Origin of the sequence: Brevundimonas sp. SORGH_AS_0993, from assembly GCF_030818545.1 — a bacterium.
In the GTDB taxonomy this organism is placed as follows: Bacteria; Pseudomonadota; Alphaproteobacteria; order Caulobacterales; family Caulobacteraceae; genus Brevundimonas.
This window is the reverse complement of the sequence record NZ_JAUTAH010000001.1, coordinates 1,356,219-1,412,282: the sequence shown is the minus strand read 5'-3', so window position 1 is coordinate 1,412,282 and position 56,064 is coordinate 1,356,219. Positions and strand designations below refer to the sequence as shown.

General features: G+C 68.8%; 49 protein-coding genes, 1 other RNA gene and 2 pseudogenes (2 of these 52 running past the window's edge). 33 read left to right on the top strand and 19 right to left on the bottom strand.

The genetic code is table 11. The annotated features are described in order from the left end of the window. Both QE389_RS06990 and QE389_RS06985 read left to right on the top strand, forming a co-directional pair. Positions 1-574, top strand: partial view of a cytochrome c oxidase assembly protein gene (locus QE389_RS06990; RefSeq protein ID WP_307365762.1) — the 3' portion only. The gene continues 149 nt to the left of window position 1, outside the view; 574 of the gene's 723 nt are visible here — the last part of the coding sequence; the start codon falls outside the window, past its left edge; its stop codon occupies positions 572-574. Next, the gene (locus tag QE389_RS06985) at positions 571-1,290 is read left to right on the top strand and encodes a cytochrome b (protein WP_307365761.1); all 720 of its coding nucleotides are present in this window, start codon (positions 571-573) and stop codon (positions 1,288-1,290) included. The genes QE389_RS06990 and QE389_RS06985 overlap by 4 nt, the downstream gene beginning before the upstream one ends. A gap of 7 nt (positions 1,291-1,297) precedes the next feature. Here the strand turns inward: QE389_RS06985 and QE389_RS14655 are convergent. After that, positions 1,298-1,759: pseudogene (locus QE389_RS14655) on the bottom strand (cytochrome c); the annotation flags it as partial. Positions 1,760-1,858: 99 nt separating this feature from the next. On the opposite strand from QE389_RS14655, the gene QE389_RS14650 reads away from it, so the two are divergent. From QE389_RS14650 to QE389_RS06965, 4 genes are read left to right on the top strand one after another with little or no spacing between them, the layout of a single operon-like run. Next, the gene (locus tag QE389_RS14650) at positions 1,859-2,431 is read left to right on the top strand and encodes a cytochrome c family protein (protein WP_373458342.1); all 573 of its coding nucleotides are present in this window, start codon (positions 1,859-1,861) and stop codon (positions 2,429-2,431) included. Next, positions 2,421-3,398, top strand: a complete 978-nt coding sequence (gene coxB, locus QE389_RS06975) for a cytochrome c oxidase subunit II (RefSeq protein ID WP_307365757.1) — start codon at positions 2,421-2,423, stop codon at positions 3,396-3,398. Before QE389_RS14650 ends, coxB begins: the two co-directional genes overlap by 11 nt. Beyond that, positions 3,395-5,941: a cbb3-type cytochrome c oxidase subunit I gene (locus QE389_RS06970; protein ID WP_307365755.1), complete on the top strand. Its 2,547-nt coding sequence runs from the start codon at positions 3,395-3,397 to the stop codon at positions 5,939-5,941. Before coxB ends, QE389_RS06970 begins: the two co-directional genes overlap by 4 nt. Beyond that, on the top strand, positions 5,938-6,243 hold the full coding sequence (locus tag QE389_RS06965) for a hypothetical protein (protein WP_307365753.1): 306 nt from the start codon (positions 5,938-5,940) through the stop codon (positions 6,241-6,243). Before QE389_RS06970 ends, QE389_RS06965 begins: the two co-directional genes overlap by 4 nt. Before the next feature lie 581 nt (positions 6,244-6,824). On the opposite strand, the gene QE389_RS06960 is transcribed toward QE389_RS06965, so the two are convergent. Together QE389_RS06960 and QE389_RS06955 are read right to left on the bottom strand one after the other, a co-directional pair. Further along, on the bottom strand, positions 6,825-7,130 hold the full coding sequence (locus QE389_RS06960; RefSeq protein WP_307365751.1) for a plasmid stabilization protein: 306 nt from the start codon (positions 7,128-7,130) through the stop codon (positions 6,825-6,827). Positions 7,131-7,322: 192 nt separating this feature from the next. Further along, a complete protein-coding gene (locus QE389_RS06955) occupies positions 7,323-7,895 on the bottom strand; it encodes a hypothetical protein (RefSeq protein ID WP_307365748.1) in 573 nt (190 codons plus the stop codon). A 321-nt stretch (positions 7,896-8,216) separates the two neighbouring features. Here QE389_RS06955 and QE389_RS06950 point away from each other — a divergent pair, with 321 nt between their 5' ends. From QE389_RS06950 to QE389_RS06925, 6 genes are all read left to right on the top strand, one after another. After that, complete coding sequence (locus QE389_RS06950; RefSeq protein WP_307365746.1) at positions 8,217-10,016, top strand: long-chain-acyl-CoA synthetase; 1,800 nt, start codon at positions 8,217-8,219, stop codon at positions 10,014-10,016. Between the two features lie 85 nt (positions 10,017-10,101). Further along, the gene (motA, locus tag QE389_RS06945) at positions 10,102-10,968 is read left to right on the top strand and encodes a flagellar motor stator protein MotA (RefSeq protein WP_307365742.1); all 867 of its coding nucleotides are present in this window, start codon (positions 10,102-10,104) and stop codon (positions 10,966-10,968) included. A gap of 67 nt (positions 10,969-11,035) precedes the next feature. Continuing rightward, the gene (locus QE389_RS06940; protein ID WP_307365740.1) at positions 11,036-11,383 is read left to right on the top strand and encodes a hypothetical protein; all 348 of its coding nucleotides are present in this window, start codon (positions 11,036-11,038) and stop codon (positions 11,381-11,383) included. 75 nt (positions 11,384-11,458) lie between these two features. After that, positions 11,459-13,234: an FAD-dependent 5-carboxymethylaminomethyl-2-thiouridine(34) oxidoreductase MnmC gene (mnmC, locus tag QE389_RS06935; protein WP_307365738.1), complete on the top strand. Its 1,776-nt coding sequence runs from the start codon at positions 11,459-11,461 to the stop codon at positions 13,232-13,234. Positions 13,235-13,282: 48 nt separating this feature from the next. Beyond that, entirely contained in the window at positions 13,283-13,690 is a 408-nt protein-coding gene (locus QE389_RS06930; RefSeq protein ID WP_307365736.1) for a DUF6491 family protein, read from the top strand. A gap of 70 nt (positions 13,691-13,760) precedes the next feature. Beyond that, positions 13,761-14,204 (top strand): hypothetical protein, encoded by a 444-nt coding sequence (locus tag QE389_RS06925; RefSeq protein ID WP_307365735.1) that lies wholly within the window; start codon positions 13,761-13,763, stop codon positions 14,202-14,204. Between the two features lie 27 nt (positions 14,205-14,231). On the opposite strand, the pseudogene gyrB reads toward QE389_RS06925, so the two are convergent. The 5 genes and pseudogenes from gyrB to rpsT all read right to left on the bottom strand — a co-directional run bounded on the left by gyrB (position 14,232) and on the right by rpsT (position 21,457). Further along, positions 14,232-16,668, bottom strand: a pseudogene (gene gyrB / locus QE389_RS06920) (DNA topoisomerase (ATP-hydrolyzing) subunit B). Positions 16,669-16,811: 143 nt separating this feature from the next. Next, positions 16,812-17,945 carry a DNA replication/repair protein RecF gene (gene recF, locus QE389_RS06915; protein WP_307365733.1) on the bottom strand — a complete coding sequence of 378 codons (1,134 nt, stop codon included), beginning with the start codon at positions 17,943-17,945 and terminating at the stop codon, positions 16,812-16,814. 83 nt (positions 17,946-18,028) lie between these two features. Further along, entirely contained in the window at positions 18,029-19,147 is a 1,119-nt protein-coding gene (dnaN, locus tag QE389_RS06910) for a DNA polymerase III subunit beta (RefSeq protein ID WP_307365731.1), read from the bottom strand. A gap of 107 nt (positions 19,148-19,254) precedes the next feature. Continuing rightward, the gene (dnaA, locus tag QE389_RS06905; protein WP_373458295.1) at positions 19,255-20,730 is read right to left on the bottom strand and encodes a chromosomal replication initiator protein DnaA; all 1,476 of its coding nucleotides are present in this window, start codon (positions 20,728-20,730) and stop codon (positions 19,255-19,257) included. Between the two features lie 457 nt (positions 20,731-21,187). Continuing rightward, on the bottom strand, positions 21,188-21,457 hold the full coding sequence (gene rpsT / locus QE389_RS06900) for a 30S ribosomal protein S20 (RefSeq protein WP_292086855.1): 270 nt from the start codon (positions 21,455-21,457) through the stop codon (positions 21,188-21,190). Positions 21,458-21,794: 337 nt separating this feature from the next. Here rpsT and QE389_RS06895 point away from each other — a divergent pair, with 337 nt between their 5' ends. The 4 genes from QE389_RS06895 to QE389_RS06880 all read left to right on the top strand — a co-directional run bounded on the left by QE389_RS06895 (position 21,795) and on the right by QE389_RS06880 (position 27,606). Next, positions 21,795-24,485 (top strand): TonB-dependent receptor, encoded by a 2,691-nt coding sequence (locus QE389_RS06895; protein WP_307365729.1) that lies wholly within the window; start codon positions 21,795-21,797, stop codon positions 24,483-24,485. A gap of 296 nt (positions 24,486-24,781) precedes the next feature. Next, a complete protein-coding gene (gpmA, locus tag QE389_RS06890) occupies positions 24,782-25,498 on the top strand; it encodes a 2,3-diphosphoglycerate-dependent phosphoglycerate mutase (protein WP_307365727.1) in 717 nt (238 codons plus the stop codon). Beyond that, positions 25,495-26,124 carry a bifunctional diaminohydroxyphosphoribosylaminopyrimidine deaminase/5-amino-6-(5-phosphoribosylamino)uracil reductase RibD gene (locus QE389_RS06885; RefSeq protein ID WP_307365724.1) on the top strand — a complete coding sequence of 210 codons (630 nt, stop codon included), beginning with the start codon at positions 25,495-25,497 and terminating at the stop codon, positions 26,122-26,124. The genes gpmA and QE389_RS06885 overlap by 4 nt, the downstream gene beginning before the upstream one ends. A gap of 186 nt (positions 26,125-26,310) precedes the next feature. Further along, a complete protein-coding gene (locus tag QE389_RS06880) occupies positions 26,311-27,606 on the top strand; it encodes a pentapeptide repeat-containing protein (RefSeq protein ID WP_307365723.1) in 1,296 nt (431 codons plus the stop codon). A gap of 11 nt (positions 27,607-27,617) precedes the next feature. On the opposite strand, the gene metK is transcribed toward QE389_RS06880, so the two are convergent. Then, positions 27,618-28,829 (bottom strand): methionine adenosyltransferase, encoded by a 1,212-nt coding sequence (metK, locus tag QE389_RS06875; RefSeq protein ID WP_307365721.1) that lies wholly within the window; start codon positions 28,827-28,829, stop codon positions 27,618-27,620. Between the two features lie 42 nt (positions 28,830-28,871). Here metK and QE389_RS06870 point away from each other — a divergent pair, with 42 nt between their 5' ends. The 4 genes from QE389_RS06870 to QE389_RS06855 are packed head-to-tail and all read left to right on the top strand — an operon-like array spanning position 28,872 to position 30,642. Further along, positions 28,872-29,423, top strand: coding sequence for a helix-turn-helix transcriptional regulator (locus tag QE389_RS06870; protein ID WP_307365719.1), 552 nt, complete (start codon positions 28,872-28,874; stop codon positions 29,421-29,423). Between the two features lie 31 nt (positions 29,424-29,454). Then, positions 29,455-29,799 (top strand): hypothetical protein, encoded by a 345-nt coding sequence (locus QE389_RS06865; RefSeq protein ID WP_307365718.1) that lies wholly within the window; start codon positions 29,455-29,457, stop codon positions 29,797-29,799. Positions 29,800-29,812: 13 nt separating this feature from the next. Then, positions 29,813-30,277, top strand: a complete 465-nt coding sequence (locus QE389_RS06860) for a hypothetical protein (RefSeq protein ID WP_307365716.1) — start codon at positions 29,813-29,815, stop codon at positions 30,275-30,277. After that, the gene (locus tag QE389_RS06855) at positions 30,277-30,642 is read left to right on the top strand and encodes a hypothetical protein (RefSeq protein ID WP_307365714.1); all 366 of its coding nucleotides are present in this window, start codon (positions 30,277-30,279) and stop codon (positions 30,640-30,642) included. Before QE389_RS06860 ends, QE389_RS06855 begins: the two co-directional genes overlap by 1 nt. Here QE389_RS06855 and QE389_RS06850 read toward each other — a convergent pair whose 3' ends face one another. Beyond that, on the bottom strand, positions 30,643-30,996 hold the full coding sequence (locus tag QE389_RS06850) for a helix-turn-helix domain-containing protein (protein WP_307365712.1): 354 nt from the start codon (positions 30,994-30,996) through the stop codon (positions 30,643-30,645). A gap of 100 nt (positions 30,997-31,096) precedes the next feature. Next, complete coding sequence (locus QE389_RS06845; RefSeq protein ID WP_307365711.1) at positions 31,097-31,531, bottom strand: BLUF domain-containing protein; 435 nt, start codon at positions 31,529-31,531, stop codon at positions 31,097-31,099. A gap of 133 nt (positions 31,532-31,664) precedes the next feature. Here QE389_RS06845 and rnpB point away from each other — a divergent pair. Next, an RNA gene (gene rnpB, locus QE389_RS06840) (RNase P RNA component class A) lies at positions 31,665-32,053 on the top strand. A 537-nt stretch (positions 32,054-32,590) separates the two neighbouring features. Here rnpB and QE389_RS14645 read toward each other — a convergent pair. After that, positions 32,591-32,659: a hypothetical protein gene (locus tag QE389_RS14645; protein ID WP_353781517.1), complete on the bottom strand. Its 69-nt coding sequence runs from the start codon at positions 32,657-32,659 to the stop codon at positions 32,591-32,593. Here QE389_RS14645 and QE389_RS14640 point away from each other — a divergent pair. The 11 genes from QE389_RS14640 (at position 32,658) to QE389_RS06785 (ending at position 45,378) form a co-directional block, all read left to right on the top strand. Then, complete coding sequence (locus QE389_RS14640; RefSeq protein ID WP_373458341.1) at positions 32,658-32,906, top strand: division/cell wall cluster transcriptional repressor MraZ; 249 nt, start codon at positions 32,658-32,660, stop codon at positions 32,904-32,906. The two genes, QE389_RS14645 and QE389_RS14640, sit on opposite strands and share 2 nt — an antisense overlap. Next, entirely contained in the window at positions 32,903-33,910 is a 1,008-nt protein-coding gene (gene rsmH, locus QE389_RS06830; RefSeq protein ID WP_307365707.1) for a 16S rRNA (cytosine(1402)-N(4))-methyltransferase RsmH, read from the top strand. Before QE389_RS14640 ends, rsmH begins: the two co-directional genes overlap by 4 nt. Further along, positions 33,907-34,353, top strand: coding sequence for a cell division protein (locus tag QE389_RS06825; protein ID WP_307365706.1), 447 nt, complete (start codon positions 33,907-33,909; stop codon positions 34,351-34,353). The genes rsmH and QE389_RS06825 overlap by 4 nt, the downstream gene beginning before the upstream one ends. Continuing rightward, on the top strand, positions 34,350-36,122 hold the full coding sequence (locus QE389_RS06820) for a penicillin-binding protein 2 (RefSeq protein ID WP_307365704.1): 1,773 nt from the start codon (positions 34,350-34,352) through the stop codon (positions 36,120-36,122). Before QE389_RS06825 ends, QE389_RS06820 begins: the two co-directional genes overlap by 4 nt. Then, positions 36,119-37,576, top strand: coding sequence for a UDP-N-acetylmuramoyl-L-alanyl-D-glutamate--2,6-diaminopimelate ligase (locus QE389_RS06815; RefSeq protein WP_307365702.1), 1,458 nt, complete (start codon positions 36,119-36,121; stop codon positions 37,574-37,576). The genes QE389_RS06820 and QE389_RS06815 overlap by 4 nt, the downstream gene beginning before the upstream one ends. After that, complete coding sequence (gene murF / locus QE389_RS06810) at positions 37,569-39,011, top strand: UDP-N-acetylmuramoyl-tripeptide--D-alanyl-D-alanine ligase (protein ID WP_307365700.1); 1,443 nt, start codon at positions 37,569-37,571, stop codon at positions 39,009-39,011. Before QE389_RS06815 ends, murF begins: the two co-directional genes overlap by 8 nt. 9 nt (positions 39,012-39,020) lie before the next feature. Further along, positions 39,021-40,130, top strand: a complete 1,110-nt coding sequence (gene mraY / locus QE389_RS06805) for a phospho-N-acetylmuramoyl-pentapeptide-transferase (protein ID WP_307365698.1) — start codon at positions 39,021-39,023, stop codon at positions 40,128-40,130. Positions 40,131-40,134: 4 nt separating this feature from the next. Continuing rightward, the gene (gene murD / locus QE389_RS06800) at positions 40,135-41,529 is read left to right on the top strand and encodes a UDP-N-acetylmuramoyl-L-alanine--D-glutamate ligase (protein WP_307365695.1); all 1,395 of its coding nucleotides are present in this window, start codon (positions 40,135-40,137) and stop codon (positions 41,527-41,529) included. After that, positions 41,526-42,701 (top strand): putative lipid II flippase FtsW, encoded by a 1,176-nt coding sequence (gene ftsW, locus QE389_RS06795; RefSeq protein ID WP_307365693.1) that lies wholly within the window; start codon positions 41,526-41,528, stop codon positions 42,699-42,701. The genes murD and ftsW overlap by 4 nt, the downstream gene beginning before the upstream one ends. Before the next feature lie 249 nt (positions 42,702-42,950). After that, positions 42,951-44,042: an undecaprenyldiphospho-muramoylpentapeptide beta-N-acetylglucosaminyltransferase gene (murG, locus tag QE389_RS06790; protein WP_307365691.1), complete on the top strand. Its 1,092-nt coding sequence runs from the start codon at positions 42,951-42,953 to the stop codon at positions 44,040-44,042. Between the two features lie 190 nt (positions 44,043-44,232). Further along, positions 44,233-45,378: a mechanosensitive ion channel family protein gene (locus QE389_RS06785; RefSeq protein ID WP_307365689.1), complete on the top strand. Its 1,146-nt coding sequence runs from the start codon at positions 44,233-44,235 to the stop codon at positions 45,376-45,378. On the opposite strand, the gene QE389_RS06780 is transcribed toward QE389_RS06785, so the two are convergent. The 5 genes from QE389_RS06780 to QE389_RS06760 form a co-directional block, all read right to left on the bottom strand. Then, positions 45,347-45,760 (bottom strand): surface-adhesin E family protein, encoded by a 414-nt coding sequence (locus tag QE389_RS06780; RefSeq protein WP_307365687.1) that lies wholly within the window; start codon positions 45,758-45,760, stop codon positions 45,347-45,349. The two genes, QE389_RS06785 and QE389_RS06780, sit on opposite strands and share 32 nt — an antisense overlap. Then, positions 45,757-49,194: a chromosome segregation protein SMC gene (smc, locus tag QE389_RS06775; protein WP_307365685.1), complete on the bottom strand. Its 3,438-nt coding sequence runs from the start codon at positions 49,192-49,194 to the stop codon at positions 45,757-45,759. The genes QE389_RS06780 and smc overlap by 4 nt, the downstream gene beginning before the upstream one ends. Positions 49,195-49,205: 11 nt before the next feature. After that, a complete protein-coding gene (locus QE389_RS06770) occupies positions 49,206-49,823 on the bottom strand; it encodes a thioredoxin domain-containing protein (RefSeq protein ID WP_307365683.1) in 618 nt (205 codons plus the stop codon). A gap of 12 nt (positions 49,824-49,835) precedes the next feature. Continuing rightward, positions 49,836-50,477: a DsbA family protein gene (locus QE389_RS06765; protein ID WP_307365681.1), complete on the bottom strand. Its 642-nt coding sequence runs from the start codon at positions 50,475-50,477 to the stop codon at positions 49,836-49,838. Positions 50,478-50,574: 97 nt separating this feature from the next. Then, positions 50,575-51,153 (bottom strand): DciA family protein, encoded by a 579-nt coding sequence (locus QE389_RS06760; RefSeq protein WP_307365679.1) that lies wholly within the window; start codon positions 51,151-51,153, stop codon positions 50,575-50,577. Between the two features lie 21 nt (positions 51,154-51,174). Between QE389_RS06760 and mutY the strand changes: the two genes are divergently transcribed. Then, on the top strand, positions 51,175-52,224 hold the full coding sequence (mutY, locus tag QE389_RS06755) for an A/G-specific adenine glycosylase (RefSeq protein ID WP_307365677.1): 1,050 nt from the start codon (positions 51,175-51,177) through the stop codon (positions 52,222-52,224). 117 nt (positions 52,225-52,341) lie between these two features. Here mutY and QE389_RS06750 read toward each other — a convergent pair whose 3' ends face one another. Together QE389_RS06750 and QE389_RS06745 are read right to left on the bottom strand one after the other, a co-directional pair. After that, positions 52,342-54,489 (bottom strand): amylo-alpha-1,6-glucosidase, encoded by a 2,148-nt coding sequence (locus QE389_RS06750; RefSeq protein WP_307365675.1) that lies wholly within the window; start codon positions 54,487-54,489, stop codon positions 52,342-52,344. A 146-nt stretch (positions 54,490-54,635) separates the two neighbouring features. Further along, positions 54,636-56,064, bottom strand: partial view of a pilus assembly protein gene (locus QE389_RS06745; RefSeq protein ID WP_307365673.1) — the 3' portion only. It continues 2 nt past the right edge of the window; the window shows 1,429 of its 1,431 coding nt (coding positions 3-1,431); the start codon is cut by the window's right edge — 1 of its three bases falls inside, at position 56,064; the stop codon is at positions 54,636-54,638.

Sequence of the window (56,064 nt, the reverse complement as noted above, 5' to 3'; positions counted from 1 at the left end):
CGGAATCGCCGCGATGGCCGTTCTGGCGGTCGGGTTCGTTTCGCCCCTCTGCGCCCTCAGTTCGGCGCTGTTTTCGGCGCGGACCATCCATCATGTGCTTCTGGTCGGGGTCGCCGCGCCCTTGTTGGCGTCGATGCTGCCGGTGCGGCGCGCGGGTTCTCTGATCCTGGCGACCGCCGTTCAGGCTGTGGTGCTCTGGGCCTGGCATGCGCCCGACGCCTATGCCTCGGCTCTGTCGAACGACGGTGTCTATTGGGTGATGCAGGCCAGCCTGCTGGCCAGCGCGGTCTGGTTCTGGTGCGCCGTGCGGTCGGCGACGCCGCCGGCGGCCGTCGTGGCGTTGCTGGCGACGATGCTGGCCATGGGCCTGCTCGGGGCCGTGCTGACCTTCGCTGGGCAGGCCGTCTATGCGCCGCATGCCTATACGACCCTGGCCTGGGGCCTGACGCCGCTTGAGGACCAACAGGCGGCGGGGTTGATCATGTGGGCGCCCGCAGCGGCGCTCTATCTCTTCGCCGCCTTGTGGCGGTTGGGACGGATGATCGGGTCGGACGTCGAGGCGCGCCCGGCATGATCGAGAAGCTGTTCACACAACTGTTGGAATGGGCGGCGGGACACCATGAAGAGGGGCGGTATTCGCCGGTCGGCATCGGCTTTCACTGGGTGATGGCGGGGTTGGTCGTCTTCCAGCTGTTCTGGGGCTGGTGGATGGGGCGGCAGCCCGTCGGCGGGGCGATGATGGCCGCCTACGACCTGCATTTCGCCATCGGGGTTCTGATGCTGATCCTGGTGATGGGCCGGCTCTCGTGGCGGCTGCTGGCGCCCGATCTGATCAATGACGCGGACAAGCCGGGGTGGGAGAGCCTGGCCGCCCATGTCACGCACTATGTCTTCTACATCTGCCTGTTCGGCCTACCGCTGTCGGGCTGGGCCATGATTTCGGCGACGGACCGCACGCGGCAACTGGAGACATTGGGTTTCATCAAATGGCCGCTGCTGCCGTTTCAGGATTTGTCCAACACGCAGCTATGGGTGATCGAGGCGGCGGCGGAGTGGATGCACTGGGGCCTGGTCGTGACCCTGCTGTTGATGATCCCGATCCATGCTGGCGCGGCGATCAAGCACCATCTGATCGACCGGGACGACGTGTTTCACGCGATGCTGCCGGTCGTGCCGCAGCTTCGACCGAAGCGGACCCGCTGGCAGCGGCGTTGGCGGGCGCTGGAGAAGCGGGTCGGGTCGACAGCCAGGACGCTATGGCGCGGGCTTCGGAGGCCGAAAGCGATTTGACGGCGGCGGCCATGACGCCGCGCGGATCGTTGCGACGCTTGCCGGATTTCCAGCGGTCGATCTGTTCCAGCGTATAGGCGGCCGCTTGGCCTGCGATCTGCGGATATCCGCCCTGACCCGATCCTTGACCGTCCACTCCGTGGCAAGAGGCGCAGGCGACGATGCCCCGCGCGGCATCGCCGTTCAGATAGATTTCTGGGGCCGGAGGGGACGAACCCGCGATCGACGGCGGCGCGGGAAGGGCGGCGTAGTAGGCGGCCACGGCGCGTCGATCCCCCTGATCCAGGGCCTTGGCGATGCGGGTCATGGCGTCGTCGGGGCGCAGGCCGGAGGCGTAGTCTTCCATCTGTTTTTGCAGATAGCCGGCATCCAGCCCGGCGAGGCGGGGCGCGGCGGCGCCGTCTCCGGCGCCGTCCAGACCGTGGCAGGTGAAGCAGGCATTGGCGGCCCCGCCGGCTCCGCCGCTCATGGCGATGATCTCTCCGTTTGCCGAAAAGGCGCGGTCCGTCCGGCCGGGCGTGGAGTCGCAGGCGCCCAGGAGCGTCGTCAGAAAAACGGCGGAAAGGATATGGCGCACGGGGCTCGAACACGCCTTCTCGGCGCAGGTTCCGCCGAGGTTCGGCGAAAGCGCGGGGAACCTCTGTCGCCAAAGCGGATTGGTCCGATGAAGTTTGGGGGGCGGATGGGTCTTCGGCGGACGGATCGGGCGGCGGCGAGGCGGGCGATGGTCGGCCCGATGTCGTTCGGCCCGATGTCGTTCGATCCGGTCTCATGGGGAATGATCCCGCTGGCCCTTTTGCCGCTTGCCCTGGGCGCATGCGCCGACAAGGCCGATCTTCCCAGACCCGTCGCTCAGGCCGACCCGGCCGCCGGTCTCGCGGTGATGAAACAGGTCGGCTGCGCCGCCTGCCACAGAATCCCCGGCGTCGCATGGCCCGAAGGTCGGTCCGGTTCGAACCTCTCCGGCTTCGGCGCGCGTCCCTTGATCGCGGGGCGACTGCCCAACCAGCCCGACGTCCTGATCCGCTGGCTGATCGACGCGCCGTCGCTCGACCCCGGAACCGCCATGCCGCCCATGCCCTTGACGCAAGACCAAGCCCGCGATGTCGCGGCCTATCTGTACACGCTCGATGAAGACTGAGATTCCTCCCGGCATCGCCGGCTGGCCGCCGCCGGTTCTCGATCCCGCCGGGCCTTTCGCCGGGCCGATCCAGACCGTGGCCTGGGTGCTGTTCGTCATGGCGGCGGTCGTGATGGTCGTCGTGGGGGCGGCGCTGGGCGTGGCCTTGTTCGGACCGCGAAGGTGGCAGCGGCGCCTGGGCGGGGAGCGGCTGATCTGGATCGCCGGCCTGGTCTTTCCGGTCGTGGTCCTCACCGGGTTGCTGGTTTATGGTCTGACCACGACGGCGCGGGTGTCCGAGGCGCCGAGGCCCGGTGAAATGCGGGTGCGCGTGACCGGCGAGATGTGGTGGTGGCGTGTCGCCTATCTGGACGATCAGGGGCGAGAGGTCATCCAGGACGCCAACGAGGTTCACATCCCCGCCGGACAACCGGTCGTGTTCGAGCTGGAAAGCGCGGATGTGATCCACAGCTTCTGGGCGCCCCGCCTGGGCGGCAAGACCGACATGATCCCCGGCCGCCGCAACTTCATGCGGCTTCAGGCCGATCAGCCTGGGACCTATGGCGGACAGTGCGCCGAATACTGCGGCGGACCGCATGCCCTGATGGGGCTGGTCGTCGTGGCCCATGCGCCGGACGATTACGCCGCCTGGCTTGAGCGACAGTCGCGGCCGGCCGCCGCCGTGCCGTCGGCCCAGGCCCCCCTGACCTTGATCGACCAGGGCCGCAACGTCTTCGCCGCTTCGGGCTGCGCCGCCTGCCACACCATTCGCGGGACGGAAGCGAACGGTCTCGCCGGGCCCGACCTGACCCATGTGGGATCGCGTCAGACGCTGGGCGCCGGCATCCTGCCGAACAATCAGGGCACGATGGCGGGCTGGATCGCCGACAGCCAGGGCCTGAAGCCGGGCAACCGGATGCCGTCTTATGCCGTGCTGTCGGGCCAGGACGTGCGCGCCGTCGCCGCCTATCTGGAAAGCCTGAAATGAGTTCGGAAACCGGGTTCGACACCGAACTCTACAAACGCTTTCCCACGACCGAAGCCCGACCCGAAGGCGAGCTGGAGCAGTTGGAGGACGTCTGGTGCGGCCCGCGCAAGCCGTGGGAATGGATCACGGCCATCAATAACAACTTCGTCGGCGTCTATTACGTCGGCGCGGCCCTGTTGTTCTTCGTGCTGGCCGGGGTCCTGGCCCTCCTGATGCGCACCCAGCTGGCCCTGCCGATGACAGGGTTCCTGGCGCAGGAGACCTACAACCAGATCTTCACCATGCACGGCACGGTGATGATGTTCCTGTTCGCCGTGCCGGCGGTCGAGGCGCTGGGCGTTCTGCTGCTGCCGCAGATGCTGGGCGCGCGGGATCTGCCGTTCCCCCGGCTCAGCGCCTACGCCTTCTGGGCCTATCTGGTCGGGGGGCTGTGCTTCTTTTGTTCGCTGTTCTTCGGTCTGGCGCCCAATGGCGGCTGGTTCATGTATCCGCCCCTGACCTCGATGACCTATTCGCCGGGCATCAACGCCGACTTCTGGCTGCTGGGCATCGGCTTCATCGAGATTTCGGCCATCGCCGGCGCCATCGAAATCATCGTCGGGGTGCTGAAGACGCGGGCGCCGGGGATGACGCTGGACAAGCTGCCGATCTTCGCCTGGGCCATGCTGATCTTCGCCTGCATGATCATCATCGCCTTCCCGTCGATCATCCTGTCGACCCTGCTGCTGGAGCTGGAACGCGCGCTGGGCTGGCCCTTCTTCGATGCGGCCAAGGGCGGCGACCCGATGTTGTGGCAGCATCTGTTCTGGTTCTTCGGCCACCCGGAGGTGTACATCATCTTCCTGCCGGCCGCGGGGGCGATGTCCACCCTGATCCCGGCGGTCGCCCAGACCAGGCTGGTCGGATACCGTCTGGTGGTGCTGGCCATGCTGGCGACCGGCTTCATCAGCTTCGGCGTCTGGGCGCACCACATGTTCACCACGGGCATGCCGCAGATCTCGATCAACTATTTCAGCGCCGCCTCCATGGCCGTCAGCGTGCCGGCCGGGGTGCAGGTCTTCGCCTGGATCGCCACCCTGGCGGCGGGCAGGATGCGGTTCAACACGCCCGGCCTGTTCGCGGTCGGGGGGCTGGTGATCTTCGTCATGGGCGGGCTGACGGGGGTGATGGTCGCCATGGTGCCGTTCGACTGGCAGGCGCACGACAGCTATTTCATCGTCGCCCACCTGCACTACGTCCTGATCGGCGGCATGGTCTTCCCGCTGTTCGCCGCCATCTACTACTGGCTGCCGATGTCGAGCGCGCGGCCGCTATCCGAACGCTGGGGCAGGTGGATCTTCTGGCTGATGTTCGTCGGCCACAACGTCACCTTCCTGCCCATGCACCTGACGGGGCTGATGGGCATGCCGCGCCGGGTCTATAACTATCTGCCGGATCGGGGCTGGGATGTGCCCAACATGATCTCCACGATCGGTGCCTTCCTGTTCGGCCTGGCGGTGCTGCTGTGGGTGGTCGACATGGTCCGCAACTTCCGTCCCTTCCGGGAGACGCACGCCGGCAACGTCTTCGGCGGACCGGGGCTGGAATGGCTGCCGTCCGGCCGGTACGCGCTGCGCTCCGTCCCGGTGGTCAAGAGCCTCTATCCCGTGTGGGACCAGCCGGACCTCGCGCGCGACGTCGAGGCCGGCCGCTACTTCCTGCCCGGCGCCCCGCGCGGCGAGCGCGAGACGATGATCACCAGTCCGATCAGCGCAGAGCCTCAATATCTGCAGCGCATGCCCCGGCCGTCCAGCTGGTACGTCTGGGGCGCCATATTCACCGCCGGCTTCTTCCTGATCCTGACCATCCAGGCCTATCTCGCCTCCGTGATCAGCGGCGTCCTGGCTCTCTACTGCATCCTCAAATGGTGCTGGGGGCTGGATCGGCCCAGCGGCCCCGCCACGGTGGACGTGGGCGGCGGCGTGCGGTTGCCGACCTATGTTTCCGGCCCCAGCAGCCATGGCTGGTGGGCCATGGTCATCACCTTGATCGTGTCGGGCATGGTCGCGATCATGGCCTGCTTCTCTTACGTCTTCCTGTGGAGCCGTCGGCCCGACCTGTGGCAGGCCCCGCCCGAAATCGGCGCGCTGCCGTTGACGCTGGTTCTGCTCGCGGCCGCCGGGCTCGGCGCCTGGGCGTCCCAAGGCGCGCTGAAACTGGACCGGCCCCGCAGCGCGCCCCTCGCCGCTGCACTGATGTTGGGGGCGACCCTGGCGGCGGGCGGCGCCTTTGCGGCGGAGGCCTCGGCCTGGTGGAACTCGGGTTTGCGCCCTGACGCCTCCAGCCAAGGCGCAACGGTCTACGCCCTGTTGGCCTGGCAGGGGGTATTCGTCGCCATCGCGCTTATGATGGGCGCCTTCGTCCTTCTGCGCAGGCTATGCGGCCTGGTGTCGCCCCGACACCCGGCGACGTTCGAACTGGTCGCCTTGTTTGTGGTCTTCACGGCGGTTCAGGGAACGGCGACGACCCTGTTGATCCGACTGTTCCCCGGGGGCGGGGCATGAGGTTCTGGGGGCTGATGCTGGGCGGGCTGCTGATCTGGGCCGCGCACTTCCTCGGTCTTTATGCCCTGTCCAGCGCCGCAGACGTGGCCCGTGGCGACGCCGGCGCCTGGAACGGGGCAGGAGTGGTCTTCAGCCTGGCATGTCTGGCGGCCATCGCGGTCCTGGGCGGGAGCGGCGTCCGCGCCTTGAAGGCCAGGCCCGACGAAACCCGGGCCTTTGGCCTGCTTCTAGCCGTGATCGGCGCCGCCCTGGGCGGGATCGGCGTCGTATTCCAGAGCCTGGTGCTCCTGATCCCGGCCTGACTCTCGGCCCTGACTCTCGGCCCAGACTCTCGCCCCTTCTTTCGCTCCGCCAGGTGACGACGTCCATGCGGCTAGGTTCAATTGGGTGCTCTGGAACGTTTTCGAGGCTGTGAGCTTGGAGTTCTTTCGGCCAGCTACAAGAGAGACGGGACCGTGACGGATCGGAATAGGGAACAAGAGGCCGAGGACGCCCTGCCTGCTGGCGTCGCACGGGGGCGTTCGTTGAACACGTCCTCAGAGGCGCTCCGGCTGCGAGCCGGCGGACTCGGACCTACGGGCGAGCCGGGACCCGACCCGGTGGCTGAATCCGCAAATAACAGGTCCGCCCTGGACGATCGACCGCAAGGCGACCTTCCGCAAGGCCCTCTTTCCGGCGATCCTCTCACACCCGTGCCCTCCACAGCGAAGGGCGAGGATGTCGCCGACCTCGATCAAGCCTGATCGCCTGGCCGGGCGGCTAGCGGGTTGCGGGTCGCAGCAGCCACACCTGTCGAATTATCAGGCCGCAGTCGTCGGCGTTTTCCGCCCGCCTGGTCTCCCGCAGGCGGCGGGGCGGTGAAGGACCGTCTCGTGCGCCCGGCTCAGCTCGTTTTCCTGCGGCGGGTTTCCCATCCCTTCTTGGCGGCGGCGGACCGATCGGCTTTCGAGCGAGAGGCCGAGATCGCGCCGCCCTTTCGCCCGCCATTGTGGGCGGCAGGATGGCCGGTGGACTTGCCACGTCCGGATCCTCCGGGATTTTTTCCGCCTGCATCGTCCTTGTTGACTGTGGCCCAAGCCCGCCGTTCGGCTTCCTTTTCCGCGACGCCGCGCTTTTCATAGCCTTCGGCGATGTGATCGGCCTTGCGTCCCTGCTTGTCTGTATATTTGGATTTGTCGCCGCGCGGCATGGGATTCCTCCTTTGAGGACGAAACAATCGCCTTCGCCGGGGGTTCCTCGGACGAAGGCCGCCGCAAGGTCAGAACGCCGAACTTCCCTTGATCGCCGCTCGCACTTCCTGCTGGCTGAGCGACCCTTTCGCCCAGCCGTGTCGCTGTGTCGGGAGACAAAAAAGCCCCGGCGGGGCCGGGGCTTTTCTGGGTCAATCGGTCGGTTGGACCACGATCACCGGGGGCGGCGTCTGGACCGTGGGCGCGGATGTCGCCGTCGAGACGGTCGGGGCGGCTGACGGGGCGTTCAGGCGGACCGTGGCGGGCGCCGAATAGGGCTGCGGACCCGAGGAGACGGTCGGCGTCTCAACAGGCGCGGCAGGACGTTCGGTCGTGGCGCGGGTCGAGCGGGGCGGGGCGCGGTGCGGTTCGACGTCAGCGCGACGTGCCACCGTGTCCTGCCTTGTCGGCGCCGGCGTCTCGCTGGCGGTCGGCGTCATGGCCGCAGGTGCGGCCGGCGTCTGGGTGGCGTCGATCGCCGCAGGAGCGGTCTGCATGGCCGGGGCGGCGTCCATCGGCGCAGGCGCGGCCTGGTCGTCGCTGTTGAGCATCATGGCGACGCCGCTGCCCAGCAGGACGATTGCGCCGAGGGGCGCCAGGATCATCCAGGTCTTCACGGCCTTCTTCGACCGGGTGTGGCGGGCGTAGCGGGGTACGAAGGCCGCCGGCTCCGCCCGGCCTTGGGTGCGGGCTTCGGCTTCGGCGTTGGTGTAGGTCATCGACATGGTTCGTCCTCCATAACGTCGGTCCACCAACCCGTCGTCGAGGAGCGCGTTCCGCCAGCGGCGCAAATGCCCCGAAGAAACACCCTTGTCGCCGGAATGTGTCGGACCTCGCGGCGATTTCGGGGCGGAGCTGCAGGTTTGCGGCGATAATTAGCAGGCGGGGCTCTGGATTTCCGCCGCGTCAACGCGACAAACGAGGCAGGCAGGGAGGCCGAACCCGCGGGCCAAACGACGGGCGAGACAGTCGCGCGATTGACCCGGAGGCCCCCATTCGTCATCACCGAAGATGACACAGGCTTTAGACTCGGAGTTGCGGCGCGCATGGGCTTTGTAGCGAATATCCGTCGGGACATCCGGTTCGCTCGCGGCCTGTTCCGCCTGCTCAAACGCATCAAGCCGATCAAGCTGGACAGCGACGTCCTGCTTTGCGACGACTTCGAAGAGGCGGTCGACAAGTTCCCGAACAACATCGCCGTCGAGGACGAAACCCGCAAGCTGACCTATCGCGAGCTGGACGCGATGGCCAACCGCTTCGGCAACTGGGCCAAGAGCCGGGGCCTGCGGCGCAGCGACACCATCGCCCTGATGATGACCAACCGGATCGAATACCTGGCGGCGTGGATCGGCTTTTCGAAGGTCGGCGTGCCGACCGCCCTGATCAACACCAATCTGAACGGTCAGGGTCTGGCGCACTGCCTGACCATCTCCAACGCTTTCCAGGTGGTCGCCGACCAGGACTGCTGGCGCCAGATCGAGGAGGCGCGGCCCCTGGTCGCCCACAATCTGATGCTGTGGGTCCTGGCCCTGCCGGAAGAGATGGAGACCAGCGACCGGCGCGGCATCGACAAGCCGGTGCGCGGCGCCTCCTCGGTGCGGCCCGGCCGCACGGCGCGCGAGGGCCTGACCAACCGCGACACCGCCCTATACATCTATACCTCCGGGACGACGGGCCTGCCCAAGGCGGCGCGCATCCCCCACTCGCGGGCGCGGACCTATATGCGCGCCTTTGCGGGCGCCACCCGCTCTACGCCCCAGGACCGGATCTTCAACGTTCTGCCGCTGTATCATTCGACCGGCGGCCTGGTCGGCGTGGGGGCGGCCCTGCTGAACGGCGCACGGCTGGTGCTGCGCAAGAAATTCTCGGCCACCAACTTCTGGCCCGACGTGCGGTCGTCGGGCGCGACCATGTTCGTCTATATCGGCGAGCTGTGCCGCTATCTGGTCAACTGCCCGCCGCAGGAGGACGAGAAGAAGCACAAGCTGCGTCTGGCCTTCGGCAACGGCCTGCGCGCCGACGTCTGGCCCGACTTCCAGAGCCGGTTCGACATCCCGGAGGTGCTGGAGTTCTATGGTTCCACCGAGGGCAATGTTTCTCTGTTCAACTTCGACGGCAAACAGGGCGCCATCGGCCGGGTCCCCGGCTATCTGAAGACGCAGATCAACATCCGCCTGGTCCAGTTCGACGTCGACACCGAACAGCCGGTGCGCGGCCCTGAAGGTCTGTGCCGGCCGGTGAAGGTCGGCGAAGTCGGGGAGGCCATCGGTCTGATCGGAAACGACATTCGCCACGACTTCTCGGGCTATGCCGACAAGGCCGCCTCGCAGAAGAAAATCCTGACCGACGTGTTCAAGCGCGGCGACCGCTGGTTCCGCACGGGCGACCTGATGCGCCAGGACAGCGAGGGCTATTTCTACTTCGTCGACCGGATGGGCGACACCTTCCGCTGGAAGGGCGAGAACGTCTCCACCTCCGAGGTCGAACAGATCCTGGTCGAGGCGCCGGGCGTGGAGGAGGCCATCGTCTATGGCGTGCCGGTGCCGGGCCAGGACGGCAAGGCGGGGATGGCGGCCCTGGTGCTGGAGGGCAAGTTCGACGCCAAAACCTTCGCCGACTATGTGGAGGCCAAGCTGCCGCCCTACGCCCAGCCGGTGTTCGTGCGCCTGATCGAGGCGGCCGAAACCACGGGGACGTTCAAGTATCGCAAGGCGGACCTGGTCGCCGACGGTTTCGACCCGGCCCGGACGGGCGCGGCCCTTTATGTGCGCGGCGGCAAGACGGGTTATCACAAGCTCACCCTGGCGGCGCGTCAGGCGATCCTGGGCGGCGAAACCCGGCTTTAGGCGGCGAAGGACGGCGTTCGGGAAACACCGTCTTAATGATTAATGGCGATGATCCCGACCTCTCGCGTCAGGATCGTCCGCCCCCATGTTCCAGATCATCGGCATCGTGCTGCTGTTCGGCCTCGTCTTCGGCAGCTACGCCATTTCGGGCGGCAAGTTCGAAGTCATCATGCACGCCGCGCCGCATGAGTTGATGGCCATCGGCGGGGCAGGGATCGCCGCCTTCCTGATCTCCAACTCCATGCCCGTCATCAAGGGCTCGATGGGCGGCCTGGGCAAGGCGTTCGCCGGCCCCAAATGGAAGAAGCAGGACTACAAGGACCTGCTGTCGCTGTTGTTCCAGCTGACCAAGACCATGAAGTCCAAGGGCGTCGTGGCCCTGGAAAGCCACATCGAAAAGCCCAAGGAATCGACCATTTTCCAGAAGTACCCCAAAGTGCTGAAGGACCATTTCGCCGTCGATTTCATCTGCGACACCCTGCGGATGATGACCATGAACCTGGAAGACCCCCACCAGGTCGAGGACATGATGGAAAAGCAGCTGGAAAAGCACCATCACGAACATCTGGAAAACGCCCACGCCCTGCAGAACCTGGCCGACGGCCTGCCGGCTCTTGGCATCGTCGCGGCCGTGCTGGGGGTCATCAAGACCATGGGATCGATCACCGAGCCGCCCGAGGTTCTGGGCGGCATGATCGGCGGCGCCCTGGTCGGCACCTTCATGGGCGTGTTCCTGGCCTATGGCCTGGTCGGCCCGTTCGCCGCGCGCCTGACCGCCATCATCAACGAGGAAGCGGCCTATTATAAGATCATCCAGTCGGTGCTGGTCGCCCACCTGCATGGCAACGCCGCCCAGATCTCGGTCGAGATCGGCCGGGGCGACATTCCGTCGCCGGCCCAGCCCTCCTTCGCCGAGATGGAAGAAACCCTGAACAACATCACCAGCGACTGATCCCGGCGCCGCTTGCCCGCCGCTTTCGGGCGGCGGTATCGTCCGCAGACCGTTTCGGAGACCTCTCATGCGCCTTCCCGTCCTGTTCGCCGCAGCCGCCGTCGTCCTGGCGCTGGCCGCCTGCCAGAAGAAGGAAGAACAGCATGCCGCCGCGCCCGCCAGCGATGCAGTAGAGGCCGCCGGAGCCGCCGAGGACGCCGTCCTGACGCCCGAGGAGGCCGCCCGCCAGGCCGCCCTGATCGCCGATCAGACGGCGCAGAACGCCGGTGCGCTGGACAGCGCCGCCCTGGGTGCGACGGCGCCCGACGCCGGGACCGCGCCCGAGGCGGGCGCCGTCCCGACTTCCGCTGCGGTCACGCCGGCTCCGGCGTCCAACACGGCCCCTGCCGCGCCGTCGGCCCCCGCCGCGCACTAATTCGGTTTTCGGACGATCTGCGGGGCCGCCCTCGAGGGGCGGCCCTTTTGCCGGGCGCATGCTAGAGGTCGCCCCATGACGACCGACGACGCCTCGCCCCGCCTGACCTGGACCGACGAAGACGAACCCCGTTCAGGCCGGTTCGGCGACGTCTATTTCTCGCGCGACGACGGCCTGGCGGAGACCCGCGCCGTCTTCCTGCAGGGCTGCGGCCTGCCCGAGGCCTGGGCGGATCGGCCGCGCTTCACCGTCGCGGAGCTGGGCTTCGGCACGGGCCTGAACATCGTCGCCTTGCTGGACCTTTGGCGCTGCACGCGGCCCGCCGGCGGACGGTTGCACGTCTTCTCCATAGAGGGCTTTCCCCTGACGGCGCAGGAGGCGGCCCGCGCCCTGAACGCCTGGCCCGAACTGGCCGATGCGGCCGCCCCTTTGATCGCGGCCTGGCCGGCGGGCGCGCCCGGCTTTCACCGTATCGACCTGCCGATGTTCGACGCCGTTCTGGACCTGGCGATCGGCGACGCCGCCTGGGCGCTGGCGCAATGGTCGGGACAGGCGGACGCCTGGTTCCTGGACGGGTTTTCGCCCGCCTTGAACCCCGGCATGTGGTCGGCCGAGGTGCTGGACGGCGTGGCCGCCCGATCCGCGCCAGGCGCGCGCCTGGCCACCTTCACCGTCGCCGGCGCGGTGCGGCGCGGCTTGGCTGAGCGCGGCTTCGTCGTGGACAAACGCCCCGGTCATGGCCGCAAGCGTGAACGGCTGGAGGCGCGGCTGCCTGGCGAAGCGCCTGGGTCTCCCGCACCGCGCGTGGCGGTGGTCGGGGCGGGCGTGGCCGGAGCGGCCGTGGCGCGGGCCCTGGCCGCCCTGGGCCACCGGCCGACCGTGATCGAGGCCCAGGCGCCGGGCGCGGGCGGTTCGGGCTTTCCCGCCGGCCTGGCGACCCCGCGACTGGATGCGGGCGACCAGACGGTGGCGGCCCTGTACGCCCAGGCCCTGGAGCGGGCGCGCGACCTCTATGACCGCACGCCGGGCGCCGTCCTGTCCCAGGGCGTGCTGCAACTGGTGCAGCAGCCGCGCGACGAAGGCCGCTTCGCCAAGATCGCCGCCCAGCCCATTTGGCCCGATGGCGCCATGGCCGCGGTGGACGCCGCGACGGCCGGCGCCTGGCTGGGCGAGCCGGTATCGGAGGGCGGGCTGATGATGCGCGACGCCCGCGTGGTGCGTCCCGCCGCGGTTCTGGGGGCCTGGCTGGACGGCGTCGAGATTCTGAACGGCGAGGCGGCCGCCCTGCAGCGTGCAGGCGACCTGTGGCGTCTGATCGACCCCGACGGCGGTGTCCTGATCGAGGTCGAGGCGGTGGTGGTCACGGCCGGTTGGGGTGCGGCGGCCCTGCTGGGCGACCGGCTGGCCCTGTCGCCGGTGCGCGGTCAGGCGGACTGGGTCGCGGGACAGACCGCGCCGGCCGTCGCCTGGGGCGGCTATGCGGCGCCGACGGCCGATGGCGTTCTGTTTGGCGCGACGCACAAGCGCGGCGATGTCGACCTGACGCCCCGCGACGAAGAAAGCGTCGCCAACCTGGCGACCTTGGCCGCGCGCCTGCCCCGCCTGGCGGCCCGCGCCCAGGCCGGCGAGACGCAGCGCCGCGTCGCCGTTCGGGCTGCCACGCCGGACCGCCTGCCGGTGGCCGGGCGCCTGGAGGACGGGCTTTATGTCCTGGGCGGCCTCGGCTCGCGCGGCTTCTGTGTCGCGCCTCTGCTGGCGGATCATGTCGCGGCTCTGATCCTGGGGCGTCCGTCGCCTGTCCCTGCGGCCCTGGCCGCGCGGGTCGCGCCCAAGTCCCTTGAAAGCGCCTGAATCCAGGCGGAAGGTTCTGGGCGCTTTCCGTTGAAAGGATCCTCCGTCATGCGCCTTGTCCCCCTCGCTCTCGCTCTTGCAGCCGTCTCGGCGGCCGGCTGTGCGCCCGTTCCGCCCAGCGGGGCCGGCGTCGCGCGCACCGACCGCGCCACCCAGTGTTTCAGGGTCGAAGACATCCAGAACTTCCGCGCGGCCAGCACGACGGACCTCAACATCCGCACCTATCGCGGCCAGGTGTTCAAGATTTCCACGGGCGGCGGGTGCTGGAACCTGGACAACGCCCTGGCCCTGTCAGTCCAGCCGGTGCTGGGCGCCTCCAGCTTCATCTGTGTCGGCGATCAGGTCCACGTCGCCGTGCCGAACGGCATGCCGGGCGACGGTCGTTGCCGAGGCTTCGTCGACAAGGCTCTGACGCCGGAAGAAGTCGCCGCACTGCCCAAGAACGCCCGGCCCTGACGGCGTTTCGGGCGATTGAAATTCGGCCGATCCAAGTATGAAATGGCGGCGTTCACCTGGGGAGGAGTTCATGAACCTGTTCGTCAAAAGCCTGGCTTTCGGCGCCGCCGCCCTGACCGCCGTTACGCCCGCCGCCGCCGAGACCTGGAGCCTCGTCGCCGCCACGGATCGCAACGCCTATCTGGTTGATCTGGATGCGTTGGCCCCGATCGACGGCGTGGTGACGACGCGGTTGGCGCGCGTCCCCGCCCAGGGTCCGGCGACGGACCTCAGCCACGAGACCGAAGAGGTGATGGTGCGGTGTGCCGACGGCCGGTCGCGCGCCGGCGCCACAGTGACCTATGACGTCGCCGGGACCGAGACGGATCGGTCTTCCGAAGATACGCCGTGGGAGGCGACGCCGGCAGGCGGCGTCTATGGCCCGATCAAATCGTTCGCCTGCGACAACCTGCGGCCCACGGGCAAGACCTGGCCGACCATCCAAGCCTTCATCGAGGACGGGCGGGGCGGCTGAGGCTCCCGCCCGAACGGAGCGCCGACGTCAGACGTCGACGGCGGCGTCCAGGGCGTTTTCCTGGATGAACTCGCGGCGGGGTTCCACCACGTCGCCCATCAGTTTGGCGAACAGGTCGTTGGCGTCTTCCTCGTGTTCGACCGAGACCTGCAGCAGGGTGCGGGCGTTGGCGTCCAGGGTGGTCTCCCACAGCTGTTCGGGGTTCATCTCGCCCAGACCCTTGTAGCGCTGGATCGCCAGGCCCTTCTTGCCGGCGTCCAGCACCGCGTTCAGCAGGTCCAACGGTCCCCGGATCGGGGTGGTCTTGTCCTTGCGGCGATAGACGGCAGGCGCGGCGAAGACGCTGTCGAAGGCGACGGCCCGTTCGGCCAGACGGCGCGCGTCCAGCGAGCGGATCAGCGTCTCTTCCAGCACGATGGTCTCCTGCACCGCGCGGCGGGTGCGCGAGAAGACGACCGCCCCTTGCGCGCCCGGAACGCCCGACCAGTCGCCGTCGCCTTCCTCGGCGTAGAGGTTCAGACGCCGTGCCGCCTCGGCGGCGCTGTGGGCGATGTCGGCGTTGTCGGCGAACAGACCGGCCAGGGCCGCCTGTTCGATGGCGAAGGCCGGGGCGCGCTGACTGAGGCGGTCCACGCCGGCCTTGAAGGCCTTGGCCTCGCGCACCAGGGACTGCAGGTCCAGGGCCATCCGGCGCTCGCCGTTCGACAGGTCCAGTTCCGCTTCGGAGGCGCCTTCCTCGATCAGATAGGCGTCCATCTCGGCCTGATCCTTAAGGTAGCGGCTCTGCTTGCCCTTGGAGACCTTATAAAGCGGCGGCTGGGCGATATAGACATGACCGCGCTCGATCAGCTCGGGCATCTGCCGATAGAAGAAGGTCAGCAGCAGGGTGCGGATGTGGGCGCCGTCCACGTCGGCGTCCGCCATCAGGATGATCTTGTGGTAGCGCAGCTTGTCGGCGTTGAAGTCGTCGCGGCCGATGCCCGTGCCCAGGGCCAGGATCAGGGTGCCGATCAGGTCCGACGACAGCATCCGGTCGAACCGGGCGCGTTCGACGTTCAGGATCTTGCCGCGCAGGGGCAGGACGGCCTGGTTCTCGCGGTTTCTCGCCTGTTTGGCCGAGCCGCCGGCGCTGTCGCCCTCGACGATGAACAGTTCGGACTTGGCCGGATCACGCTCCTGACAGTCGGCCAGCTTGCCCGGCAGGCTGCTGATCTCCAGCGCCGACTTGCGCCGGGTCAGGTCGCGCGCCTTGCGGGCGGCCTCGCGCGCCGAGGCGGCTTCGATGATCTTGGAGACGATCATCTTGGCCTCGACGGGGTGTTCCTCGAACCAGGTCGCCAGCCCTTCCGAGCACAGGTTCTCGACCGCCGGGCGCACCTCGGACGAGACCAGCTTGTCCTTGGTCTGAGAGCTGAACTTGGGGTCCGGCACCTTGACCGACAGCACGCAGGTCAGGCCCTCGCGGGCGTCCTCGCCGGTCGGGGCGACCTTCTCCTTCTTGGCCAGGCCCGAGCTTTCGATATAGCCGCCCATCACCCGCGTCAGCGACGCGCGGAAGGCCGACAGGTGGGTGCCCCCCATCCCGCTGGGGGATGTTGTTGGTGAAGCACAGCATGGTCTCGTGGTAGCTGTCGTTCCACCACAGGGCCAGATCCAGTTCGATCCCGTCCTTCTTGCCGCGAATAACGATGACGTCCTTCAGCAGGGGCTGTTTGGACTTGTCCAGGTGGCGCACGAAGGCTTCGACCCCGCCCTCGTAGTGCAGGGTCACGTCGATCGGCTCGGCAGGGCGCATGTCGGCCAGGCGGATGACCACGCCCGAGTTCAGGAAGGCCAGTTCGCGCAGCCGGTGTTCCAGCGTCTTGAAGTCGAAATCGATGTGGCTGAAGGTCGTGATCGAGGGGAAGAAGGTGACTTCGGTGCCGCTCAGCGGCTGGCCCGCCTTGTCGCCGGTCTCGCGGATCGGGGCGACGCCGGTGACTTCCAGCGACTTGGCCGTATCGCCGCGCTCGAAACGCATCTCGTGCTGTTTGCCGTCGCGGTAGATCTTCAGCTGCAACCAGTCGGACAGGGCGTTCACGACCGACACGCCCACGCCGTGCAGACCCCCCGAGACCTTGTAGGAGTTCTGGTCGAACTTACCGCCCGCGTGCAACTGGGTCATGATGACCTCGGCCGCCGACACGCCTTCCTCGGCGTGGATGTCGGTCGGGATGCCGCGCCCGTTGTCGGTCACGGTGACGGAGCCGTCGGCGTTCAGAATGACCTGGACCAGGTCGGCGTGACCGGCCAGGGCCTCGTCGATGGCGTTGTCCACCACCTCATAGACCATGTGGTGCAGGCCCGAGCCGTCGTCCGTGTCCCCGATATACATGCCGGGGCGTTTGCGCACGGCGTCCAGGCCCTTGAGAACCTTGATGGAATCGGCGCCGTATTCGGGCTGGTCTGCAATCGGATCGGTCATGAAGTCGTCGGCTCTGAAGTCCCGACCGGGACGGGGAGGGAGCGCCGAACCCGACGCTCGAATCGACAGCGGGATCGCACCGCGCCGAAGCCCGCAACATATAGGAAATTCCGGCGAAAAAGCGAGGGTTTCCGCCGCGCCGCCTAGTCGCTTTCCAGCGCGCCCCCGGCGACGCGCACGAACTGGGCGCGGCCTTCCAGACCGGCGAACAGGTCGCGTTCGGTGCCGGTCATGAAGGCTTGCAGTTTCAGGGCCTCGATCTCGTCGAACAGGGCGGCGCGCCGGGCTTTGTCCAGGTGGGCGGGCGCCTCGTCCAGCAGCAACAGGGGGCGGGCGGCCCCGGCGACGTCAGGGTGCGCCAGGCGGCTGATCTGGGCCAGGATCAGGTTCAGGACCAGGGCCTTCTGTTCGCCGGACGACCCCTCGGCGGCGGGGCGTTGCTTCTCGCGGTGGATGGCCGTCAGGTCGGTGCGGTGCGGCCCGAACAGGGAGCGGCCGGCGGCGGCGTCGCGGGTGCGGGCGCGGGCCAGGCCCTCGCGGATCGTGGCGGCGATCTCGTCCTCTTCGGCGCTGGCCTCGGCCATTTGTTCGGCGGCGCCGTTAAGGCCCAGGTCGGCCTGAGGAAAGGGGCGATCGCTCCGGGCGTCGATGGCGGCCTGAAGCGCGTGCAGCGCGGCGACGCGGGCGACGGCGGCGCGGGCGCCCGCCTCGCCCAGGCGAAGCTCCAGCGCGTCGAGCCACACGGGGTCCGCCTCGCGGCCGTCCTGGGCGTCGTTCAGCAGCCGCAGCCGCTCGCGCAGGGCCTTGCCATAGGCCGAGACGCGGGCGGCGTGGTCGGGGTCGGCGGCGAAGACCAGCCGGTCGAAGAATTTCAGCCGCTCGGCCCGCGCGTCGGAAAACAGCCGGTCCTGTTCCGGCGTGGCCCAGACCGGCCGCAGATAATCCAGCAGCCGCCCCGGCGGGGCCGTCTCCCCGTCGATCCGCACGATCCGCCGCGCCGCCCCCGCCGCCTGAACGCCGGTGCCCAGCCGCGTCTCGTCGTCCAGTTCGACCATGACGGCCCAGGCGCGGCCTGTGGCCTCGCCGGGCTCGCGCCGCCCCATCTCGGCGGCGGTCGCGCCTCGCAGGCCCTTGCCGGGGGTCAAGAGGCTGATCGCCTCCAAGAGATTGGTCTTTCCCGCCCCATTCGGCCCATGCAGCACCACAGGCCCGGAGGTCATCTCCAGCCGCGCGCCCGCATAGGAACGGAAGTCGGTGAGGGTGAGGGAGGTGATCACAAGTGGCGAGTGGCGATTGGCGAGTGGCGAGTCAATGCGAACCTGATCCTGCTCGCCACTCGCCACTAATCACTCGCCACTGACTAAACCCGCAACGGCATCAGCACATACTGAACGCCCGGATCGCCCGGATCGAGCACCAGGGTCGGGGAGGCGGGGTCGGCGAAGCGGAAGGCGGCGTTTTCGCCGGTGATCTGGCCGGCGACGTCCAGCAGATAGCGGGCGTTGAAGCCGATCTCGAACGGTTCGTCGGAATAGCCGATCTCGACCTCTTCCTCGGCCTGGCCGGCTTCCATGTTGCGCACGGTCAGCTTCACGCGATCGTTGTCGAAGGCCAGCTTCACCGACCGACTCTTTTCCGCCGAGATGGTGGCGACGCGATCGACAGCCTTGGCGAACAGGGCGTTGTCGATGTCGGCCTGTTTGTCGTTGCCGCGCGGGATGACGCGCAGATAGTCGGGGAAGGCGCCGTCGATGACCTTGGACGTCAGGGACGCCTCGCCCATCTGGAACCGGATCTTCTGGGCCGAAACCTGGACCTCGACCGGACCGCCCGCATCGTCCAGCAGGCGGCGGACCTGATCGACCGTCTTGCGGGGCACGATCACGCCGGGGCCGCCGGCCGCGCCCTCCGGCGCGGGGGTCTCGGCCAGGGCCAGGCGGTGGCCGTCGGTGGCCACGGCGCGCAGCAGCGGGATGCCCTGTTCGGCCACCGTGTGCAGATACAAGCCGTTCAGATAGTAGCGCGTCTCCTCGGTCGAGACGGCGAACCGGGTCTTGTCGATCAGGCGCGCCAGGTCTTCCTTAGGCAGGACATAGGCGGCGCCGGCGCTGTCGGTCGACATGACGGGGAAGTCGCCCGCCGGCAGGACCGGCAGGTTGAAGCGCGACCGGCCGGCCGACACCACCAGGCGCGGATCGTCGCCGGAATAGGTCAGGGCGACCTCGGCCCCCTCGGGCAGTTTGCGCACGATTTCGTACAGGGTGTGGGCGGGCGCCGTGATCTGGCCCTCGACCTGCACCTGGGCTTCGGCCTCGTCGACCATCTCCATGTCCAGATCGGTCGCGGCGAAGGCCAGGCGGTCGCGTCCGGCGCTCAGCAGCACATTGGACAGGATCGGAATGGTGTTTCGACGTTCGACGACGCTCTGCACATGGCCCAGGGCCTTCAGGAGCGCGGATCGTTCGATGGTCAGCTGCATGTCGTCTCGCCCGGCGCGGCCCGACTCGCTGGGTCGCGGTTAAGTGACCTGGGACACTAGCGGATTGCGCGGCGGGAGCAACGGGTCAGACCCGCTGCTCCACAGCTTCAGCCCCGCAGCTTGCGCGTCAGGGCCTCGACGTCGCGGGCGATCTGATCGTCCTGCGGCATCAGCTCCTCGATCTTGCGCACCCCGTGCAGGACGGTGGTGTGATCCCGGCCGCCGAACCGACGACCGATGTCGGGATAGGAGCGGGTCGTGTGCTGTTTGCACAGATACATGGCGATCTGGCGCGGGCGGGCCACCGACCGGGTGCGGCGCTCGCTCAGCAGATCGGCCTGCTTCAGGTTGAAGTGGTCGGCGACCGTCTTCTGGATCTCGTCCACGGTGATGCGGCGCTCGGGCCCGCCGCGCAGGGCGGCGCCCAGCAGCACCGAAGCCTCGTCCACCGACACCGACGACAGGCGCGCGCCGGCCGCGGCGGCCAGGGTGTTCACGGCGCCTTCCAGTTCGCGCATCGAACCGGGGGTGCGATCGACCAGCTGGGCCAGCACCTCGGGCGCGGCCTCGCCCTGGACGACGCCCAGGGCCGACAGGGCCTTCAGGCGGTTGCGGGCCACGGCGATCTTCAGCTCGCGGTCGCCCGCCTCGACCGGGCAGGTCAGGCCCGCGGCCAGGTGGCTGCGCAGGCGCGGCTCCACCTCGGTCAGGGCCATCGGCGCGCGGTCGGCCGAGAAGACGATCCGCTTGCCGTCCTCGATCAGGGCGGTCAGGGTCGACAGCAGCTCTTCCTGGGTCGAGGCCTTGCCGCCCACGAACTGGACGTCGTCCAGCAGCAGCATGTCGGCTGAACGCAGGCTTTCCTTGAAGGCGGCGGTCGATCGGTCCTGCATCGCCTTCACGAAGGTCGACAGGAAGCGTTCGGCGGTCAGATAGACGACCTTGGCCTGGGGCCGTAGGCGCTGGGCCTCCCAGGCGATGGCGTTCAACAGGTGGGTCTTGCCGTAGCCATAGGGGCCGCAGAAGAAGACCGGGTTGAAATGGCCGTCGGCCCAGCTGGCCACCTGTCTGGCGATGGCCAGGGCGAAGGCGTTGCCCTGGCCTTCCACGAAGCTGTCGAAGGTCAGGCGGTCCTGCAGACCCGCGGCGCGCACGGCACGGGCGCCGTCGGCGACGGGAGCCATGGTCGGGGTCGCCAGATGAGCCGAAGAGGAGAGGGCGGCCAGGCGCGGGCCGGCGTCCACCACATTGCCGCCCACGGCGGTCGCCGGCGGGACCGATCCGACCTCGGCGCGGCACCGCACGTCCAGCCTGCGGTTCAGACCGTCCAGCCCCAGCCACAGCTCGTTCATGCGACGCAGGGCGTTCTTGCGCACCCAGTCGCGGGCGTAGGCGGTGGGCGTGACCAGGATCAGATGGCCGGCGCTGTCCATGCGCACGGCCGAAGGGGCGATGTAGGACGAAAAAGGGCCGTCGCCGATTTCGGCGCGCAGACGCACCGAAGCCTCGCTCCAGATGCGGTCCGGATCCGTCATGCCCGATCCGTTCGCCGCACTCGCCATCGCCGTTACGCCCCCTACCATCGATCAGCCGCCCGCTAACAAGAACCCATCCAGCCCAACGCCCTTCATGGGATGTGTCAGGGACGACTTCTCCTGCGCCGAAAAGCGAAGCTTTCCGGACGGGGTCGGGTTCCTGAACAGACATCTCCCGCCAGCACGACACTTAAAGGTCCCGCGCCGCCTTCATCCGTGTGAGGATGGAAGTGCGTTAGAGGCCAAAACTTACGCTGCGAGCCGGTCGGGTCAACGCTGATTCGTCGGTCGATTCGCAGTTAAATTGTTTGACTCCGTCAAACGCCAATTCTGCTTGGGAAATTCCCCGTTCGACTGCTGAATTTTCGGGGTCCGGCGGGATCGAAAGTTAACGGCCAAACGCGAAACGGCGAGGAAGCTCATGCTTCCTCGCCGTTGAAATCACTAGGAAATCCCGCAACGGAACAGTGAAGACCGTTCCGTGGTCCTCCTGAACCTTAACGGATCAGGCGGCCGACAGCTTCTTCAGCTGGGCGGCCAGACGGCTGACCTTGCGCGAGCCGGTGTTCTTGTGAACCACGCCCTTGGAGACGGCGCGCATCAGTTCGGACTGGGCTTCGTTGAAGGCGGTCTTGGCCACGGCGACGTCGCCGCCGGCCAGGGCTTCCTGGAACTTGCGCAGATAGGTGCGAACGCGCGAGCGACGCGCCTTGTTCACTTGGGTCCGCGCTTCGATCTTGCGGATCGCCTTGCGGGCGCCGGGGTTGTTGGCCATGTCAAACCTTCGAACGGAAAACGCCGCGGAGCACACGTCCACGGCGCGGAAATCTCAAGAGGGCGGGCGTATAGCGGAAAGGCAGGCGACGGTCAACGCGGAGTCTGACGTCCCTGTCCGAAGCCCGCGCCGACGCCGGCCGGCCGCCAAAACCGCCCTTTTCACTCTGGAGCAACACCTTTCAACGCGCCGAAGCCGCCATTCCGTCGCGGCGGAACGAAGAATTTCGACCTGGGCGAAACCTTTGCATAGCTTAAGGTTTTGGTCGTTTTCCCGCCACCTTTATCGCGTCTGCACACCCCTTCTTCGCCTCGCTTGCCGCCGGATCGCCCGCCTTATGAATTCCACCGCCCTGATGCTGCTCGCCCTGGCTCCCGCCGCGCCTGTCCAGGCCGAGGTCGTTCCGGCCGCCGCCGCCGCGGCGGTCCAGGAGCAGCCTGAGCCGACGGCGGTGCTGCCCGATGTCGTGGTCACGGCCCAGAAGCGCGGCGTGGCCTTGGGCGGGCAGGAGCCCATCGTCTCCTATGACGCGACCCAGCTTCAGGCGTTCGGCGCCACCAATATCGGTGAACTGGTCACATTGCTGGAGGCCCAGACCCGCAGCGCGCGCGGCGGCTCGCCGGTCTTTCTGGTGAACGGGCGGCGCATCTCGGGCTTCCGCGAAATCCGCGGCCTGCCGCCCGAGGCCATCGAGCGGTTCGACATCCTGCCCGAGGAAACGGCCCTGTCCTACGGCTACAGCGCCGACCAGCGGGTGGTGAACATCGTCCTGAAGGCGGACTTCAAGTCCCTGACGACATCGGTGAACGTGTCCCGGTCCGAGCAGGGCGGGCGCACCACCACCTCGACCGAGAACAATGTGCTGCGCATCGCCGGCGGCGACCGCTGGTCGCTGGACGTCAACGGCGACGCCAGCAACAGCCTGTTCGAGACCGAACGCAACATCGACCGCCGCGACACGGGCGTGCTGTTCGACCGGATCGGCAATGTCGGCGGGGTGAACGGCGGCCAGATCGACCCCGCCCTGTCGGCCCTGGCCGGCGGGCCGGTTTCGGTGGCGGGCGTTCCGACCGTCGCCGCCTCGCGTCCCCCGACGCTGGCGGATTTCGTCTCGACCGCGGGGGCGGCCCGCGACGTCGACCTGACCGCCTACCGCACCCTGCTGCCGCGCCAGGCTGAGGCCTCCATCGCCGGAACCTACAAGCACGACCTGAACGACAAGGTCGGCATGACCCTGAGCGCCAGCCTGGAGGACAGCAGCAGCCGCAGCTATCTGGGCCTGCCCGGCGTCACCCTGACCCTGCCCGAGACCAGCCCCTGGTCGCCCTTCGGCGACGACGTTCTTCTTTATCGCTACATTGATCGGCCCGACGCCCTGACGCGCCAGACCAACAGCCGCACGGCCGAGTTCGGATCGGTCTTCGACGGCTATCTGGGCGAATGGCGCTGGACCGCGACGGGCGAATACAGCCGCGTCCGGACCGACACCACGACGGGCCGGGGCGTCGACGCCGCGGCCTTGCAGGGCGTGATCTCGGCGGGCGATCCGACCGTCAATCCGTTCGGCGACATTGACGGAGCGGTCACGGTCGCGGTGCGCGACACCGCCAACTCCGTCGCCCAGACGGCCAACGCCGAACTGGTCTTCAACGGCACGGCCTATGAACTTCCGGCCGGACGCCTGAACGCCACCTTCAAGGTGGGCGCCACGCACCAGTCTCTGGATTCCGAAAGCGTGCGCGGCGACGTGACGACCGATCGGTCCCAATCGCGCGACCTGGGCGCGGTCCAGGCCAATTTCGACCTGCCCATCTCCAGCCGCGACAAGGGCGTTCTGCCCAAGATCGGCGACCTGTCGGCCAATCTGAACCTGGCCTATCAGCAGTTGTCGGATTTCGGCGGCGTCAGTTCGCTGGGCGGCGGGCTGAACTGGTCGCCGGTGGATCGCCTGTCGTTGTCGGCCAACTACTCCGACACCAGCAAGGCGCCGACGATCCAGCAACTGAACGATCCGACGCTGTCGACGCCGAACACGCCGGTGTTCGACTTCGCCACGGGCCAGACGGTGGAGATCGTCCAGATCACCGGCGGCGATCCCAATCTGAAGGCCGAGGACCGCCACATCATCAAGCTGGGCGCCAACTGGCAGCCGCTGGCGGCCACCGACTTCCGGCTGAACCTGGCCTATACCCGCACCGAAACCGACAACGAGATCGCCGGCTTCCCGGCCATCACCCCCGACCTTGAGGCGGCTCTGCCGGAACGCTTCACCCGCAACGGCGACGGTGATCTGCTGTCCATCGACGCCCGCCCGCTGAATTTCGCGCGACGCGAGCAGCAGGACGTGCAGTGGGGCTTCAACTTCTCGCGGCCGTTCGGCACGCCGTCGCCGACCACCGGCGGAGAGCCTGGTTTCGGACGCGGTCCCGGCGGTCCTGGCGGCGGCCGCATGATGGGCGGCCCTCCCGGCGGCGGCCCCGGCGGTCCGGGCGGTCCGGGCGGGCGTCTACGCGGGTCTCAGGCGCCGGGCATGCAGCCGGGGCAGGGGATGTTCAACCTGTCGCTGACCCATACCTGGCGCGTTCAGGACGAGGTGGTCATCCGCGAGGGCCTGGCGCCCCTGAACCTGCTGGACGGCGACAGCATCAGCGGCTCGGGCGGCCAGTCCCGCCATGAGGTCCAGTTGCAGGCCGGCGCCTTCCGCAACGGTTTCGGCGCCTTCGTCAACGCCAACTGGCGGTCGGGCACGACGGTGGAGAGCAATCGCGCGGGCTCGCCGGACCTGGATTTCTCGGGCCGCACGACCGTCAATCTGTTCGCCTTCGCCGATCTGACCCAACGGACGTCTCTGGTCGCGCGTTTCCCGATCCTGAAGGGCGCGCGCATCGGCTTCGGCGTCCAGAACCTGTTCGACGACCGCATCTCCGTGACCAGCAGCGACGGGCGCACGCCGGTGAACTATCAGCCCGACTATCTGGACCCGCAGGGCCGAGTGTTCCGCATCAACCTGCGCAAGATCCTGTTCTGACCTGTCGGGGCGTCAGGGCCAGATCACGGCAGATCACGGCCAGACCAGGGCCAGGGCGACCAGGGCGGCGACGCCCAGCAGGGCCAGCGGAAAGAAGACGCGGTCGGACATGGCGGTCGGCCTGGCGTGGTGAACAGTGCGAGTGAGCAAAGAGGTGAGCGACGCAAGCGTCGCGCCCTGTCTTCGCTCACCCCTTGCTTATTAGCACCCTTCATCCCTCCGCCTCCACTGGCGAAACTTGACCGGCCCATGACGGCGGCTTACCCGAACGGATCGTTTTCCAAAGGACCGACCGAATGCCGCGCCTGATCCTGCTCCGCCATGGCCAAAGCCAGTGGAACCTCGAAAACCGTTTCACCGGCTGGGTCGACGTCGATCTGACGGCGGAAGGCGAGGCTCAGGCGCTGCGCGGCGGCGAACTGATCGCCCAGGCCGGGTTCAAGCCGGCGGTCATGTTCACCTCGGTCCTGACCCGCGCCAGGCGCACCGGCGCCCTGGCCCTGCAGGCGGCGGGTCTGACGGACGTGCCGGTGATCGAGGACTGGCGCCTGAACGAGCGGCACTATGGGGGCCTGACCGGCCTGAACAAGGCCGAGACGGCCGACAAGCACGGCGAGGACCAGGTCAAGATCTGGCGGCGCAGCTATGACGTGCCGCCGCCCCCGCTGGCGCCGGGCGGAGAGTTCGATTTCAACGCCGATCCCCGCTACGCCGGCAAGGCCATCCCCGACACCGAAAGCCTGAAGACCACCCTGGACCGGGTGAAGCCGTATTGGGACGCCGACATCGCGCCGCGCCTGAAGGCGGGCGAGGACGTGCTGATCGCCGCCCACGGCAACTCCCTGCGCGCCATCGTCAAATTGTTGTTCAACGTGCCCGACGACCGGATCGTCGGCGTGGAGATCCCGACCGGCAATCCGCTGGAGATCGACCTGGACGAGGCCCTGAAGCCCGTCTCGGCCCGCTATCTGGACGCGGCGCGCGCCGAAGACCTGCCGCCGGTCGCCGCATGAGCACGAGCGACGCAGACCGCGGCTTCATGGCCCAGGCCATCGCCCTGGCGACCGGGCGAATGGGCGAGACCTGGCCCAATCCCGCCGTGGGCTGCGTCATCGTCAAGGACGGGCGCGTGGCGGCCCAGGCCGCGACCGCGCCCGGCGGACGTCCTCACGCCGAGGAACAGGCCGTGCCGGCCGCGGGCGCCGACGCCGCCGGATCGACCGTCTATGTCACGCTCGAGCCGTGCGGAGCGCGGTCCTCGGGCCGCAAATCCTGCGCCCACTTCCTGACCGAGGCGGGCGTGGCGCGCGTTGTCGTCGCGTGCCTGGATCCTTCGCCCTTCGCGGCGGGGCGCGGGACCGAACGTTTGCGCGCCCAGGGCCTGACCGTCGAGACGGGGCTGATGAGCGAAGAGGCCGCCGTCCTGTGCGAAGGCTTCCTCCACCGGCTGGAGACCGGCCGGCCGATGGTGCGCGTCAGCCAGGACGGGACGGGCTTCGACGGCCGTTTCGCCGCCTCGGCCAAGGCCGATCTGATCACCGAACTGAAACGATTGGGCGAGGCCGGCTACACCCGCCTGTGGACCGGGGAGGGCGAACTGGCCCAGGCCCTGCGCGCCCAGGGCTTGCTGACCGAGTAGAGCCTGACCGTTTTAGACGGGAAACGCTCTGCGGTTCCGGCTGAAGCGTGAATCAGGCTCTCGCTCGTACCTGGAGTCTGATTCACCGTATCGGCGAAATCCCGTAGCGATTCCTCCTCGACGGATCAGGCCCTGGCCGAACGGCCAAGAATGCTTTCTTAAGCGGTTTCGCCTCACCGTGGTCGGATGGCCCTGGCCGCCGAACCGATCGTGCGCAAACGCCTGACCCAGGCGGAACTGGACGTCCTCTGCGCCCGGCACGACCGACTGTTCCAGGCCCGCCCCGGCGGGGCGCGCGCCGTCTTCACATGGATGGATCTGTCGGGCCTTGACCTCAAGGGCCGCAACCTGTCGGACGCCGACTTCTCGGCCGCTTGCCTTTCGGGCTGCGACCTGACCGGGGCGCGGCTGGACAACGCCAGCTTCTTCAGCGCCGACATGCAGGACGCCGTCCTGGCCGAGGCCAGCCTGCGTCGGGCCGATCTGCGCGGGGCCTGTCTGCGCGGCGCGGACCTGTCGGGCGCCGACCTGTTCGAGGCCGATCTGCGCGAGGGCGCGATGGCCGCCGCCGACGCCCGACTGGGCTTTCGGGTCATCGAGCCGCGCCAGCGCAACGAGACCGAGGCGGTCGGCGCCTGCCTGGCCGGCGCCAATCTGCAACGATCCAAGATGTCGGGCGTCATCGCCGTCAAGGCGGACTTCTCGGGCGCGGTGATGAAGGACTGCAAACTGGTCCGCGCCAATCTGAAACAGGCCGATTTTCGCGGTGCGGATCTGGCGGGCGCGGACCTGTCGGGGGCCGATCTGTCCGGCGCCGACCTGCGCGACGCGGTGCTGGTCGGCTGCAACATGACCCTGTCGCGGCGGGACGGGGCCGACATGGAGGGGGCCCTGACCGATCGGAGCACGGTCGGTGAATCCGTTCACAAGATGCCCGCCGCCGAAATGCTGCGCGACCATGCGCACTGGTGCGAGACCGGCGGCCTGGAAGGCCAGCCCTCCGTCTTCGACGGCGTCGATCTGCGGCCGCTAAGATCGATCACCGGCCTGAACCTGACCGCCCTTTCGGCCAAGGGCGCGGTCTTCTACGGCCTGGACATGGAGGGAGTGCAGCTTCAGGGCGCGCATCTCGAAAACGCGGATCTGCGTTCGGCGCGCCTCTGCCACGCCGATCTGCGCGGCGCGCGGCTGCGCGGGGCCAAGCTGAACGGGGCCGACCTGCGCCAGGCCCAGCTGGGGCCGCTGTTGCTGACGGCGGACCGGATGCTGCCCGCAGACTTGACCGGCGCGATCCTGAGAGGCGCGGACCTGACCGGCGCGGATCTGCGGCGCGCGGTCCTGGTCGGGGCCGATCTGGGCCGGGCCGTCCTGCACGGCGCACAGACCCGTCAGACTGACCTGACCGAGGCCAATCTGACGGGCGCGCAAGGTCTGGTCATCGACTCGGCCCCTGACGCACCGCCCCTGACGCACCGCCCCTGATTTCTGCCGGCTCAGCCTTGGGCCAAGGCCTTCAACGGCTCGACCAGATCGGTCTTTTCCCAGCTGAAGCCGCCGTCCGCGTCCGGTTCGCGGCCGAAATGGCCATAGGCCGTGGTGCGGGCGTAGATCGGCTTGTTCAGTCCCAGGTGCTGGCGAATGGCGCGCGGCGTGGCGCCGCCGATCAGGCCCAACAGCTTGTCTTCCAGCAGGGCCTCGGAGACCTTGCCCGTGCCGTGCAGGTCGACGTGGATCGACTGAGGCTCCGCGACGCCGATCGCGTAGGAGATCTGGATGGTGCAGCGGTCGGCCAGACCGGCCGCCACGACATTCTTGGCCAGATAGCGGCAGGCGTAGGCGGCCGAACGGTCCACCTTCGTCGGGTCCTTGCCCGAGAAGGCGCCGCCGCCGTGGGGCGCCGCGCCGCCGTAGGTGTCGACGATGATCTTGCGGCCCGTCAGGCCGGCGTCGCCGTCCGGTCCGCCGATCTCGAAGATGCCGGTCGGATTGATGTGCCAGACGGTCTTCTCGTCGGTGAAGCCCTCGGGCAGGACTTCCAGAACGTAGGGTTTGACGATCTCGGCGACCTGGGCGGCGCTCAGGCCCTTGGCGTGCTGGGTGGACAGGACGATGGAAGCGGCGCGCTTGGGCTTGCCGTTCTCGTATTCGATCGTCACCTGGCTCTTGGCGTCGGGCTCCAGTTGCGACCCGCCGGCGTGACGCACCTCCGCCAGGCGCTTCAGGATGTTGTGGCTGTACTGCAGGGTGGCCGGCATCAACTCCGGCGTCTCGTTCGAGGCGTAGCCGAACATGATGCCCTGGTCGCCCGCGCCCTCGTCCTTCTCGTTGGTCGAATCGACGCCCACGGCGATGTCGGCCGACTGGGCGTGCAGGAAGCAGGCGTAGTCCGCCGTTTCCCAGTGGAAGCCGTCCTGTTCGTAGCCGATGTCCTTGACCGCGGCGCGGACCAGCGGTTCCAGGCTGTCGATGATCGACTGGGTGAAGGCTTCGTTCTGTTCCTTGGTGGCGCCCGGTTGGGTGGCGCGGACCTCGCCCGCCAGCACGATCCGCTGGGTCGTGACCAAGGTTTCGCACGCCACGCGCGCCTCGGGGTCCTTGGACAGGAAGGCGTCGACGACGGTGTCCGAGATGCGGTCCGCAACCTTGTCCGGGTGCCCTTCGGACACGCTTTCGGAGGTGAAGAGGAAGGAGGAACGAGCGGCCAAGAGAGGCTCCTGTCAGTGTCAGGCGCATAGACATATAAAGATATGCTTATATCCGCAAGCGATGGCGTCGCGCTTCGCGTCGGGGCCAAGCCTGTCGTCGTGCGGATGGAGGCTGACACGGGGCCGGAATACGGTAAACAGAAGCCGATGCATGACGGTCTGACGCCCAGAGAAGAGGAATGCGTGCGCCTTGCCGGCCTGGGGCTGGAGGACAAGGAGATTGCTGCGCGCCTCGATCTGTCGCCCCGCACCGTCGGCAACCACCTGCACCGGGCCTACGCCAAACTGGGCGTTTCCGACCGGAAGCTCGCCGCGCGGCGCCTGAGTAACGGCTACTCAGAGGCGCCGATACTCATTCCCGAACCGGCCGAGTTGATGCCTGTTGTCCCGGCGTCGGGGGATCGGCCTGGCGACCTCGGAACGTCCGAAGCCACGTCCTGGCCCTTGCCGCCGCCCCCCAAAGGGATCGGCGCTCGGCTGGGGATCATGGTGATCGGCGCCGTAGTCGCCCTGCTGCTCGCCATCGGTATCGTGACGGCCGGCATGGTGGTTCCCTCCCTGTTCGACCAGATCGCTCCCGACTGGGCCCGCTGACGCGGACATCATTCCGTAGGAGCGACGAACAATGAAAGACAGGCTGGTGGGGGTCCGGGTCGCCCGGCAACTGAGAACCGCCGAACACGCCATCGATCAGGCCATGGTCGAGGTGTGTCGATTGATCCAGACTTCGCTGGAGGGGCGGGTCGAAAGCCGTTTGGCGGCAGAGGTCGGGCAGTCCGCCCTCGAGAGCATCGTCGCGGGCCTGGGGCAACTGACCACAGTTCGCGCCAGCGTCGTCGCGGGCCACGCCGATCTGGCGACGGTCGCGGAAGATCACGGCATCGGCTGGCGTCTTGAAGGCGTTGGTGAAGACAAGGGGACCCGGCCCACCGCCGCCTTGCCCGCCGAAGTCGTCCAGTTGGCCGCCTGAGGAACGCCGTCGGATGCCGTCGCCCCTGTTGATCGCAGCTACGGCGCTGACCTATGTCGCGCTCGTTCTGCTGATCTGGAAGGGCGGCCGTCCGGAGCGCGCGGCCGGAGCAGGACTAGTCCTGGCTCAAATCCTGTCCGACTGGCTCGATCACCTCGTGATCGGTCAGTTTCGATGGGCGGTCGCGATCATCTCATGCTGTCTGCTGGCGCAGTTGATCTGGCTGAGCCTTCGCCATGATCGGTGGTGGCTGCTGTTCGCCGTCGGCGCCCAGTTCCTCGCCTTCTGCACGCACCTTTCGTCTCTGATCGGTCCCGACGCCCTGATCTGGTCTCTCGTCACCGCTCGCATGACGATCTGGGCCGAGCTCATGCTGCTGGCGCTTTTCGGCGTCTGGGAGGCGCGTCGCGCGCCCTACGCCCGTCCAAAATCCCGGCCCGCGCTGGAGCGCGGGCCTCTGAAAGTCAAAGTCCAATGATGGCCCAAGCCCAAAACACCTTCATGCCGCTGTTCCGCGCTTGGTTGTCGACGACCGACATCGCCGAACAACTCTATCGCGCCGAACTGGCCGGCAGTCAGGACAACCTCCTGGCCACGGTCGACCTGGCCCCCATGGACGAGGCGGAAACCACCCTTCTGGGCCACATGCCGACGAACCCGGCAGAGGCGGCCTGTCTGCTGGAGGTGGTGCGCCAGAATCTGGCCGACGCGGGCCGGTCGGACGGCCTGGACGTGCAGGCTCTCCAGGCCGTTCAGGGCTGGCTGGCCAAGCTGGCGCTGGGCGAGGCGGAAGACGACGCCCCCGTCGCCCGTCTGCTGCGCCAGGCCAGCAAGCGCGGCTGATCAGTCGCGCAGGCTGCGGGCGACCAACAGAAGGGCGTCGCGCTTGGCGGTGTCGCGGATGTCGCGGAACGCCGCCAGCAGTTCGGACACGCCGGGGGCGGCCAGGGCCAGTTCGTCGCCTTCGGCCGTCTCCAGCTCGCCCAGCAGGGCCGCGCCGGTGGACTTCAGCACCGCCGCGATCTGCAGCAGGCGCGCGGCCGACACGCGATTGACGCCCCGTTCGTACTTCTGAATCTGTTGAAAGGTCACGCCCGCGCCGGCCGCCAACTGGGCCTGGGTGATGCGGAGTTCCTCGCGTCGCGTCCGGATGCGGGCGCCGATCGCGATGTCAACGGGGTCTACTGCGTCGGTCATCTTGGCCTGGCAAAAACTGGAAGCGCCTGCTGAGGCCCCAAAACAGCGACCACGTCAAGCGGTCTCCCTCGTCAGGCGGCAAGATACCGCGGATTTGGGGTCATTTTCGGCTTTCACGACGTGTCGCCTCACGCGGGAAGCGATCCGCCAGAAGCGTCAGCATACGGTCGATTACATAGTCCGGGTCGAATTGGGCGAAGGCGGCCAATTCATCCATGACTATGTCGCGGGTCGGTTTGACGGCCGCGCCGATCATCGCCCATCCCTCGAAGCGCCGCTGCGCGATGGGCTGGCGGTTCAGGATCACGATGTCGGCGTGGCGCGGGTCCGCGTGCAGGCGCGTCATCGCGTGATCCAGGGTGGCGCCGTCGCCCTCCAGCACCTGCAGGAAGGTGCGGGCGGCGACGACCAGCCCGCCTGTCACCCCGTCACGACGGTTGTTCCTGTCCGAGACGGACAGGATGTCGCTCAGCGATTGGTCGCTCGGATAATCCATGGCCGAGCGGCTCTTGTAGATCAGGTGTTCGAGAGGCATCGAAGTCAGGCAAAGGCGGAGGTTCCCGCCGCCCTTGCCACAGGTTCTGTCGTACTGACCAGCATCTTCATCGGCCATCCGAATTTCATCCCCTGGTTGACCCGTCGGGTCTGCGGGCGCATCTAGCGCCCCGTCAGACGGCCGGGCGGTCGCGGCGGACTTCGCGTCCGTCGAGGAAAGTCCGGGCTCCACGGTGAAAAGGCGGCGGATAACTTCCGCCCGGGGCGACCCGAGGGATAGCGCCACAGAAAGCAAACCTCCGGCCTTGCGAGGCCGGTAAGGGTGAAAGGGTGGGGTAAGAGCCCACCGCGGACCTGGCGACAGGGACGGCATGGCAAGCCCCGCCTGGAGCAAGACCAAATAGGGACATCGCGCGGGTTCGCCCGCAGGGTTCACCGCCCTGGATGTCCGGGTAGGTCGCGAGAACCCGTCAGCAATGGCGGGTCCAGAGGAATGATCGTCGCCGCCTCCAGGCTTCGGTTTGGGGCGGAACAGAACCCGGCTTACAGGCCGTCTGACAAAATCTCTTTCTTGAGGGCCTGCCGGCTTTGGGCCTGCTTGGTCCGAACGCCGCCCTGGTCCGAGGGCGGATTATCCCCGCATTTCAGCGTTCCGACGTCCCGTTCAGGGGGTGGAGGCCGTTAACCCCTTATGCGTCCGCACAAGTTTAGAACGCCTCACAGCCTGTGAATACTTGAGATGTTCCATGTATGTTCTGATGTTTTGGCGCTGTCTGGCCCGTCAGACGTCAAAACATGGTTAAAACTTGGTCTCAATCCCATTGAGACCCATTTCATCCCATGCTATCCCAGGAGAATGATTTGGGGCTGAAAGGCGGGCGCGGCGGGCGTTCGTCAAGGCATCTAGGGACGGGCCGAAGGGTTCGATTGGGCAGGGCGTGTTTCTCTCGACCTATGAGAAGCAGCTGGACGGCAAGCGCCGTCTCCTGATCCCCAATGATTTCCGCACGGCGGAAAACGGCGCCGCCGGCGGCGTCTTCATCTTCCCCTCCATCGAGGCCGATTGTCTGGAGGCGGGCGGAGACCGCCTGTTCGCCGTCTATGCCGAGATGATCGAATCCCTGCCGTTCGGCTCCGAGGAACGCTCGGCCCTGGAGTGGCAGGTGATGGGCGAGCAGGTGCGCCTGGCCTACGATTCCGGCGGCCGCATCACCTTGCCGGAAAGTCTGTGCGCCGAGGCCGGTTTGGGCGACACCGTCGTCATCGTCGGCCTGAACGACCGCTTCCAGATCTGGTCGCGCGAGAAATGGGCGGCCCGTCGCGCCGAGCAGCGCGCCCTGGCCAAGGCTGGCATGGCCCAGATCGGCGCCCTGAAGCTGGCGGCCCAGATGAAGCTGGCGGGGGGCGGATCGTGACCGAAGCGCCCCCCGACTCGCCTCATGCGCCCGTCCTGTTGGCCGAGGTGATCGAGGCCCTGGCGCCCGCGCCTGGCGACGTCGTGATCGACGCCACCTTCGGCGCTGGCGGCTACACCCGCGCCATTCTGAAGACGGGCGCCCAGGTCATCGCCCTGGACCGCGATCCGACGGTCCAGCCGCACGCCGACGCCGTCGCCAACGATTTCCCGGGCCGGTTCCAACTGGTCCGCACGCCCTTTTCGGGCCTGGCCCAAGCCTTCGCAGGCAGTGCCTTCGCCGACAGCGGCGCGGCGCGGCTGGACGGCGCCGTCTTCGACATCGGCGTGTCGTCGATGCAGCTGGACCAGGCCGAGCGCGGCTTCTCCTTCATGCGCGACGGTCCGCTGGATATGCGTATGTCCGATGAGGGCGCGACCGCCGCCGACATCGTCAACACCTGGGACCACGGCCCCCTGGCCCACATCTTCAAACTGTATGGCGAGGAGCGTCAGTCGGGCCGCGTGGCCACCGCCATCCTGCGCCGCCGCGTCGAACGGCCCTTCACACGCACCCTGGACCTGGCCGAGGTCGTGGAAAAGGCCCTGGGCGGCCGTCGCGGCGCGCCGATCCATCCGGCGACGCGGGTGTTCCAGGCCCTGCGGATCGCCGTGAACGACGAACTGGGCGAGCTGGAGCGCGGGTTGGAGGCGGCTGAGGCGACCCTGGCGCCTGGCGGCCGTCTGGCCGTCGTCACCTTCCATTCGCTGGAAGACCGCATCGTCAAGGCTTTCCTGACCGAACGCACGGGCAATTCGCCCGCCGGGTCGCGCCACGCGCCCATCGCCGTCGATCCGCGCAAGCCCAGCTTCGCTCTTCAGTTCAAGGGCGCGCGCGAGGCGGGCGACGAAGAGCGCGCCGCCAATCCCCGCGCCCGTTCGGCCAAGCTGCGTGCGGCGGTCCGCACCGAGGCCCCGGCCTGGGGTCGGATCGACGGCCCGATCAGAGCAGGGGCGGCGGCATGACTACGGCGCCCTTCTTCACCTATTCCCGCACCGTTCTTCAGCGCCTGTTCGACTGGAAGGTCCGGGGCGTGCGGTGGGTCGACATCATCGGCGTCGGTCTGGTCGCGGTCATGATCGTCTCCGTCTATGCGGCCAAGGCGGCGGCGGCGCGCGAAAGCAGCCGCATCGCCCAGTTGGAGCGGGAGATTTACGACAACAATCAGCGCGTCCGCCTGCTGCGGGCCGAGGTCGCCCGGCTGGAGCAGCCCGCGCGGCTGGAGAACCTGTCGCGTCAGGCGGGTCTGGCGCCCACCGAGGTTCATCGTCAGGCCGAGGCGGGCGAACTGGCCCAGCTGAAGCCGGACGGGTCCAGGCCGGTCGCCGCCGCGCCTGCCGCCCCGTCGCCCGCCGTCAGCCCTGCTGTCGATGACGACGCCGCCGCCATGCCGGAGGCGCCGCGATGAGCGTTCAGGATCACCGTTATCACCGCCCGGCGCCCGGCGTGGACCTTCAGGGGCGGTTGTCGCCCTTCTGGCGCTGGCTGTCCGAACTGGTCTGGCGTCTGGAACACGGCTTCGAGCGCGCCCGCGCCGACGCCCGTCCGGAAGAAGACACCCGCGTCCGCATCTTCCTGATCCTGATCGTCTTTTCCTGCGTCTTTGCGGGCCTGGCGGTCGGCGCGTCGTACAAGGCCCTGTTCGCCCAGACGAACGGCCGCTGGTCCGGCGTCAATCCGAACGCCCTGGTGCGTGGCGATCTGACCGACCGCAACGGCGAACTGCTGGCGGCCAACATCGTCCACTACGGCCTCTACATCGACCCGGCCGAGATATGGGACCGCGACCTGGCCTTCACCCAGATTCGCCGCTCCCTGCCGCGCATCCAGCCGGCGCGCCTGCGCAAGGTGCTGAACGGCGATCGGCGCCTGATCGTGCTGAACGGCCTGACCCCGCAGGAAAAGGCGGCGGTGCACGCCCTGGCCCTGGGCGGCGTCGCCTTCGAGCCAGAGGATCGCCGCGCCTATCCTTTGGGAACCTCGGCCGTGCATCTGATCGGCGACGCCGATACGGGCGGGCAGGGGATTTCCGGCGCCGAACTGGCCTTCGACAACGAGATCCGCGCCGCCGGCGAACGGGGAGAAAGTTTCCCCCTGTCCATCGATCTGCGTGTCCAGGGCGTGCTGGAGAACGAGCTGGCCGCGGCCGCCATCAAGGCCCAGGCCAAGGGCGCGGTCGGCATCGTCACCGACGTCCAGACGGGCGAGGTCCTGGGCATGGCCAGCTGGCCGGCCTTCAGTCCCGCCGACCGGGCCGCGGCGCCCGAAGGCGCCACCCTGAACCGCGCCGTCGCGGCCCACTATGAAATGGGCTCGGTGTTCAAGAGCTTCACCGTCGCGGCTGGTCTGGACACGGGCCAGGCCGACATGAACACCCTGTTCGACGCCTCCCAGGCTTTCCAGATCGGCGACCGCAAGATCAAGGACTTCCACGCCCAGAACCGGGTCATGACGCTGGAAGAGGTCTATCTGCACTCGTCCAACATCGGCACGTCGCAACTGGCGCTGCAGATGGGGCCGAACACCATGCGCGACTATTTCCGTCGCCTGGGTCTGCTGAACGCCTCGACCGTGGAGTTGAAGGAATCGGCCCGGCCGGTGCTGCCGCGCCGCTGGGACAACTCGACCCTGGCCTCCCTGTCCTTCGGCTATGGCATCATGGTCACGCCGGCCCAGGTGATCCAGGCCATGGGCGCCCTGACCAACGGCGGGCGGATGATCCCTCTGACCCTGCGCAAGGGCGGTCTGCGCGGCGCCCCGACGCCGCAGGTGGTGACGGAAGACACCTCGCGCATCATGCTGGACCTGATGCGCCGCAACGTGGTCAACGGCTCGGGCGGCTTCGCCGATGCGCCGGGTCTGCGGGTGGGCGGCAAGACGGGTTCGGCCAACAAGCTGGTCAACGGCCATTACGACCCCAGCCACGCGGTCGGCTCCTTCGCGGCGGTCTTTCCGGTCGATGGTCCGCTCACGGCCAAACGCTACGCCATCCTGATCGTGATGGACGAGCCGGGCGCCTATCCCAAGACCGGCGCCTATGTCGCCGCCCCTGCCGTGCGCAACATCGCCGACCGCATCGCTGGCTTCCTGGGGGTGCAGCGCCACGGCGACCGCTGGCGCACCGTCACGGGCGAAAAGATTCCGCAGGCCGCCGCGCCGGCGGGAGGCGTCCAGTGAGCGCGCTTCACCTGTCCGATCTGCTGCGCCGCGACCTGTCCTCCGATCCGGTGATCACCGGCGTCACCGCCGACAGCCGCAAGGTCGCGCCCGGCGCCCTGTTCGTGGCCCTGCCGGGATCGGCCGCCGACGGCCGCGCCTTCATTCCCCAGGCCCTGGCGCAAGGGGCCGCCGCCGTCCTGGCCCCCGCCGACACGCCCGAGACCGCCGCCCCGGTCCTGGTCACGTCCGGGGACGTGCGCCGCGCCTACGCCATCGCCGCGCGCGGCTTCTACGGCGCCCAGCCCAAGACCTGCGTGGCCGTGACCGGCACCAACGGCAAGACCTCCGTGGCCGCCTTCTGTCGTCAGATCTGGGCCGCCCTGGGCCACCCGTCGGCCAGCATGGGCACCCTGGGCGTCGTCGGTCAGAAGGGCGACAAGACCTACGCCCTGACCGGCCCCGGCCTGACCAGCCCCGACGCTGCGGAGGCCGCCCGCCTGATGGCCGAACTGGCGCGCAGGGACGTGACCCACGTTGCGGTGGAGGCTTCGTCCCACGGCATCGACCAGCGCCGGCTGGACGGGGTGGCGCTGAAGGCCGCCGCCTTCACCAACCTGACCCAGGATCATCTGGACTATCACGGCACGATGGACAGCTATCGCGCCGCCAAGATGCGCCTGTTCGAGACCCTGCTGCCGCGCGGCCGCACCGCCGTGCTGAACGCCGATTCCGACGCCTATTCGACCTTCGCCTCGGCCTCGATCATGGCGGGCCTGGGCGTCTTCGGCGTGGGCCAGCGCGGGCGCGACCTGATGCTGATCGGCCGCCAGGCCACGCCGGAAGGCCAGCGCCTGACCCTGGACGTGCGCGGCGACGTGCGCGACATCCTGCTGCCGCTGGCCGGCGCCTTCCAGGCGTCGAACGCCCTGGTGGCGGCGGGCCTGTGCATCGCGGCGGGCGATCCGGCCGACGCCGTGATCGGCGCGCTGGAGGGGCTGACCGGCGCCCAGGGCCGGCTTCAGCGCATCGGCGCGGAGACCGGGCGCGGAGAGGTCTATGTCGACTACGCCCACACGCCCGACGGGCTGGAGACGGTGTTGACCGCCCTTCGTCCCCACGCCACGGGGCGGCTGATCGTGGTCTTCGGCGCCGGGGGCGACCGGGATCGCGGCAAGCGGCCCCTGATGGGCGCCATCGCCGGGCGTCTGGCCGACGTCGCCATCGTCACCGACGACAATCCGCGTTCCGAAGACCCCGCCGTCATCCGCGCCGAGGTCAGGGCCGGCTGCCCCGACGCGCTGGAGATCGGCGACCGTCATGCGGCCATCCACGCGGCCGTTGAAATGATGCGCGACGGAGATGTGGTCGTCGTCGCCGGAAAAGGGCATGAACAGGGTCAGATCGTCGACGGGACGACTCACCCCTTCGACGACGCCGCTGTCGCGTCCGAGGCCCTGTCCGTCCATGCCTGAACCCATCGCCCGCCCGCTCTGGACGGCCGCCGAAGTCGCCGCCGCCACGGGCGGCGTGCTGCATGGCGACGACCGCCCCATCGCGGGCGTGACCTACGACAGCCGCGAGATCGTCTCCGGCGACCTGTTCCTGGCGCTGAAGGGCGAACGTGACGGTCACGACTTCGCCGCCGGGGCCTTCGCCTCGGGCGCCGGCGCCGCCCTGGTCGAACGCCCGGTCGCAGGCGGGCCCTGCATCGTGGTTCCCGATACGCTGAAGGGGCTGCAGGCCCTGGGCGTCGCCGCCCGCGAACGCGCCCCCCAGGTCAAGCGCGCCGCCGTCACCGGCAGCGTCGGCAAGACCAGCGTGACCCAGGCCATCCGCGCCGGGCTGGACCTGGCCGGTCCCGCCCACGGCTCGATCAAGAGCTACAACAACCATATCGGCGTGCCCTTGACCCTGGCGCGGATGCCGGTCGAAACCCGGCGCGCCGTGTTCGAGATCGGCATGAACGCGCCGGGCGAGATCGCGCCCCTGTCGAAACTGGTCGCGCCCCACGCCGCCTGCGTCACCACCGTCGGCCCGGTCCATATCGAAGCCTTCGCCGACGGCGAGGCCGGGGTCGCGCGCGAAAAGGCGGCCATTTTTCAGGGCCTGATCCCTGGCGGTGCGGCCGTGTCCAATGGCGACGTGGCCTTCTCCGGGGTGCTGGGCGACGCGGCCAGGGCGGTGGGCGCGCGGCTGCTGACCTTCGGGACAGACGCCGGGCGCGACGCCCGCCTGCTGGACTTCCGACCCGACGCCGAGGGGGCCTCGGTCGCCGCCGAACTGTTCGGCCGTCGCATCGACTATCGCCTGGCCCAGTCGGGCGCCCACTGGGGGCTGAACAGTCTGTGCGTCCTTCTGATGCTGGACGCGCTGGACGTGCCGCTGGAGACGGGGCTTCAGGCCCTGGCCCGCTTCCAGCCCCTGGCCGGGCGGGGCCAGAGCCGCGTCGTCGCCATTCCCGGCGGGGCCTTCACCCTGATCGACGAAAGCTATAACGCCAATCCCCTGTCGATGACCGCCGGGTTTCGGTCGCTGGGCGCGCGCGCCGTCTCGGGCCGCCGCGTCGTGGTCCTGACCGACATGCTGGAACTGGGCGATCGCAGTCGCGCCTTGCACGAAGGGCTGGCCGGCCCCATCGCGGCGGCCGGACTGGACCTGGTTCACGCCGCCGGGCCGCAGCAGATGCGCTGGCTCTACGACGCCCTGCCGGCCTCGCGCCGGGGCCTGTGGCGCGCCACCGCCGCCGAACTGGCCGCCGAGGCGGCGCTGCTGGTCGCGCCCGACGACGTGGTCATGGTCAAGGGCTCCAACGGATCCAGGGCCTCGCTGGTGGCGAACGCCCTGGCCGGCCTGAACAGCGCCGAAAGCGCCCCCTCAAGCAGCGACGCGCCGCGCGCGGCGCGGTAGGGAAAAAAGATGTTCTACCTGCTCTATCTCTATTACGCCGATGTCGCGCACCAGTATCCGCTGCTGAACCTGATTCAGTATCAGACCGTCCGCACGGCCCTGGCCCTGGCGACGGCGGCCATCGTGGCCGTGGCCATGGGCAGCCGCTTCATCAACTGGATCCGCGCCAAACAGGGCCGAGGCCAGCCGATCCGCGACGACGGCCCGGTCAGCCACCTGTCGAAGGTCGGGACCCCGACCATGGGCGGGCTGATGATCCTGGCCGGGATCGGCGTCGCCGTCCTGCTGTGGGCGGACCTGACCAATCCCTACATCTGGATCGTGTCGGGGGTGACGGCGGCCTTCGGCGTCCTGGGCTTCATCGACGACTACGCCAAGGTGACGAAACAGACTTCGGCCGGCCTGACCTCGAAACAGAAGCTTCTGGCCCAAACGGTCGTCGCCGTGATCGCGGGCGTGCTGACGGTGCTTTGGATGACGGCCTCGCCCACCTCGCCGGGGCTTGAGACGTCCATCGCCTTCCCCTTCTTCAAGGCGGTCTTGCTCAATATCGGCTGGTTCTATGTGGCCTTCGCGGCCTTCACCATCGTCGGCTTCTCCAATGCGGTGAACCTGACCGACGGGCTTGACGGCCTGGCGACCGTGCCGGTCATGATGGCGGCGGGCGCGTTCGGGGTGATCAGCTACCTCTGCGGCAACTTCGTCTTCGCCCAGTATCTTCAGGTCCACCACGTTCCCGGCGCGGGCGAACTGGCCATCTTCTGCGCGGCCATGATCGGCGGGGGCGCGGGCTTCCTCTGGTACAACGCTCCGCCAGCCAAGATCTTCATGGGCGACACCGGCTCCCTGGCCCTGGGCGGGGCCTTGGGCGCCATCGCCGTCACCACCAAGCACGAACTGGTCCTGGGCATCGTCGGCGGCCTGTTCGTCATGGAGGCCGCCTCGGTCATGATCCAGGTCGGCTATTACAAGCTGACCAAGAAGCGCATCTTCCTGATGGCGCCGGTCCACCACCATTTCGAAAAGATGGGCTGGCCCGAATCCACCGTCGTCATCCGCTTCTGGATCATCGCCGGCGCCCTGGCCCTGCTGGGCCTGTCGACGCTGAAGCTGCGTTGATCCGATGATCGCCGTTCCCGGTTTCGAGGGCAGGCGGGTCGCGGTCTTCGGCCTGGGACGGTCGGGGATCACGGCCGCGCGCGCCCTTCTGGCCGGGGGCGCGATCCCGATCCTGTGGGACGACGGCGAGGCGGGCCGGGCGCAGGCGAAAAGCGAGGGCTTCACGGTCGATGACCTGGCCGCCGCCGACTGGTCCGACATCGCCGCCCTGGTCCTGTCGCCCGGCGCGCCCCTGACCCATCCCAAGCCGCACTGGACGGTCGAGCGCGCGCATCAGGCCGGCGTGCCGGTCCTCGGCGACATCGAACTGTTCGCCCGCGCCCTGGCCGCCCGGCCGAAGGATCAGCGGCCGCGCGTCGTCGCCGTCACCGGCACCAACGGCAAGTCCACCACCACCGCCCTGATCGGTTGGGTGCTGAAGTCGGCCGGCCTGACGGTCCATGTCGGCGGCAATATCGGCGTCGGCGTCCTGGCCCTGCCCGAACCGACGACCGACGCCGTCTATGTGATCGAGGTCTCCAGCTACCAGCTGGACCTGACCACGACCTTCGCCCCCGACGTGGCGATCCTGACCAACATCAGCCCCGACCACCTGGACCGGCACGGCGGGATGGAGGGCTATGTAAGGGCCAAGCGCCGGATATTCTCCAATCAGGCGCCCGATGCGGTGGCGCTGATCGGCGTGGACGAGGATTGGGGGCGGGGGATGGCGTCTGAACTGTCCCGGCGCGTGATCGCGGTTTCCACAGTCCCTTCTCCCCCGAGGGGAGAAGGCTATGTCGCGCAGGTCGGCGCTCTTTGGAAGGACGGCGAACGCATCGCCGACCTCACCCGCGCCCGCTCTCTGCCTGGCCGACACAACGCCCAGAACGCCGCCTTCGCCTATGCCGCCGCCCGCGCCCTGGGCGTATCGCACGACGCCGCCGTCGCCGGCCTGCTGTCCTTTCCCGGCCTGGCGCACCGGATGGAGGCGGTGGCCCAGATCGGTTCCGTCCGCTTCATCAACGATTCCAAGGCCACCAACGCCGACGCCGCACGTCAGGCCCTGGCGTCCTACCCTTCCGTCTTCTGGATCGCCGGCGGCGTGCCCAAGGCGGGCGGGATCGACGATCTGGCCGACCTCTTCCCGCGCGTCGCCAGGGCCTATCTGATCGGACAGGCGGCCGACGCCTTCGCTGCGACCCTGTCGGCGAACGGGGTCCCCCACGTCCTTTCCCGCACCCTTGAGGCCGCCGTCTCCGCCGCAGCCGACGATGCGGCCGCCGCCGTCGGGGATCGGATCGTCCTGCTGTCGCCCGCCTGCGCCAGCTTCGATCAGTTCGCCGATTTCGAGGCGCGGGGCGAGGCGTTCCGCGCCGCCGTCCTGGCCCTCGGCGCCGTCCCGGAAACCGCGTCATGAGCGCCCATTACACCCCCGCCTTCTCCCGCAATGACCAGAGCCTGATCGCCCGCTGGTTCTGGACGGTGGATCGCGGCCTTTTGGGCGCGGCCCTGGCCCTGATGGGCCTGGGGGTGTCGCTCAGCTTCGCCTCCAGCCCGGCGGCCATTCTGGCGGACGAATCGATCACCGACCCCTTCCACTATTCCTGGCGCATGATCGTCTTCGCCGGAGCGGGTCTGACGATCATGCTGACCACCTCCCTGATGTCGCCGCGCGGCGTGCGGCGCATCGCCGTCCTGGCCCTGTTCGGCGCCATCGTCGTGATGGCGGCCCTGCCGTTCATCGGCGACACGGTGAAGGGCGCCGCCCGCTGGGTGAACCTGGGGCCGTTCAGCCTTCAGCCCAGCGAATTCGCCAAGCCCGGCCTGATCGTCTTCGCCGCCTGGATGTTCGCCGAGGCGCAGAAGGGCCAGGGGGTGCCCGGCGTCACCATCGCCTTCGGCTTCTACGCCCTGACGGTCTGCCTGCTGCTGATCCAGCCCGACATCGGCCAGACCCTTCTGATCACCACCACCTTCATGGCCGTCTTCTTCATGGCCGGCGTGCCGTTCAAATGGATGGCGGTGCTGGCCAGCCTGGGCATGGCGGGGCTGGTGTCGCTGTATTTCGTCTTCGGCCATATGCGCGACCGCCTCAGCCGCTTCTTCTCGCCCGAGACCACCGACACCCACCAGATCGACAGCGCCGCCGAGGCCATTCGCGCCGGCGGCCTGCTGGGCCGCGGGGTGGGCGAGGGGGTGATGAAGCGTCGCGTGCCCGACCTGCACACCGACTTCATCTATTCCGTCGGCGCCGAGGAGTTCGGCTTGATCCTCAGCCTGATCATGATCGGCCTGTACGCCTTCATCGTGGTGCGGGGCATGCGCCGGGCCATGAAGCTGACCGACCCGTTCGAACAGACGGCGGCGGCGGGCCTGTTCATGCTGATCGGGCTTCAGGCCTGCATCAATGTCGCGGTGAACCTGAACCTGATCCCGACCAAGGGCATGACCCTGCCGTTCGTCAGCTATGGCGGCTCGTCCATGTTGGCCATGTGCCTGACCATGGGCTTCGCCCTGGCCCTGACGCGGCGTCGGCCCGGCGCCTACGAACCCGGCGCCAGCCTGACGACGGGCCGGCGCGTATTTTGACGGACGAAATCCGGCTGAAACAATGGGTTGAGGGCTGCGTCCGGCGATCTTCCTAGCGCCGCCCCGAACCGTGCCATGCTGGGGGCTGGATCTTCCGATCGGACAAATCAGACTGTTCGGACTGTTCGGACTGTTCGGACTGTTCGGACTGTTCGGACTATTCGGACTATTCGGACTCTCTTTTTTCCATCCGCCGTCCCGGCGTCGGACAAATCGGACTATTCAGACGCTGTTTTTCCCGGAGGCCCCATGTCCAAACTCTGCGTCCTCGCCGCCGGCGGCACCGGCGGCCATATGTTCCCGGCCGAGGCCCTGGCGCGGGAACTGGCGGCGCGGGGTTGGCGGGTGGTTCTGGCCACCGATCGGCGGGGCGAGCAGTACGCCCACGCCTTTCCGGCCGAGGAGCGGCTGGCCCTGGACGCCGCCACCGGGTCCGGCCCTGTCGGCCTGGTCAAGGCGGGCGTCGCCATCCTCAAGGGCGTGATGCAGGCGCGGACCGCTTTCGACCGGCTGGGCGCCGATGTCGTCGTGGGCTTCGGCGGCTATCCGTCCGCCCCGGCCCTGGTCGCGGCGGTGACGGCGGGCCGCCCGACCGTGATCCATGAGCAGAACGCGGTCCTGGGTCGAACCAACCGCATCCTGGCTCCGTATGTGCGCCAGGTCGCCTCGTCCTTTCCGACGCTTGAGCGCGCGCCGCAGAAGGTCCAGGGCCGGTCCCACGTCGTCGGTTCGCCCGTGCGGGCCGACATTCGCGCCCTGTTCGACCGGCCCTATGTCGCGCCCGACGGCGACGGCCCGATCCACGTCCTGGTGACGGGCGGCAGCCAGGGCGCCCGCATCCTGTCGGAGACCACGCCCCGTGCGCTCGCGGCCCTGCCCGAAGCCTTGCGTCGCCGCCTGCGCGTGCAGCAGCAGTCGCGGCCCGAGACGCTGGAGGCCGCCCGCCAGATCTATCTGGAGGCGGGCGTTCAGGCCGAGGTCGCGCCCTTCTTCCGCGACATGGCCCAGCGCCTGTCGAAGGCCCATCTGGTGGTCGGCCGCTCCGGCGCCTCGACCTGCGCCGAACTGGCGGTCGCGGCCCTGCCGTCGATCCTGGTCCCGCTGAAGATCGCCACCGACGACCACCAGCGTCTGAACGCCAAGGCCCTGACCGACGCGGGCGCGGCCGAGGTGCTCCTGGAGGACGACCTGACGGTCGAAAGCCTGACCGCCGTTCTGGAGCGCGTCCTGTCCGACCCGGCCCGCCTGTCGGCCATGTCGGCGGCCGCCCGCTCCGTCGCCATCCCCGACGCCGCCCAGCGTCTGGCCGACCTGGTCGAGACGACGGCGGGGCGCTCATAATGTCTCCTTCCCACATCGTGGGGAGGGGCGCGCGCGAAGCGTGGTGGAAGGGCTCTGGACGCCTCACAGACGTCTGCGATACCTTGAAGAACCCCTCCGTCACGACGCCAAGAGGCGTCGCGCCACCTCCCCGTCGCCTTGCGACAGGGAGGCGACCTCAACCGCAACGGCCCTGAGGCGTTAGAGATCGATGCCCCCCGAGATCATCGCCCTGACCCGCCACGTCCGCGCCCTGTGGCATCGGTTCGAATGGCTGCCCGAATGGGCCGTGATCGGCCTGGTGCTGCTGGTCTTCGTCGGCGGCGGCTGGCTTACGCACAAGTTCGTCTTCGGCGTCCTGCGCCGCATCGTGCGCGACAAGGACGTCTTCTGGCGCGGAGTGGTCGAGCGGGCGCGGGTCAAGCTGCGGGTCCTCATCATCATCATGGGCGTCGGCATCGGCGTGACCGTCTCGCCGATGGATCCCGCCCCGTCCCAGGACATCCGCGACGTCCTGCTGTTCCTGTTCATCCTGACCCTGGGCTGGCTGGCCTCGGGGGTGCTCGACATGTGGTCGGTCATGCACCTCAAGCGGTACAACGTCGCCGTCGAGGACAATCTGCTGGCCCGTAAACACCTGACCCAGACCCGCATCCTGCAGCGGGTGGCCAAGGTGATCCTGTTCATCGTCACGGTCGGCCTGGCCCTGATGACCATTTCGGGCTTCCGACAGTGGGGGGTCAGCCTCTTGGCCTCGGCCGGGGTGGTCGGCATCATCGCCGGCCTGGCGCTTCAGCCCATCCTGACCAATATGGTCGCGGGCATCCAGATCGCCCTGACCCAGCCGATCCGCATCGACGACGCCGTCATCGTGGAGAAGGAGTGGGGCAATGTGGAGGAGATCACCGCCACCTATGTCGTCGTGCGGCTGTGGGACTGGCGGCGGATGGTCCTGCCGCTCAGCTACTTCATCACCACGCCCTTCCAGAACTGGACGCGCGAGAACGCCCGCCTGATCGGCACGGCCTTCTTCTATGTGGACTACGAGGCGCCCATCGACCGGCTGCGCGAGGCGTTCGAGAGGATCGTCAAATCTTCGAAGCTGTGGGACGGCGACGTGCAGGTGATGCAGGTCACGGACATCACCGAACGGGTCCTTCAGGTCCGCTGCCTGGCCAGCGCCCGCTCCGCCCCCGTCGCCTTCGATCTGCGCTGCGAAATCCGCGAAAAGCTGATGGCCTTCATGCGGGACGAATGCCGCGAAGCCCTGCCGCGCGACCGCCTGGAATGGCCGCAAGGGTCGGACAAGCCCGCCGAGGGGGCGGTCAGTCCGCCAGCGCCCTTTGTCCCTGGCTGATGGCCTGTTCCAGCGTCAACGTCTCGGCCGGCCGCTCGTCCCCGCAGGCGATGGCCAGCAGCTCCGCCGCATCACCGCCCGGCGCGGCGTCATAGGCCGGGGCGGCGTCCGGGGTCGCCGGCCCTTCCGTCCCGTCCGCCTTCAAAGAGGAGAAGTCCAACCGATCCGCCGTCCTCGCCCGACAATCGAACGCCCACCGCGACCAGCCCCCGACATAGGTCACGTCTCCAACCTTGAACCCGGCCTCGGTCACCTGCAGCTCCCGCATCCGCGCGGTGTCGCCGTCGCGTTCGATGGAGGCCACATCGGCATAGATGGCGAACCGGCCCACGCCCGTCGGCACGAGGGCGGGGTCGCTTAGGGCCAGCAGCAGGGCGATCATGCCACTAACGTCTCCGCCTGTTTCAGGTCCACGCTGACCAGCTGGCTCATGCCGCGTTCGGGCATGGTGACGCCGTAGAGGCGGTCCATCCGGCTCATGGTCACGGGGTTGTGGGTGATGACGATGAAGCGGGTGTCGGTGCGGCTGCGCATCTCGTGCAGCATCCGGCAGAAGCGGTCCACGTTGGCGTCGTCCAGCGGGGCGTCCACCTCGTCCAGCACGCAGACGGGGGCCGGGTTGGCCAGGAAGACGCCGAAGATCAGGGCCGCCGCCGTCAGGGCCTGTTCGCCGCCCGACATCAGGCTCATGACCGACAGCCGCTTGCCGGGCGGGCAGGCGTAGATCTCCAGCCCCGCCTCCAGCGGGTCGTCCGACTCGACCAGCTTCAGCTCGGCCTGACCGCCGCCGAACAGGGCCTCGAACAGGGTCTTGAAGTTGGTGTTGATGACGTCGAAGGCGGCGACCAGCCGCTCACGCCCCTCGGCGTTCAGCTCGTCGATGCCGTCACGCAGCTTGGCGATGGCCTGGGTCAGGTCGATGCGCTCGGACTTCATGCTGTTCAGCCGTTCGCCGTATTCGACCGCCTCGTCCTCGGCGCGCAGGTTGACGGCGCCCAGGGCCTCGCGTTCGCGCTCAAGGCCGAACAGCAGGCTCTCGGCCCCGGCGGCGTCGGGGGGGCGGGCGATGGCGTCGTCGGTCAGCTTCTGGCCCAGCTCCTGCGGCGACATCTGCGCCGTCTCGCGCAGGGTGGCCTCGGCCTCGGTCAGTTTCTCGGCGGCGGCTTCCGACCGGGCGGCCAGACCGGCGCGGGCCTCGCGGGCCTGAGCGGCGGCGGCGTCGGCGGCGCGGCTGGCGCGGTCGGCGTCGCCCGCCGCCGTGTCGGCCGTGGCCATGGCGTCGGACGCAGCCTGTTTGCGCTGTTCGGCGGCGGTCAAGGTGTCCAGCAGCTTGCCGCGCTGTTCGGCGAAGCCCTGTGGCGCGACCTCGGCCTGTTTCAGCAGGGCGGCGGTCTTGTCGGCGTCCCTGGCCAGGGCGGCGATGCGGGCCGCGCTGTCCTTTGAACGGCTGAGCCAGCCGTCGCGGGCGCGGGTCAGCCCGCCCAGGCGCTGCTCGCGGCTCTGACGATCGCGGGCTTCGGCGTCGCGGTCGGAGCGGGCGGTCTGGGCGGCGGCGCGAGCCGCGTCGGCGGCGGCGCGGGCGGCGGTCAGCTCCTCGCGCAGACCGGCGACGGTTTCGGACGGGGCGTCGGTGGTCAGTGCGGCGTCCAGAGCCGCCTTGGCCTCTGCCACCTCGGCCTCCAGCCGGGTCACGGTGTCGTCCAGAGCCTGGGCGCGCGCCTCGCGCCGGGCCTGTTGGCGGGCCAGATTCTCGACCCGGTCGCGGGCGGCGGTCGCGGCCTTGTCGGCGGCGAAGGGTTTGAGGCGGGCAGCCTTCACGTCCTCCTCGGCGGCCCGGAAAGCCTCGGTGGCGGCCCTCTGGGCCGCCTGCGCCTGATCCAGGGCCGGTTTGCCCTTGTCGATCTCGGCTTCCAGCTCGGCCAGCCGCGTGCGCTGGGCCAGGCGGACGGCGGCGGGGCGGGGCGCCTCGGCGCGGCTGACGAAACCGTCCCAGCGATAGAGGTCGCCCTCGGTCGTCACCAGGCGGGCGCCGATGGGCAGGGCCTGGGCCAGGCGCGCGGCCTCGGCCCTGAGTGCGACGCCGCACAGGGCCAGGCGGGCGGCCAGTTGATCCGGCGCCTGCACATGGGCCGACAGGGGTTCGATCCCTGCGGGCCAGGTCGGGTTCGGCGCATCGGCCCCGCCCCAATAGGCGGCGGCCTTCGCGTCCAGCGCCGCGTCCAGATCGTCGCCCAGGGCGGCGGCGAGAGCGGCCTCGTAGCCCTTGTCGGCGCGCACCTTGTCCAAGGCGGGCGGGTGGTCCCGTTTGCCGGTGACCAGCAGCTGGGCCAGCCCCCGCGCCTCGGTCTGGAGCCGCCCCAGACGGTCCTCGGCGGCGCGGGCGGCGGTGCGGGCCTCCTGCTCGGCGCGGGCCAGATCGGCGCGGGCGGCCTCGGCGGCCTCCACCGCCTCGCGGGCGGCCGCCAGTTCGGCCTGGGCGGTCTCCAGAGCCTGACGGGCGGCCTCCAGTTCAGGCGTTTCCAGCGGCCCCAGGGCTTCGCGTTCGCGCCTGGCCTGATCGTATTGGCCGGTCACGCGCGCAAGCCGGGCCTCGGCGTCGCGCTTTCTGGCCGTTTCGGCGGCGGCGCGGGCCTCCACGGCGGCGAGCGTCCCGGCCAGACGTTCGACCTCGGCGTCAGCGGCCTTGCGCGCGTCCTCGGCGGTCAGCAGCGCGTTGTCCAATTCGGGGCCGCGTTCGGGGGCGGCGGCGATCTCGGCCGTCAGCCGGGTCAGTTCGTGATCCAGCCGTTCCAGTTCGCGCCGGGCGTCGGCGGCCATGGCGTCCTCGCGCGCGGCGTCGGCGGCGATGCGGGCGGCCTCGGCCTTCAGGCGGTCCACCTCGGCGCGGGCGGCCTGTTCGGCCATGTCCAGCCGGTCCCGCTCCAGGCTGGCGCGGTGCAACAGGGCGGAGGCGACGGCGTCCTCCTCGCGCGCGGGCTTCAAAGCCTCCTGGGCGGCCAGGGCGGCGGTCTGGGCGGCGGCGGCGGCGGTCGTGGTTTCGGCGACGGCGGCGTCGGCCGCGCGCAGTTCGGCGGCGGCGGCCTCTGCGGCCAGACGCGCGTCATTCCAGCGGACGTAGAGAAGGGCCGCCTGAAGGGCGCGGATCTCGGCCGAGATCTTCTTGTATTTTTCCGCCTGACGCGCCTCGCGCTTCAGCCGGTTCAGCGCCGTCTCCAGCTCGCGGCCGATGTCGTCCAGCCGGTCCAGATTGGTCTCGGCCGCCTTCAGCCTCAGCTCGGCCTCATGCCGGCGGGTGTGCAGGCCGGCGACGCCGCCCGCCTCTTCCAGGATGCGGCGGCGGTTCTGGGGCTTGGCGGCGATCAGTTCGGAAATCTGGCCCTGACGCACCAGGGCGGGGGAGTTGGCGCCGGTCGAGGCGTCGGCGAACAGCAGCTGGACGTCGCGCGCGCGCACCTCCTTGCCGTTGATGCGGTAGGTCGAGCCCTGGCCCCGGTCGATGCGGCGCGACACCTCCAGCATCGGGCTGTCGGTGAAGGGCTGGGGCGCGCGGCGGGCCGCGTTATCGATGGTCAGGCTGACTTCGGCGTGGCTGCGCGGAGGTCGCCCGGCGGCGCCCGCGAAGATCACGTCGTCCATGCCCTGGCCGCGCATGGCCTTGGCCGAGTTGGCGCCCATGACCCAGCGCAGGCTTTCCAGAACATTGGACTTGCCGCAGCCGTTGGGGCCGACCACGCCGGTCAGGCCGGATTCGATGTGCACCTCGGCCGGGTCGACGAACGACTTGAAACCGACCAGCCGGAGACGCTGAAACTGCATCGCCTAGCGCGTCAACGCCGCCGCAGCAGCGGGTCGACGGCGGCCGACAGGGCTTCCAGCGAATGCTCCTGAACCAGTACGCCGTTCACGAACAGGGTGGGGGTGCCGACCACGCCCGCCGCCTCGGCGCCGTCGATCTGGGCCTGAAGCGTGGCCTGGGGGGCCGGGGTCTGCAGACAGGCGCCGATCTGGTCGCGGGTCTTGCCGCTGGCGGCGACGGCGGCTTCGAACCAGGGACCAGGCCCCGTCGTCGGCAGGGCCGCCTGATGGCTCATGAAAGCCTCGGCCACGTCGAAGAAGCGGCCGGGCGCGGCGCACAGGGCCACGCCGGCGGCGGCCTCCGCCAGATTGGCGGGCTGGGTCGGCAGGTTGCGATAGACCAGACGCGCCTTGCCTGTGTCGATGTACTTGGCCTTGAACGCCGGCAGGACCCGGGTGTGGAAGTCGGCGCAGTGCGGGCAGGTGAAGCTGGCGTATTCCACCACCGTCACCGGCGCGTCGGCCCGACCCAGGACGTTGTCCTGGGCCGTGACGGGCGGCAGGGCGCCGGCCGCAGCCGGGCCCACCCCGGCCGCCGTCAGTGCGGCTGCGAGCGACAGGGTCAGGGCCAGGACCAGGCGGCGCTTCATCCGGCTTGATCCTTATTTGGCCAGGGCTGCGTCGATGGCGGCCGACAGGTCGGGCAGGCTCGCGCCCTCGCCGCCCGGCGACACCACCTGGACGTCGTTGACGTAGAAGGCCGGGGTGCCGGTCACGCCCTGCCTGCGGGCGAACTGGACGCGCTTCTCCATGGCGGCGACGGCGTCCTTGTCGGTGACGCATTTGTTGAACTGGTCCTCCGACAGGCCGGCGGCCTGGGCGGTGCGCAGGAGCCACTCGCGCGGGGTGGAGGTGATCATCTCCTGCTGGGTGGCCATCAACTGGTGCACGACGTCGAAATACTTGTCCGGCCCGGCGCAGCGCGCGACCAGGAAGCCGGCGGTGGCGGCGTCGACCGGCGGGGTCGGCAGCTCGCGGAAGACGTAGCGGACCTTGTTGGTGTCCACATATTTGGCCTTGAACGCCGGCCAGGTGTTCTTCTGCCAAAGGGCGCAGTGCGGACAGGTGACGGAGGCGTATTCATAGACCGTGACCTTGGCGCCTTCGGCGGCGCCCATCGCCATGTCGCCTTCGGCGGCGGTCTTGCCGCCGTTGCACGAGGCCAGGGCCATGGCGGCCAGGGCGGCGCCGGTGATGGCCGCGCGGCGGCTCATGCGGGCGAAGCGTGATTCGAGGTTGGCCATGGGGCGTCCTTGGTCGGAGTTTCACCGGATGATCGCGTGATTCCTCCCGAACCGCGCAATCCCTAGAGTAGTCGAGAACAGGTGCGGCGAAGATTTGTCAATCGTCGCCTTCGCCGCGCGGCCAGGGGCGCGTCAGGGCGGCGCGGGTCAGGGCGACGCGACCCAGGCGGGCCAGGGCCGCCTGGAGTTCGGCGGGCGCCGCGGCGACGGAGGCGGCCAGTTCGGCTTCTTCCGCCGCCGACAGGGGCGCGGGCGCAGGCGCGCGGCGGGGCCGGGCGGCGGCCTGGGGCAGGGGTTTGACCGGCCCCTGGGCGATACGCAGACGATCCACCGATCCGGCGCCCAGGAACAGGTTGACCCGGGCCAGGATGTCCTGGGACTGATGCTGGACCAGAAGGGCGGCGGCGCCGGCGACGCGCAGCTCCAGCACGCCGGGCTGGCCGCCCTTGCCCTTGGTCAGCTTCTGCGGGCGGGTGACGCGGGCCAGGCGGTCGCCCACGATCTCGCGCCAGCGGGGGTCAAGCGCGCCGGCCCCGCGCCCGAACTGTTCGTCCAACTTCTTGATCAGCGGCGTCAGGGCCTTGCCCGCGCGCGGGGCCGGGCGCGGCGCCGGGCGGGTGCGGCGACGCGACAGAATCTCGCGGACCTCGGCGTCAGTGGGCAGCGGGCGGCGCATGGGCCTATATAGCCTCAACCCATGGCCGACGTCTCTCCCGACATTGCAAGGATACGGTCCCGGCTGCTGGCCTGGTACGACGCCCATGCGCGGACCCTGCCGTGGCGGGCCGGGCCGGGCGCGGCGCCGACCGAGCCCTATCGCGTCTGGCTGTCGGAGGTGATGCTGCAACAGACCACGGTTCCGCACGCCACGCCCTATTTCCAGGCCTTCACCCAGCGTTGGCCGACCGTGTCGGACCTGGCCGCCGCCCCGGACGCCGAGGTGATGGCCGCCTGGGCGGGGCTGGGCTACTACGCCCGCGCCCGCAACCTGCTGGCCTGCGCGCGGGCGGTGGCGGGCGATCATCGCGGGGTGTTTCCCGATACGGAGGCGGGCTTGCTGGCCCTGCCGGGGGTCGGCGCCTATACGGCCGCTGCGGTGGCGGCCATCGCCTTCGGCCGTGCGGCCAATGTGGTGGACGGCAATGTCGAGCGGGTCATGGCGCGGCTGTTCGCGGTGGAGACGCCCGTTCCGGCGGCCCGGCCGGAGTTGAGGCGGCTGGCGAGCCGGTTCGTCACGGAGAGCCGGCCCGGCGATTGGGCCCAGGCGCTGATGGACCTGGGGGCCACCGTGTGCCGGCCCAAATCGCCGCTGTGCGGCCCGTGTCCCGTGGCCGAGGACTGCGCCGGCCGGGCCGGGGGCGGTCCCGAACGCTATCCCGTCAAGGCGAAGAAGGCGGATCGGCCCCAGCGGCGCGGGATCGCCTGGGTCCTGTTCGACGGCCAGGGGCGGGTGGCGGTGGAGACGCGGCCGGACAAGGGGCTTCTGGGCGGAATGCTGGGCCTGCCGACCAGCGACTGGACGACCGAAGACCCCCTGGATGCGCCACCCGTCGCGGCGGACTGGCGCGAGGCGGGCGCGGTGGCGCACGTCTTCACCCACTTCGGCCTGAGCCTGACGGTGAGGACGGCGAGCGGGGCGGCGCCCGACGGCCGGCGGTGGATGGCGATCGAGGCCGCGCGGGCGGCCCTGCCGACGGTGTTCGCCAAGGCGCTGGATCGAGCCGTTTCGGATATGTTACCGATTTAACATAATAAAATGTCTAATTTGCACAGAGTGCACTGTGCAACGAAAATAGTGCAATTCCGCAAGTCTTTGAAATCCTTGATTCCGAATTGCACACCCCCTGCACGGGCCGCGCGCGTCTCAGCCCAGGGTGCGGACGGCCAGTCGCCCCTGTTTGCGCCGGGGCACGACCACGGCGCGGCCATCGACGTGCTGGATGTCGATATCGACCGAGGCGTCGCCGACCCGAAGACCCTGGATCTTGAGCGTCTGAAGCCCGGCGGGCAGGACCGGGTCGATCAGATCGACCGTGCCGGTCCAGGCGTCGATCGACAGGCCCAGCGACGCCTGCAGCATCAGAAAGACCGAACCCGCCGCCCAGGCCTGGGGCAGGCAGGCGACCGGATAGGCGATGGGCGGTTCGCCCGCCGTGCGCGGAAAGCCGCAAAACAGTTCGGGCAGGCGCAGGTGGAAATGGGCGGCGGCGTCGTAGATTTCCGCCAGGATTTCCGCGACGGCGGCGCGCTCGCCATAGGCGGCCATGCCGGCGGCGGCCATGGCGGTGTCGTGGGGCCAGACCGAGCCGTTGTGATAGCTCATCGGATTGAAGCGGGGCTGGCCGCGCTCCAGGGTGCGGATGCCCCAGCCGGTGCGGAACGGCGTGCCGAGCAGGCGGCGCGTGACCAGACGGGCGCGCTCGGGCGAGGGCAGGCCGGTGAACAGCAGATGGCCGGCGTTGGAGGCGATGGCCCCGCACTGGCGCCCGTCCCCGTCCAGGGCCACGGCGTAGAAGCTCTGATCCTCCATCCAGAACAGGTCTTCGACCAGGGCGCGCACCTGTTCGGCGCGCATCCGCCATTCCGCCGCGCGGGGGTCGTGCAGGCGCTCGCCCAGGTCGGCCAACGCCTTCCAGGCGGCGAAGGCGTAGCCCTGGACCTCCAGCAGGGCGATCGGCCCTTTGGGGAAACGGCCCTCGGAATCGAAGATCGAGTCCTCTGAATCTTTCCAGCCCTGGTTGGACAGGCCGGTGTCGGAGCCGCGCTGATAGTCGATCAGGCCGTCGCCGTTCGAGTCGCCATAGTCCCGCATCCATTCGGCGGCGGCGATCAGATTGGGCCAGAGCGTGCGGATCAGGTCCAGGTCGCCGGTCCGCCGGGCATAGGCGCCGGCCAGGGCCACGAACAGACAGGTGGTGTCGACCCCGCCGTAATAGAGGCCGAAGGGCACTTCGTGCAGGGCGCTCATCTCGCCGCCGCGCGTCTCGTGCATGATCTTGCCGGGCTGGCTGTCCTGAAAGCGCGAGGTCTCGGTCGCCTGCCGCGAAGCCAGATAGGTCAGGACCCCCTTGGCCAGGGACGGGTCCAGCCACAGCATCTGCCAGGCCGAGATCAGGCCGTCGCGCCCGAAGGGCGTCGAGAACCAGGGTGTGCCAGCATAGGGATAGGGGCCGGTCGGCAGGTCGGTGGTCAAAAGCGCCATGTCGGCGCGCGACTGGTCCAGCCAGTCGTTGAAGCGGGGGCTGCGCGGGCCGCGCACGGTCGCGCCCCGGCGGCGCTTGGCGCGCATGGCCAGCCGCGCCTGAACAGCGTGCAGCCGCCAGCGTTCGGCGTCCGGCGGCGCGCAGGCGTCCCTGCCGCATTCGATGTAGAGATCGACCGACTTGCCCTTGGGCAGGCTGAACATGAACTCCGCGCGCTGGCCGGTCAGGCGGGCGGGCGGTTCGGAAAAGGCCAGGCAGCTGCGGCGTTCGACATCGTCCAGGCCGGTGTAGCGGAACTGGACGCGGCGGCCGTCCGTGGTCGGGGCGTGCAGGGTTCCCCGTTTCGGGCGGGGCGTGCCGCGCACCTGGAAGATGTCGGCGAAGTCCGCGCCGAAGTCGAAGGCCAGGGGCAGGAGGATGTCCTCCACCCCGTGATTGACCATCTGCACCCGTTCGAACATCCGGTCGCGCCACAGGAAGCGGCGGCGCTCCAGATGCAGGACCCCGGCCGGCGCCGAGCGCCCGCCCATCGGCGGCAGTGGGCGGTTGGTCGCGTTGCAGGAGAAGAAGACGTTGTCCTGGCTGACACCCGACGACAGTTTGGACGGCCGGGCCAGACCCGCCGTCATGATGAAGCGCGACAGATAGCGGGTGTCGTCGGTGAACAGGCCGTCGGCGCCGCCCTTCATGTCGCCCCAGGCGTCGGCCACGAGGAAGGCGTCGCCCTCCTTGAGCGCGTTCAACTGCTCCAGGCCCGAAGCTTCGACGGTTTCGCCCGCGGTCAGCTGCGTCGAATAGGTGTCGTCCATACGGTTCTTTCCCCGTCGTTCAGCGATCAGGCCGAACGTGTCACCCGATTGCGGCGCCCAGCGGCCGCTTTGGTGTCTAATGAGGAACGACGGCCCAGGTTCAGCGCAGGGGCCGATTTCTTGCGAGATCGGGGCGGGCTGTCGCCCTATTTCACCAGCCGGACGACGCCGATGGAGCGGGCGATCTCGCGGAAGGCGGACTCCAGGCCGGCGCTGTCTTCGGCCAGGAAGGCGTGAGCGTCGTCGGTGGCGCAGGTTTTAAGGAGGGTGCGGCCGGCCTTGGTCGGCACGTTCAGGCCCACGGTGAACAACTCGATCTTCTTGGTCTTGGCGTAGGTGCAGATGGAGGTCAGGTCCGTGTCGGTCGCCGCCCGTTCCGTGGGGCTGTCCGTCGCCACATGGGCGCCGTCCCACGGTCGATACGTCATGGTGTTCACCCCGTCTGTCATCAGAACCAGAATCTTGCGCGGACGACGGTTGGCCGGATCGTAGTTCGTGCCCTGCTGAAACGGAGGCGTCGGCGACAAGACGTTGACCCCCCAGATCATGCCCGAGGGGATGTGGGTCTCGGGTTTGTAGCCGCCCACGTTGATGATCAGATTGTCGATCGCCGCCAGGACGGTGGACTTGCTCCTGGTCAAGGGGGTGATGGCGTTCAGACAACTCTGGCTGGTCGTCAGAAAGCCGCGATAGGGCGTGTTGGGGGACTGATCGGTCAGCCGCAAGGAGCCGACGTTGCGGGAATAGACGCAGCCGTACCATTTATAGCTGATGTCGCAGCGATAGGGCGGCACTTTTACTTCGGTGGCCACGATGGTCCTGTAGCAGATGCCGGTCTCGGCCACGCCGTCTCGAATGCTGGTGCAGACGTAGGGATCGCTGCCGGTGTAATAGGTTCTCGTGTCGCAGGTGCGCTCCAACACATAGTCGTTGGGGACCGAGAGCCAGGACGCGCCGCGGTTGTTCGTGCCGACGTTGACATAGTCGGCATAGGGCACGACCCCGATGGAGACTTCGTCCGAAGGGTTCGTCATCAGTTCGTTGACCAGCAGACTGGCCGAGCTTTTCAGGGCGTCGATGCGCCTTATGGAGCGGCTGTCGCGTTCGATCATCGAATAGGTGTTGTCGAGAACCAGCACGGCTTCGATGCGCTGGGCGACGCCGCGCGTGGCCTCGGCCTCCAGATGGAGGTCGAAGCGATTGATGCCGACCATGCCGGCGAACAAGGGTTTGACGCCGCCCGTGAAGGCGAGGTGGACGATCCTGTCGTCCCGATATTCGGTCTGGGTGGTCCAGCCCGACGTCAGGTCTTCGGAGGCCAGATTGGCGTGCAGATAGGGGTCGGCCACGTTTTTCAACTCGCGGGCCGTCTGGGCCCTCGACGCGGCGGCGGCCAGGGCGGCGGCGTCCAGGCTCTGCTGCACTTCCGACCGGACCTTGACCAGACGGTTCACGTCGATGGCCATGCCGATCATGATGACCAGGGCCATGGCCGTCAGGGCGAACATGATGGCGATATTGCCCTCACGGTCGAGCCAGAACCGCCTGGCCCGCTCTGTCGCCTGTCTTCGAATC

What these genes read in the sequence shown, in the direction of transcription:
- mraY (WP_307365698.1), top strand. Translation starts at nt 39,021, where the DNA reads ATGTTCTACCTGCTCTATCTCTATTACGCCGATGTCGCGCACCAGTAT.
- motA (WP_307365742.1), top strand. Translation starts at nt 10,102, where the DNA reads ATGTTCCAGATCATCGGCATCGTGCTGCTGTTCGGCCTCGTCTTCGGC.
- QE389_RS06820 (WP_307365704.1), top strand. Translation starts at nt 34,350, where the DNA reads ATGAGCGTTCAGGATCACCGTTATCACCGCCCGGCGCCCGGCGTGGAC.
- QE389_RS06950 (WP_307365746.1), top strand. Translation starts at nt 8,217, where the DNA reads ATGGGCTTTGTAGCGAATATCCGTCGGGACATCCGGTTCGCTCGCGGC.
- mutY (WP_307365677.1), top strand. Translation starts at nt 51,175, where the DNA reads ATGGCCGACGTCTCTCCCGACATTGCAAGGATACGGTCCCGGCTGCTG.
- QE389_RS06965 (WP_307365753.1), top strand. Translation starts at nt 5,938, where the DNA reads ATGAGGTTCTGGGGGCTGATGCTGGGCGGGCTGCTGATCTGGGCCGCG.
- murD (WP_307365695.1), top strand. Translation starts at nt 40,135, where the DNA reads ATGATCGCCGTTCCCGGTTTCGAGGGCAGGCGGGTCGCGGTCTTCGGC.
- QE389_RS06780 (WP_307365687.1), bottom strand. Translation starts at nt 45,760, where the DNA reads ATGATCGCCCTGCTGCTGGCCCTAAGCGACCCCGCCCTCGTGCCGACG.
- QE389_RS06895 (WP_307365729.1), top strand. Translation starts at nt 21,795, where the DNA reads ATGAATTCCACCGCCCTGATGCTGCTCGCCCTGGCTCCCGCCGCGCCT.
- ftsW (WP_307365693.1), top strand. Translation starts at nt 41,526, where the DNA reads ATGAGCGCCCATTACACCCCCGCCTTCTCCCGCAATGACCAGAGCCTG.
- smc (WP_307365685.1), bottom strand. Translation starts at nt 49,194, where the DNA reads ATGCAGTTTCAGCGTCTCCGGCTGGTCGGTTTCAAGTCGTTCGTCGAC.
- QE389_RS14640 (WP_373458341.1), top strand. Translation starts at nt 32,658, where the DNA reads ATGGGCGAGCAGGTGCGCCTGGCCTACGATTCCGGCGGCCGCATCACC.
- QE389_RS06865 (WP_307365718.1), top strand. Translation starts at nt 29,455, where the DNA reads ATGAAAGACAGGCTGGTGGGGGTCCGGGTCGCCCGGCAACTGAGAACC.
- murG (WP_307365691.1), top strand. Translation starts at nt 42,951, where the DNA reads ATGTCCAAACTCTGCGTCCTCGCCGCCGGCGGCACCGGCGGCCATATG.
- rpsT (WP_292086855.1), bottom strand. Translation starts at nt 21,457, where the DNA reads ATGGCCAACAACCCCGGCGCCCGCAAGGCGATCCGCAAGATCGAAGCG.
- murF (WP_307365700.1), top strand. Translation starts at nt 37,569, where the DNA reads ATGCCTGAACCCATCGCCCGCCCGCTCTGGACGGCCGCCGAAGTCGCC.
- coxB (WP_307365757.1), top strand. Translation starts at nt 2,421, where the DNA reads ATGAAGACTGAGATTCCTCCCGGCATCGCCGGCTGGCCGCCGCCGGTT.
- QE389_RS06750 (WP_307365675.1), bottom strand. Translation starts at nt 54,489, where the DNA reads ATGGACGACACCTATTCGACGCAGCTGACCGCGGGCGAAACCGTCGAA.
- QE389_RS06765 (WP_307365681.1), bottom strand. Translation starts at nt 50,477, where the DNA reads ATGGCCAACCTCGAATCACGCTTCGCCCGCATGAGCCGCCGCGCGGCC.
- QE389_RS06855 (WP_307365714.1), top strand. Translation starts at nt 30,277, where the DNA reads ATGGCCCAAGCCCAAAACACCTTCATGCCGCTGTTCCGCGCTTGGTTG.
- QE389_RS06880 (WP_307365723.1), top strand. Translation starts at nt 26,311, where the DNA reads ATGGCCCTGGCCGCCGAACCGATCGTGCGCAAACGCCTGACCCAGGCG.
- QE389_RS06930 (WP_307365736.1), top strand. Translation starts at nt 13,283, where the DNA reads ATGCGCCTTGTCCCCCTCGCTCTCGCTCTTGCAGCCGTCTCGGCGGCC.
- QE389_RS06885 (WP_307365724.1), top strand. Translation starts at nt 25,495, where the DNA reads ATGAGCACGAGCGACGCAGACCGCGGCTTCATGGCCCAGGCCATCGCC.
- QE389_RS06925 (WP_307365735.1), top strand. Translation starts at nt 13,761, where the DNA reads ATGAACCTGTTCGTCAAAAGCCTGGCTTTCGGCGCCGCCGCCCTGACC.
- dnaA (WP_373458295.1), bottom strand. Translation starts at nt 20,730, where the DNA reads ATGGTAGGGGGCGTAACGGCGATGGCGAGTGCGGCGAACGGATCGGGC.
- QE389_RS14650 (WP_373458342.1), top strand. Translation starts at nt 1,859, where the DNA reads ATGGCGCACGGGGCTCGAACACGCCTTCTCGGCGCAGGTTCCGCCGAG.
- QE389_RS06860 (WP_307365716.1), top strand. Translation starts at nt 29,813, where the DNA reads ATGCCGTCGCCCCTGTTGATCGCAGCTACGGCGCTGACCTATGTCGCG.
- dnaN (WP_307365731.1), bottom strand. Translation starts at nt 19,147, where the DNA reads ATGCAGCTGACCATCGAACGATCCGCGCTCCTGAAGGCCCTGGGCCAT.
- QE389_RS06985 (WP_307365761.1), top strand. Translation starts at nt 571, where the DNA reads ATGATCGAGAAGCTGTTCACACAACTGTTGGAATGGGCGGCGGGACAC.
- QE389_RS06970 (WP_307365755.1), top strand. Translation starts at nt 3,395, where the DNA reads ATGAGTTCGGAAACCGGGTTCGACACCGAACTCTACAAACGCTTTCCC.
- QE389_RS06845 (WP_307365711.1), bottom strand. Translation starts at nt 31,531, where the DNA reads ATGCCTCTCGAACACCTGATCTACAAGAGCCGCTCGGCCATGGATTAT.
- QE389_RS06870 (WP_307365719.1), top strand. Translation starts at nt 28,872, where the DNA reads ATGCTTATATCCGCAAGCGATGGCGTCGCGCTTCGCGTCGGGGCCAAG.
- gpmA (WP_307365727.1), top strand. Translation starts at nt 24,782, where the DNA reads ATGCCGCGCCTGATCCTGCTCCGCCATGGCCAAAGCCAGTGGAACCTC.
- mnmC (WP_307365738.1), top strand. Translation starts at nt 11,459, where the DNA reads ATGACGACCGACGACGCCTCGCCCCGCCTGACCTGGACCGACGAAGAC.
- QE389_RS06760 (WP_307365679.1), bottom strand. Translation starts at nt 51,153, where the DNA reads ATGCGCCGCCCGCTGCCCACTGACGCCGAGGTCCGCGAGATTCTGTCG.
- QE389_RS06785 (WP_307365689.1), top strand. Translation starts at nt 44,233, where the DNA reads ATGCCCCCCGAGATCATCGCCCTGACCCGCCACGTCCGCGCCCTGTGG.
- QE389_RS06955 (WP_307365748.1), bottom strand. Translation starts at nt 7,895, where the DNA reads ATGTCGATGACCTACACCAACGCCGAAGCCGAAGCCCGCACCCAAGGC.
- QE389_RS06770 (WP_307365683.1), bottom strand. Translation starts at nt 49,823, where the DNA reads ATGAAGCGCCGCCTGGTCCTGGCCCTGACCCTGTCGCTCGCAGCCGCA.
- QE389_RS06960 (WP_307365751.1), bottom strand. Translation starts at nt 7,130, where the DNA reads ATGCCGCGCGGCGACAAATCCAAATATACAGACAAGCAGGGACGCAAG.
- QE389_RS06850 (WP_307365712.1), bottom strand. Translation starts at nt 30,996, where the DNA reads ATGACCGACGCAGTAGACCCCGTTGACATCGCGATCGGCGCCCGCATC.
- QE389_RS06940 (WP_307365740.1), top strand. Translation starts at nt 11,036, where the DNA reads ATGCGCCTTCCCGTCCTGTTCGCCGCAGCCGCCGTCGTCCTGGCGCTG.
- QE389_RS06825 (WP_307365706.1), top strand. Translation starts at nt 33,907, where the DNA reads ATGACTACGGCGCCCTTCTTCACCTATTCCCGCACCGTTCTTCAGCGC.